This window comes from Olleya marilimosa CAM030, from assembly GCF_000518485.1.
Lineage (GTDB): Bacteria > Bacteroidota > Bacteroidia > Flavobacteriales > Flavobacteriaceae > Olleya > Olleya marilimosa.
The window spans coordinates 115,344-173,014 of the sequence record NZ_KI912443.1; the positions used below are offsets into that span (position 1 = coordinate 115,344).

The 57,671-nt window shown below is 32.1% G+C and carries 48 protein-coding genes and 1 tRNA gene (2 of these 49 cut by a window edge); 22 read left to right on the forward strand and 27 right to left on the reverse strand.

What is annotated here, in order from left to right:
• Window positions 1-685: the beginning of a TonB-dependent receptor gene (locus tag M890_RS0114465; RefSeq protein ID WP_028284202.1), read on the reverse strand. The gene continues 2,120 nt to the left of window position 1, outside the view; the window shows 685 of its 2,805 coding nt (coding positions 1-685); its start codon is at window positions 683-685; its stop codon lies beyond the left edge, outside the window.
• A gap of 202 nt (window positions 686-887) precedes the next feature.
• On the opposite strand from M890_RS0114465, the gene dgt reads away from it, so the two are divergent.
• The 3 genes from dgt to M890_RS16285 all read left to right on the forward strand — a co-directional run bounded on the left by dgt (window position 888) and on the right by M890_RS16285 (window position 7,056).
• Window positions 888-2,231, forward strand: a complete 1,344-nt coding sequence (gene dgt, locus M890_RS0114470) for a dGTP triphosphohydrolase (RefSeq protein ID WP_028284203.1) — start codon at window positions 888-890, stop codon at window positions 2,229-2,231.
• Between the two features lie 91 nt (window positions 2,232-2,322).
• Complete coding sequence (locus M890_RS16550) at window positions 2,323-6,336, forward strand: thrombospondin type 3 repeat-containing protein (protein ID WP_084553700.1); 4,014 nt, start codon at window positions 2,323-2,325, stop codon at window positions 6,334-6,336.
• Window positions 6,337-6,342: 6 nt separating this feature from the next.
• Window positions 6,343-7,056 (forward strand): hypothetical protein, encoded by a 714-nt coding sequence (locus M890_RS16285; protein ID WP_051437556.1) that lies wholly within the window; start codon window positions 6,343-6,345, stop codon window positions 7,054-7,056.
• 41 nt (window positions 7,057-7,097) lie between these two features.
• Here M890_RS16285 and dxs read toward each other — a convergent pair whose 3' ends face one another.
• Entirely contained in the window at window positions 7,098-8,867 is a 1,770-nt protein-coding gene (dxs, locus tag M890_RS0114485) for a 1-deoxy-D-xylulose-5-phosphate synthase (protein ID WP_036597716.1), read from the reverse strand.
• Window positions 8,868-8,927: 60 nt separating this feature from the next.
• Here dxs and M890_RS0114490 point away from each other — a divergent pair, with 60 nt between their 5' ends.
• A complete protein-coding gene (locus tag M890_RS0114490; RefSeq protein ID WP_028284206.1) occupies window positions 8,928-9,377 on the forward strand; it encodes a nucleoside deaminase in 450 nt (149 codons plus the stop codon).
• 140 nt (window positions 9,378-9,517) lie between these two features.
• Here M890_RS0114490 and M890_RS0114495 read toward each other — a convergent pair whose 3' ends face one another.
• The 7 genes from M890_RS0114495 to M890_RS0114525 form a co-directional block, all read right to left on the reverse strand.
• Complete coding sequence (locus M890_RS0114495) at window positions 9,518-9,757, reverse strand: hypothetical protein (RefSeq protein WP_028284207.1); 240 nt, start codon at window positions 9,755-9,757, stop codon at window positions 9,518-9,520.
• A gap of 44 nt (window positions 9,758-9,801) precedes the next feature.
• Window positions 9,802-11,583 carry a chloride channel protein gene (locus M890_RS0114500; protein ID WP_028284208.1) on the reverse strand — a complete coding sequence of 594 codons (1,782 nt, stop codon included), beginning with the start codon at window positions 11,581-11,583 and terminating at the stop codon, window positions 9,802-9,804.
• 46 nt (window positions 11,584-11,629) lie between these two features.
• Window positions 11,630-13,384 carry an aspartate--tRNA ligase gene (aspS, locus tag M890_RS0114505; RefSeq protein WP_028284209.1) on the reverse strand — a complete coding sequence of 585 codons (1,755 nt, stop codon included), beginning with the start codon at window positions 13,382-13,384 and terminating at the stop codon, window positions 11,630-11,632.
• A 94-nt stretch (window positions 13,385-13,478) separates the two neighbouring features.
• A complete protein-coding gene (locus M890_RS0114510; protein ID WP_028284210.1) occupies window positions 13,479-16,991 on the reverse strand; it encodes an efflux RND transporter permease subunit in 3,513 nt (1,170 codons plus the stop codon).
• Window positions 16,992-17,001: 10 nt separating this feature from the next.
• Window positions 17,002-18,171, reverse strand: coding sequence for an efflux RND transporter periplasmic adaptor subunit (locus M890_RS0114515; protein ID WP_028284211.1), 1,170 nt, complete (start codon window positions 18,169-18,171; stop codon window positions 17,002-17,004).
• A gap of 25 nt (window positions 18,172-18,196) precedes the next feature.
• A complete protein-coding gene (locus tag M890_RS0114520) occupies window positions 18,197-19,504 on the reverse strand; it encodes a TolC family protein (RefSeq protein WP_028284212.1) in 1,308 nt (435 codons plus the stop codon).
• A gap of 3 nt (window positions 19,505-19,507) precedes the next feature.
• Window positions 19,508-20,113 (reverse strand): TetR/AcrR family transcriptional regulator, encoded by a 606-nt coding sequence (locus M890_RS0114525; protein ID WP_028284213.1) that lies wholly within the window; start codon window positions 20,111-20,113, stop codon window positions 19,508-19,510.
• Between the two features lie 127 nt (window positions 20,114-20,240).
• Between M890_RS0114525 and M890_RS0114530 the strand changes: the two genes are divergently transcribed.
• Entirely contained in the window at window positions 20,241-21,215 is a 975-nt protein-coding gene (locus M890_RS0114530) for a polyprenyl synthetase family protein (RefSeq protein WP_028284214.1), read from the forward strand.
• Window positions 21,216-21,224: 9 nt separating this feature from the next.
• Window positions 21,225-21,575 (forward strand): hypothetical protein, encoded by a 351-nt coding sequence (locus tag M890_RS0114535; RefSeq protein ID WP_028284215.1) that lies wholly within the window; start codon window positions 21,225-21,227, stop codon window positions 21,573-21,575.
• Between the two features lie 25 nt (window positions 21,576-21,600).
• On the opposite strand, the gene M890_RS0114540 is transcribed toward M890_RS0114535, so the two are convergent.
• Window positions 21,601-22,092: a c-type cytochrome gene (locus M890_RS0114540; protein ID WP_028284216.1), complete on the reverse strand. Its 492-nt coding sequence runs from the start codon at window positions 22,090-22,092 to the stop codon at window positions 21,601-21,603.
• Window positions 22,093-22,189: 97 nt separating this feature from the next.
• Entirely contained in the window at window positions 22,190-22,735 is a 546-nt protein-coding gene (locus M890_RS0114545) for a hypothetical protein (protein WP_028284217.1), read from the reverse strand.
• Window positions 22,736-22,851: 116 nt separating this feature from the next.
• Here M890_RS0114545 and M890_RS0114550 point away from each other — a divergent pair, with 116 nt between their 5' ends.
• The 3 genes from M890_RS0114550 to odhB are packed head-to-tail and all read left to right on the forward strand — an operon-like array spanning window position 22,852 to window position 27,276.
• Complete coding sequence (locus M890_RS0114550; RefSeq protein WP_028284218.1) at window positions 22,852-25,608, forward strand: 2-oxoglutarate dehydrogenase E1 component; 2,757 nt, start codon at window positions 22,852-22,854, stop codon at window positions 25,606-25,608.
• Window positions 25,609-25,625: 17 nt separating this feature from the next.
• On the forward strand, window positions 25,626-25,994 hold the full coding sequence (locus M890_RS0114555) for a DUF3887 domain-containing protein (protein ID WP_084553701.1): 369 nt from the start codon (window positions 25,626-25,628) through the stop codon (window positions 25,992-25,994).
• Between the two features lie 31 nt (window positions 25,995-26,025).
• On the forward strand, window positions 26,026-27,276 hold the full coding sequence (odhB, locus tag M890_RS0114560; protein ID WP_028284220.1) for a 2-oxoglutarate dehydrogenase complex dihydrolipoyllysine-residue succinyltransferase: 1,251 nt from the start codon (window positions 26,026-26,028) through the stop codon (window positions 27,274-27,276).
• 861 nt (window positions 27,277-28,137) lie between these two features.
• On the opposite strand, the gene M890_RS0114570 is transcribed toward odhB, so the two are convergent.
• The 6 genes from M890_RS0114570 to M890_RS0114595 form a co-directional block, all read right to left on the reverse strand.
• Window positions 28,138-28,779: a response regulator gene (locus tag M890_RS0114570; protein WP_028284221.1), complete on the reverse strand. Its 642-nt coding sequence runs from the start codon at window positions 28,777-28,779 to the stop codon at window positions 28,138-28,140.
• 60 nt (window positions 28,780-28,839) lie between these two features.
• The gene (locus M890_RS0114575; RefSeq protein ID WP_028284222.1) at window positions 28,840-29,292 is read right to left on the reverse strand and encodes a retropepsin-like aspartic protease; all 453 of its coding nucleotides are present in this window, start codon (window positions 29,290-29,292) and stop codon (window positions 28,840-28,842) included.
• Window positions 29,276-31,828: a CHAT domain-containing protein gene (locus M890_RS0114580; RefSeq protein ID WP_051437557.1), complete on the reverse strand. Its 2,553-nt coding sequence runs from the start codon at window positions 31,826-31,828 to the stop codon at window positions 29,276-29,278. Before M890_RS0114580 ends, M890_RS0114575 begins: the two co-directional genes overlap by 17 nt.
• Before the next feature lie 34 nt (window positions 31,829-31,862).
• Window positions 31,863-33,815, reverse strand: coding sequence for a PKD domain-containing protein (locus M890_RS0114585; RefSeq protein ID WP_028284224.1), 1,953 nt, complete (start codon window positions 33,813-33,815; stop codon window positions 31,863-31,865).
• A gap of 167 nt (window positions 33,816-33,982) precedes the next feature.
• On the reverse strand, window positions 33,983-34,966 hold the full coding sequence (locus M890_RS0114590; protein ID WP_036597720.1) for a hypothetical protein: 984 nt from the start codon (window positions 34,964-34,966) through the stop codon (window positions 33,983-33,985).
• A 64-nt stretch (window positions 34,967-35,030) separates the two neighbouring features.
• On the reverse strand, window positions 35,031-35,528 hold the full coding sequence (locus tag M890_RS0114595) for a hypothetical protein (protein WP_028284226.1): 498 nt from the start codon (window positions 35,526-35,528) through the stop codon (window positions 35,031-35,033).
• A gap of 141 nt (window positions 35,529-35,669) precedes the next feature.
• On the opposite strand from M890_RS0114595, the gene M890_RS0114600 reads away from it, so the two are divergent.
• From M890_RS0114600 to M890_RS0114645, 10 genes are all read left to right on the forward strand, one after another.
• Window positions 35,670-36,251, forward strand: a complete 582-nt coding sequence (locus M890_RS0114600; protein WP_028284227.1) for a sigma-70 family RNA polymerase sigma factor — start codon at window positions 35,670-35,672, stop codon at window positions 36,249-36,251.
• A gap of 4 nt (window positions 36,252-36,255) precedes the next feature.
• Window positions 36,256-37,011: a tetratricopeptide repeat protein gene (locus M890_RS0114605; protein WP_028284228.1), complete on the forward strand. Its 756-nt coding sequence runs from the start codon at window positions 36,256-36,258 to the stop codon at window positions 37,009-37,011.
• A gap of 78 nt (window positions 37,012-37,089) precedes the next feature.
• Window positions 37,090-37,857, forward strand: coding sequence for a TatD family hydrolase (locus M890_RS0114610; RefSeq protein WP_028284229.1), 768 nt, complete (start codon window positions 37,090-37,092; stop codon window positions 37,855-37,857).
• A gap of 6 nt (window positions 37,858-37,863) precedes the next feature.
• On the forward strand, window positions 37,864-38,895 hold the full coding sequence (locus tag M890_RS0114615; RefSeq protein WP_028284230.1) for an asparaginase: 1,032 nt from the start codon (window positions 37,864-37,866) through the stop codon (window positions 38,893-38,895).
• A gap of 69 nt (window positions 38,896-38,964) precedes the next feature.
• Window positions 38,965-39,052 (forward strand) — tRNA-Ser (locus tag M890_RS0114620).
• 145 nt (window positions 39,053-39,197) lie between these two features.
• A complete protein-coding gene (locus tag M890_RS0114625) occupies window positions 39,198-39,977 on the forward strand; it encodes a MotA/TolQ/ExbB proton channel family protein (protein ID WP_028284231.1) in 780 nt (259 codons plus the stop codon).
• 34 nt (window positions 39,978-40,011) lie between these two features.
• Window positions 40,012-40,455, forward strand: a complete 444-nt coding sequence (locus tag M890_RS0114630) for a hypothetical protein (RefSeq protein ID WP_028284232.1) — start codon at window positions 40,012-40,014, stop codon at window positions 40,453-40,455.
• A 2-nt stretch (window positions 40,456-40,457) separates the two neighbouring features.
• Window positions 40,458-41,066, forward strand: coding sequence for an ExbD/TolR family protein (locus M890_RS0114635; RefSeq protein WP_028284233.1), 609 nt, complete (start codon window positions 40,458-40,460; stop codon window positions 41,064-41,066).
• A gap of 10 nt (window positions 41,067-41,076) precedes the next feature.
• Window positions 41,077-41,547 (forward strand): ExbD/TolR family protein, encoded by a 471-nt coding sequence (locus tag M890_RS0114640; RefSeq protein WP_028284234.1) that lies wholly within the window; start codon window positions 41,077-41,079, stop codon window positions 41,545-41,547.
• A 137-nt stretch (window positions 41,548-41,684) separates the two neighbouring features.
• On the forward strand, window positions 41,685-42,377 hold the full coding sequence (locus M890_RS0114645; RefSeq protein ID WP_028284235.1) for a porin family protein: 693 nt from the start codon (window positions 41,685-41,687) through the stop codon (window positions 42,375-42,377).
• Here the strand turns inward: M890_RS0114645 and M890_RS0114650 are convergent.
• The gene (locus M890_RS0114650; protein WP_028284236.1) at window positions 42,372-42,995 is read right to left on the reverse strand and encodes a hypothetical protein; all 624 of its coding nucleotides are present in this window, start codon (window positions 42,993-42,995) and stop codon (window positions 42,372-42,374) included. The two genes, M890_RS0114645 and M890_RS0114650, sit on opposite strands and share 6 nt — an antisense overlap.
• A 266-nt stretch (window positions 42,996-43,261) precedes the next feature.
• Here M890_RS0114650 and M890_RS0114655 point away from each other — a divergent pair, with 266 nt between their 5' ends.
• The 3 genes from M890_RS0114655 (at window position 43,262) to M890_RS0114665 (ending at window position 46,628) form a co-directional block, all read left to right on the forward strand.
• Window positions 43,262-45,235, forward strand: a complete 1,974-nt coding sequence (locus M890_RS0114655; RefSeq protein ID WP_028284237.1) for an AHH domain-containing protein — start codon at window positions 43,262-43,264, stop codon at window positions 45,233-45,235.
• Between the two features lie 20 nt (window positions 45,236-45,255).
• Complete coding sequence (locus M890_RS0114660) at window positions 45,256-46,143, forward strand: DUF1963 domain-containing protein (protein WP_028284238.1); 888 nt, start codon at window positions 45,256-45,258, stop codon at window positions 46,141-46,143.
• A 95-nt stretch (window positions 46,144-46,238) separates the two neighbouring features.
• Window positions 46,239-46,628, forward strand: a complete 390-nt coding sequence (locus M890_RS0114665; RefSeq protein ID WP_028284239.1) for a hypothetical protein — start codon at window positions 46,239-46,241, stop codon at window positions 46,626-46,628.
• A 56-nt stretch (window positions 46,629-46,684) separates the two neighbouring features.
• Here the strand turns inward: M890_RS0114665 and rpoN are convergent, their stop codons facing one another.
• From rpoN to rpsB, 9 genes are all read right to left on the reverse strand, one after another.
• A complete protein-coding gene (gene rpoN / locus M890_RS0114670; protein WP_028284240.1) occupies window positions 46,685-48,145 on the reverse strand; it encodes an RNA polymerase factor sigma-54 in 1,461 nt (486 codons plus the stop codon).
• A 124-nt stretch (window positions 48,146-48,269) separates the two neighbouring features.
• On the reverse strand, window positions 48,270-49,700 hold the full coding sequence (gene asnS / locus M890_RS0114675; RefSeq protein ID WP_028284241.1) for an asparagine--tRNA ligase: 1,431 nt from the start codon (window positions 49,698-49,700) through the stop codon (window positions 48,270-48,272).
• Between the two features lie 35 nt (window positions 49,701-49,735).
• Complete coding sequence (locus tag M890_RS0114680) at window positions 49,736-52,153, reverse strand: efflux RND transporter permease subunit (RefSeq protein WP_028284242.1); 2,418 nt, start codon at window positions 52,151-52,153, stop codon at window positions 49,736-49,738.
• Window positions 52,154-52,215: 62 nt separating this feature from the next.
• A complete protein-coding gene (locus M890_RS0114685; protein ID WP_232219160.1) occupies window positions 52,216-53,430 on the reverse strand; it encodes a DUF5686 family C-terminal domain-containing protein in 1,215 nt (404 codons plus the stop codon).
• A gap of 58 nt (window positions 53,431-53,488) precedes the next feature.
• Complete coding sequence (locus M890_RS16555) at window positions 53,489-54,223, reverse strand: peroxiredoxin family protein (protein ID WP_084553702.1); 735 nt, start codon at window positions 54,221-54,223, stop codon at window positions 53,489-53,491.
• Window positions 54,224-54,304: 81 nt separating this feature from the next.
• Window positions 54,305-54,862, reverse strand: a complete 558-nt coding sequence (gene frr, locus M890_RS0114695; protein WP_028284244.1) for a ribosome recycling factor — start codon at window positions 54,860-54,862, stop codon at window positions 54,305-54,307.
• 68 nt (window positions 54,863-54,930) lie between these two features.
• Entirely contained in the window at window positions 54,931-55,638 is a 708-nt protein-coding gene (pyrH, locus tag M890_RS0114700) for a UMP kinase (protein WP_028284245.1), read from the reverse strand.
• 279 nt (window positions 55,639-55,917) lie between these two features.
• Window positions 55,918-56,877: a translation elongation factor Ts gene (gene tsf / locus M890_RS0114705; RefSeq protein WP_028284246.1), complete on the reverse strand. Its 960-nt coding sequence runs from the start codon at window positions 56,875-56,877 to the stop codon at window positions 55,918-55,920.
• An 87-nt stretch (window positions 56,878-56,964) separates the two neighbouring features.
• Window positions 56,965-57,671: the 3' portion of a 30S ribosomal protein S2 gene (gene rpsB, locus M890_RS0114710; RefSeq protein ID WP_028284247.1), read on the reverse strand. 64 nt of this gene lie beyond the right edge of the window; 707 of the gene's 771 nt are visible here — the last part of the coding sequence; the start codon falls outside the window, past its right edge; its stop codon occupies window positions 56,965-56,967.

Below are 57,671 nucleotides of genomic sequence, written 5' to 3' on the forward strand. Positions count from 1 at the left end.
CTGCAGCAAAATCTCCGTAAAATTGAGCTGCATAAGCTTTACTAATGGATACATTTTGGATAACATCCGAAGAGAATAAATTTAAATCTATGTTTTTCTTGTTAACGTCATTAGATGGTAATGATAATCCATTCATGGTTGTGTTAAGGTATCTGTCTCCAAGACCTCTTACATATACGTTGCTTGATCCTTCTTGTTTAGACACTCCAGATATTTTAGCAACAGCACCAGCAGCATCACTTACTCCTTTTCTAGATAACTCTTCTGCACCAATACTCTGTTTGATTTCGATAGCTTTTTTTTGATCTAGTAATAAAGCGGTTTCACTTTCACGTTTGGTAGTAACAGTTTCAAGTATTACTTCGTCTAAAGACGCAGCACTGGCTCCCATTGCAACATTAATAGTTGTTGTTTTTCCGGCTTCAACAATTGCAGCTATAGTTTGTGTTTGATAACCAACAAAACTAAATTCTACATTGTATGAACCTGGTTTTAAGTCTGAAAACAAATATTTACCATTGTCATCAGACGTTGTACCTATAGTAGTGCCAGTAATTAAAATGTTGGCAAAAGCAAGAGGTTCGTCGTTAAATTCTTTATCAGTTAAAGTTCCTGATATTGATCCATTTTGAGAATAAGTTACGATGCTAAATAAAGCAAAAACTAAGTATGTTAAATTTTTCATTTTGACTATTAAAATTCTTGGTGCAAAGAAACCTTGATATTGTAAAGTCAAGGTTAACTGCAGATTAATAGTTAGTCACCAAAAAGTTAGCTAAAGGTTACCAGAATAGTTTTAGTGTTACTTTTTCAAAACATTAAGTTAACATTAGAAAGTACTTTGCTTTATTATTCAAATAGTTATCTTGCAATACTAAATTTTGAATATGAATTGGGAACAATTATTATCGTTAAAACGCTTTGGCGACACTAATAAAAGATTAAGAAAAGAACAAGATGAAACTAGATTAGGGTTTGAAGTAGACTATGATCGTGTTATTTTTTCGTCAGAGTTTAGAAGTCTACAGGATAAAACTCAAGTTATTCCTTTGTCTAAAACTGATTTTGTACATACGCGATTAACACATAGTTTAGAGGTGAGTGTTGTAGGACGTTCTTTAGGTAGAAAAGTAGGACAAAAAATTTTAGAAAAGCATCCACATCTTCAAAATATACATGGCTATTTACCAAACGATTTTGGAGCAATTGTAGCTTCAGCAGCATTAGCACATGATATAGGTAATCCGCCTTTTGGTCATTCTGGAGAAAAAGCAATTGGCGAATTTTTTATCTCTGGAGAAGGTCAGCATTATAAAGAAGAGTTAACAGCTAGTCAATATCAAGATTTATGTGATTTTGAAGGTAATGCCAACGGTTTTAAAATAGTAACACAAAGTCGTGCAGGCAGAGAAGGTGGTTTAAGATTAAGCTATGCTACATTAGGGGCTTTTACAAAATATCCAAAAGCATCATTACCTAAAAAGCCTACAAAGCATATTGCAGATAAAAAGTATGGTTTTTTTCAAACAGAAAAAGATTCATTTAAAGACGTTGCAGAAGAGTTAGGGTTAATCCCAAGAGGTGATGCTAATAGTTTAAGTTATTCTCGTCATCCTTTAGCTTTTTTAGTCGAAGCTGCAGATGATATATGTTACACAATAATAGATTTTGAAGACGGAATTAATTTAGGGTTAATTGAAGAGGAATACGCGTTAGAGTATCTGATTAATTTAGTACGAAACTCCATTAATACTAATAAATACCATAAGCTAACTAATACTAAGGATAGGGTAAGTTATTTACGTGCATTAGCTATTAATACATTAATTAATGAAGCAGTAACCATTTTTATGGAAAACGAAGAAGCTATACTTGACGGTCAGTTTAGTATTAGCTTATTGGATAAAAGTAAGTACGAAGCACAAATCAATGATATTATAAAATTAAGCATTGATAAAGTATATCAATCTAAAGATGTAGTTGATAAAGAAATTGCTGGTTACCAAATATTAAATTCATTATTAAATACTTACAGTAAAGCTGTAAATAATACCTTTTTAGGAAAAGCTACAAATTATGATAAACTAATAATGAAAGGTTTACCATCAACATTAGACTTTAATATAGATAGTTTGTATGTAAGATTGCTAAATGTATGTCATTATGTGTCTTTGATGTCTGATAGTCAAGCTATTATCGAATATAAAAAAATAAAAGGGTTTAGTTTATAGTTTGTATTATTTCTAAAAAAATGAATTTTTAACAATAAAACTCTTAAAAAAATATTAAAAACCGGTATTTTTATAGTCTTAAAAAAATAAAATGAAGAAGAAAATTATTATCCTAACGTCATGCGTTTTAGTATGTCTGGCTTTTTTTACCCTAACTAAAGTAAAAAATTCTGAAGTTTCTGAGATGGCTAACGCCAAAGAAATTCACAAAAATCATTTAGAAAACAGTCCTTTTAAAGAGGTTTTAAAATTAACTAAACCCGAAAGAAAAGCTGCTGGATTAACTCCTAACAAATACTACGAACAAGAGTGGGAGTTAACAATGGATCCTATCTTAGGAAGACCAACAACTGAAAAATTAAGACTAATTAGAGAAGCACAACAAGCTAAAAGACAGGCTTTTTTAGCCTCAGGTAGAGTACCAGGAGATGCTATTGATAACAGTTGGATAGAAAGAGGTCCTAATAATGTTGGAGGTAGAACAAGAGCTATCATGTTTGATCCTAATGACACAACTAACGAAACCCTTTTTGCAGGTGGAGTTAGTGGAGGGTTATGGAAAAACACTAATATTTCTGACGCTAATTCTAGTTGGATTAGAGTTGATATCCCAGAAAATTTAGCGGTTAGCTGTATCACTTATGATCCAAATAACACAAATATATTTTATGTAGGAACAGGAGAATCATACGTAGGAGGAGATGTAAATGGAGATGGTGTATGGAAATCTGAAGATGCAGGTATGACTTGGTCTAAAGTCCTTGGTGGTATCTCAGGACCAACAACAACACAAACTATTATAAATAACATTACAGTAAATGCGCCAAGCAGTATTGCTGGAGATTATATATCTAATCCTACAAGTATTTTTGGTGGAAGTATTGATACTGTAATTACAGCTGAGTTTATTTTGGCAGATGGAACCGTACCATTTACTGGTACCAATGGACAAACATCAAATAACCCTAATGAAGGTTGTGGACCGTCAACAATAGACATGACTGGAAAAATCGCTTTAATAAGAAGAGGGGTTTGTACATTTATTGAAAAAGTTAAATCAGCGCAAGATGCAGGGGCAATTGGAGCGATTATAATGAATAATGTGGATGACGCACTAATTAATATGTCAGGAGATGATGACTCAATTGTAATACCTGCTGTTATGATATCTCAAGCAGATGGTAATCTTATTGAAGCAGCTATTAATGCAGGTACTGTAACAGGATCTTTAAATCCACAAATAGGAGTTTTAAACGGTACTTTAGTGCCAGGAATTCAGTTTGTAAACGATATAAAAGTAAGAGATAACAATGGTGTTTCAGAAGTTTATGTTGCAGCAGGAGATAGTTTTTATGGAGCTGCAAATACAGCAACATTTTTAACAGGACCAGAGTTTGGTTTATACAAGTCAACAGATAATGGAACTAACTGGAACGAAGTAGTTTTACCTACAACAACTTTTGGTAATAAGTTTTGTCCAAACGATATAGAAATTGGTGCAGATAACAAAATATGGTTATCTACAACTAATAGTACTGTGTTTGGTGATGGTGGAGGAAATATCCTTAATTCTACAGATGGGATAACGTTTACAGTTAAACGCACTGTTCCAGACGCGACTAGAACTCAAATAGCTGTCTCGTCCTCGAATGCAGATGTTGTTTACGTATTAGCACAAGGTAGTACTGCTGCAGCGCCAGTTTTAATGGAGAAAACCACGGATGCTTTTACTACTAACACAACAATGAGTTTACCTAACGATGCAGATACAGGTATTGCAGCTAATGATTTTACAAGAGGGCAAGCATTCTATGATTTAATGTTAGAAGTAGATCCAAATAACGATCAGATTATCTTTGCAGGTGGAATTGATTTGTTTAAATCCTCAAACGCAGGAAATAGCTGGAGCCAATTTAGTCATTGGTATGGTGGTTTTGGATTTCAAGATGTGCATGCAGATCAACATGCTATGACCTTTGCTAATGGATCATCAACAGTAGTTGCTTTTGGTAATGATGGTGGTGTGTATTATTCTGCAAATGCAGGATCAACTACAACTTCAAGAAATAAAGACTTTAACACGTCTCAATTTTATACGGTAGGTGTAGCTCCAACAACTGCTTTTACAGGAGATTATTTTGCAGGAGGACTGCAAGATAACGGGACACAATTATTTGAAAATGCTAATCCAAATCAAACAGATGCTACTATTGAAGCTTATGGTGGAGATGGTGCTTTTACATTTTTTGATCAAGACGGAACAGATCAATATTTTGTAAGAAACTACGTTTACAATTCAGGGATTAACGTTTATAATTTTGCAACAAGCTCTAATGTTACTATCAACAACGAAACAGCTTCAAATGGAGCGTTTATTAATCCTCAAGCATTAGATTCTAATTTAGATATTTTATATTCTAATTATTCATCAGGAGGAAACAGCATTATTAGAAGGTATTCAGGGATTAAATCTCAGTCTACACTTCAAGCAGTAAGTTTAACAGACCCATTATTAACAAGCACACCAACTGCTTTTACGGTATCTCCTCATACCACGACCTCGTCTAAAGTTTTAGTAGGTACAATATTAGGAGATGTGTTTTTAATAGAAAATGCAAATCTAGCTTCACCAACTTTTACACAATTAGATCCTTCAAATGTGATTTTTGGAAGTGTTTCTGATTTAGAATTTGGAGCTACTGAAAATGAAATTTTCTTAACAGTTCATAATTATGGTGTTCAGAGTATTTGGTATTCTAACGATGGTGGTTTAGTATGGCAAGCTAAAGAAGGTGACTTACCTGATATGCCAGTTAAAGCCATTTTACAAAATCCTTTAAGTCCTGACGAAGTTATTATTGGAACAGAATTAGGCGTTTGGTTTACAAATAACTTCTCTGATGCTAACCCAAACTGGAATCAAGCTTTTAACGGAATGTCAAATGTTAAAGTAACAGACCTAGATTTAAGAGATGACAATATGGTTTTTGCATCTACTTATGGTAGAGGAATCTTTTCTGGTGAGTTTAAAATTGATGCTAATGGTGACGAAGATGGTGATGGTGTCCTTAATGGAGTAGACAATTGTGTTAATACCGCTAATGCAGATCAAGCAGATGCAGACGGAAATGGTATTGGAGATGCATGTCAAGATACGGATGGTGACGGAATATTAGATATTAATGATAATTGTCCACTAAACGCTAACCCTGGTCAAGAAGATGCAGATGGAAATGGTGTTGGAGATGCATGTCAAGATACAGATGGTGACACTATTTTTGACGATGTTGATAACTGTATAGCAATACCAAATGCTGACCAACAAGATACTAACGGAAACGGAATTGGTGATGTTTGTGATACTAGTTATACTAATGCTGATAATATCGCTTTACAAATTATTTCAGAAACTTGTGATGGTCAAGATAACGGAAAAGTTATAGTTACTGTAAATGAAACTTATGTGGATTACGTTACAACTTTAGTAGGTAATGGATTAAACTTATCTCAGTCGTTTACTAATAACACCTATACTTTTGAAGATTTACCTGTTGGTTCTTATACAGTTTGTGTTGCTGTGGATGATATTGCGATCGATTATCAACAGTGTTTTGAAATTAATATTGAAGAAGCTGGTGTTATAGAATTACAGATTGCTAACAGCAATAATCTAAATTCTGATACAACTAATGTTGAGGTTAGTAGAGGTACTGCTCCATATACTGTCCTATTTAACCAAGAAGTAATAATGATTACATCTGATACTAATTTTGATTTAGATCTTGTGGGTAACGGAGAGTTAGAGATAAAAACTTCAAAAGCATGTGAAGGTACTTTTAGAAAAACAATTCAAAATGCCATTAGCTTAAAAGCTAGTCCTAATCCAGTAATTGATAATCTTAAAATAACAATTCCAAGTTCAGATACTAAATCTACAATCGGAATTCAAATTTATGATGTTACAGGTAAGTTAGTGCTTAATAATAACTACCAAAAAACTAGCGCAAGTTATATACAAGTTCCTTTTGCAAATCTAAACTCAGGAATCTATTTTATAAAAGTAGATTTAGATACTCCAGAGGTTTTAAAAATTATAAAAAAATAAAAAAAGATGAATAAGATATTAAAATTAATACCTGTATTAGCAGTAGCAGCTGTTTTTACTGCATCATGTAGTAGTAGTGATGATGGAGGAGGAGCAGGTGTTGCTCCAACAGTACCAAATACTGCTCCAACAGCAGTCTCAAATTTAGTGTACCCAAGTTCAGATTTATTATGTATTGATAGTAACATTACCTTTGAATGGGCAGCAGCTACTGATGTAGATAATGATGTTTTAGAATATACAATCAGAGTTGCTACAGATAGAGATCAAACTAACATCATAGCACAACAAACAACTACTAATACTTCAATAACAATCCAACTAGGAGCAGGAACTGCGTATTATTGGAACGTTACGGCTTCAGATGGAGAGGATAATGCAGCAGCATCATCTACCTTAGCTTTCTATACAGAAGGAAACGGAGTTTCTAATTATGCACCATTTACAGCAGCATTAAATGCACCAGCTGTAGACGCTTTAGTTGATGCAGGAACAACTACATTAGATTGGACAGGATCAGATGTTGATGTTGCAGACACCTTAACCTATGATTTATATTTTGGAACGACATCAAGTCCTGCTATTAGTCAATCTGATTTAACAGTATCAACTTTTGATGTTACAACAGTAGCTGGTACAACGTATTATTGGAGAGTAGATACTAAAGATAACAACGGAGTAAAAAGTATTGGTCAAGAGTGGTCGTTTACCACAAACTAATACATTATTTAGCTTATAATTTTAAATGGCAGACTAATTTTTTAGTCTGCCATTTTTTTTAGTAATTCACTCAAACTCTTTGGGTCAAGCTGAATAGATTGCTGTAATTCTAAAACGGTTCCGTGTTCTATAAACTGATCAGGAATTCCTTTTGTAATTACCGTATTTTTATAATTATGTTTTACTGAAAATTCAGCTATTGCACTACCAAAACCACCTATAACAGAACCGTCTTCAATGGTAACAATAGTCTTATGTGTTTTAAAAATATTATGAAGCATCTCCACATCCAATGGTTTTACAAAACGCATGTCATAATGAGAAAATTCTGAGGTGTCTTCAATTAAATCGAATGCTTCAGTAGCGTTTTTAGCCATATTACCAATAGAAAGTACAGCTATGGATGTTCCTTGTTTTAAGCACTCACCTTTACCAATTTCAATTTTAGAAAACGGTTGTTGCCAATCTAGATTTTCACCTCGTCCTCTTGGGTATCTAATAGCAATGGGTTGTTTTAAACCCAACTGCGCAGTGTACATAATGTTACGTAAATCGACCTCGTGTCTTGGTGCAAAAATTATCAGGTTAGGGATGCAACGTAAATAAGCTAAATCGTAAACACCATGGTGTGTTGCACCATCTTCGCCAACCAAACCTGCACGATCTAAACAGAAAATTACAGGTAATTTTTGCAAAGCAACATCGTGTATAACTTGGTCATAAGCGCGCTGCAAAAATGTTGAGTAAATATTACAAAACGGTACCATACCTTGAGTAGCTAGTCCAGCAGCAAATGTAACTGCGTGTTGTTCAGCAATTCCAACATCAAAAGCACGATCCGGAATTTGCTCCATCATGTACTTTAATGAGCTTCCGGTTGGCATTGCTGGTGTAATCCCAATAATTTTTTCGTTTTGTTTTGCTAGTTCTACAATAGTATGTCCAAAAACATCTTGATATTTTGGTGCTTGTTTGGTGTTTGATTTTGGATTTAATTCGCCAGTATCTTTATTAAATTTTCCTGGCGCATGATAGGTGACTTGGTTTTCTTCGGCTTGACGTAACCCTTTCCCTTTTGTAGTTATAACATGTAAAAACTTTGGTCCTTTTACATTTTTTAAACGCTTTAATTCATAAATTAACAGCGGTAAATTGTGGCCATCTATTGGTCCAGAATAGTCAAAATTTAAAGCTTCAAAAATATTGTCTTGCTTTTCAGTCCCTTTTTTAACGTTGGTCAAATATTGCTTTAATGCACCAACACTAGGGTCAATTCCAATAGCATTGTCGTTTAAAATAACTAATAGGTTGGCATCTGTAACGCCTGCGTGATTCAGTCCTTCAAAAGCCATTCCGCTTGCAATTGAGGCATCTCCAATAACCGCAATATGTTGCGTGTCTAAATCACTTTTTAATCTAGAGGCAATTGCCATACCTAAAGCTGCAGATATAGAAGTTGAGGAGTGCCCAACACCAAAAGTATCAAAGTTACTTTCTGACCTATTTGGAAAGCCACTTAAACCACCAAGTTGTCTGTTGGTTTCAAAAGTATCGCGTCTACCAGTTAAAATTTTATGTCCATAAGCTTGGTGTCCAACATCCCAAACTAATTGGTCTTTTGGTGTGTTAAAAACATAATGCAGTGCAATAGTTAACTCTATTACACCGAGACTTGCACCAAGATGTCCTTCTTTTGTGGCCACAATATTGATAATAAAATCGCGAAGTTCTTTAGCAAGAATAGGTAAGTCGTCTTGTTTTAAAAGACGAAGCTGTGTTGGATTTTGTATTTTATTAAGGAAATTACTCATTGCTTTACAAATGTAGTACTTGAAATTGTATTTTTGATTTTTAATAGTCAACTTTCTGATATGATAAACCCATATGACGATACTTATTTTATGAAAAAAGCACTTCAGGAAGCTGAGGAAGCTTTTGATAAAGGCGAAATACCTGTTGGAGCTGTCATTGTAATTAAAGATCGCATTATTGCTAGAGCGCATAATTTAACAGAGCTTTTAAACGATGTTACAGCTCATGCCGAAATGCAAGCTATTACTGCTGCTGCCAATTTTTTAGGCGGAAAATATTTAAAAGATTGTACGTTGTATGTCACTTTAGAGCCTTGCCAAATGTGTGCTGGTGCTTTGTATTGGAGTCAAATTTCTAAAATTGTTTATGGAGCTAGGGATGAAGATCGTGGTTGTATTGCATTAAATACAAAGCTACATCCAAAAACTAAAATGGTTGGTGGAGTGTTAGCTGAGGAAGCATCAGCTTTATTAAAACGTTTTTTTATTGAAAAACGAAACTTAAATTAATGGACTATTGTTTGCGGTTTAGTGCATTAGCGATAGTAGCGACATCCTTTTTGTTTTACTAAAAAAAAACAAAAAGATACAGTGGATAGCGCGACCCTTTGTAGCTTTTCAGCGGAAAAGGGTAATGCCCAAATAAAACCCTAAAATCGTCTTTTATCGCCTTCTTTTTTACGCATGTCTTCTATCTTTTCTTTGGTTAACATGTATTCTTTGGCATCTCTGTCTTTCCATCTGTGGTAGGTAAATAAAGGGATGACTATAAAAAACAAACCTAAAACACCAAAGCCTATTAGTTTTTGTCCATAGTCAACTTCTAGCCAATAGCCACAAATTATGCTTGCTACAGATGCGATAAATGATAATGCAATTAGGTATTTCATGTTTTAAAAAGACGTTATTTTTTGTAAAGATATAAAATGCGTTACTAAGTCGTCGTGTAGTTAATTAATTGACGTCTGTAAGCAGTTAATAATTTAGATTTTGAAACAAAACCAATGTATATACCATCTTTAATTACAGGTAGATTCCAAGCGTTTGAGTCTTGAAATTTTGTCATAACCGTTTTCATAGAGTCATTTTTATAATCAATAATATCTGGTGGATTATGCATTAAATCTTCTACTAAAGTCGTATCGTATAGTGCTTGATTAAACATGATTTCTCTGACATCATCCAACAGGATTATACCAACTAAAGCTTTGTTTTTATTAACCACAGGAAATAGATTTCTGGTAGATTTTGCAACGCCTTTATGTAGCATGTCTCCAAGCGTCATGTTTGGGTTTAGTTTTACAAAATTGGTTTCTATTACACTATCTAAAGACATTAGGGTTAATACACTTTGGTCTTTGTTGTGGGTCAATAACTCACCTTTTAAAGCTAACTCTTTGGTATAGATGGTAAAATCTATCGCGTTTTTTTTAATAATGAATGACATACTTACAGCTATCATTAATGGGATAAATAATTCATAACCTCCAGTAATTTCGGCAATTAAGAAAATGGCTGTTAATGGTGCGTGCAGTACTCCTGCAATTAATCCAGCCATACCAATCAAGGTAAAATTGGTTTCCGACACAATAAATCCTAAACCTAAGTTGTTGATTATTTTGGCAACCACATTACCCAATGCGCTACCCATTACCATGGTTGGAATAAAAATTCCTCCAGCTCCTCCAGCTGCAAATGTGGTAGTCATTGCTATGGCTTTAAATACAGTAATCCCAATTAATAATCCAATGACTACCCAAATATTATCCTTTAAATGGTCAAAAGGAGTTGTGCCTAATGCAGCTAAATGGTTTCCTGCTAATAGGTTATTTATAAAACCAAAACCTTCTCCATATAATGGTGGAATAAAATATAACATGACACCAATAGCTAATCCACCTATGATTAATTTAATGAGTCTTGATCTAAATCGTTCGAAAAATTTTAAGATAAAAAAGTACATTTTAGTAAAATAAATCGAAGCAAATCCAGTACCTACACCTAATACTACATAAAATAAAGTGTCTTTAATTTGAAATTTTTCAGAAAAATTAAAGTTGAATAATAGGTCGTCACCCAAAAAGAAATAAGAGGTTAAAACCGAAGCGACTGAAGCTATAAGTAATGGTAATAATGAAGCAAAGGTTAAATCCAAACTAAAGACTTCTACCGCAAAAATTATAGCTGCAATTGGTGATTTAAATATAGATGAAATTGCTCCTGCTGCAGCGCAACCAATTAATAAAGTACGCGTTTGTTGATTAACATGAAACAGCTTACCAAGATTAGAACTTATTGCAGATCCTGAAGCAATAGCTGGTCCAAGTAATCCAACAGATCCTCCAAAACCAACAGTTAAAGGAGCAGTTATTAACGGAATGTATATTTTAGAACGTTCTATTAATCCGCTACGTTTTGATAATTTAAATAAAATAGAAGGTATAGCGTGTTCTACCTTTTTTTTAGAAACATATTTTGTAAATAAATACACTAAAAACAATCCAAAAACAGGAAGTATAAAATAGACTTGATTTTTAGAAAACACGACTAGGTTATCTAAAGCACTCTCAATAGTAAACGTAATGTTTCTAAGTGTTACAGCTGCTAATCCTGCCAATAGTCCAACCAGACCACTTAAAATATAAGTAAAGTTTTTTTCAGAGACATGTTTAATTCTCCATATAAAAAACCGTTTATGTAATGGTTGTTTTGGCATAAATTAAATGTACCAAAAAATCCTGCAAATTGCAGGATTTTTATTGTTATGATTTAATATTTAGTTTTAAGCTTAATTCTTCAAGTTGAGCATCGTCAATTGGAGCAGGAGCGTCTATCATGACGTCTCGACCAGAATTGTTTTTAGGAAATGCAATAAAGTCCCTAATAGTTTCTTGACCGCCTAAAATAGAGACTAACCTATCTAGTCCAAAAGCTAAACCACCATGTGGAGGCGCACCATACTCAAAAGCATCCATTAAAAATCCAAACTGAGCTTTAGCTTCAGCTTCACTAAATCCTAAATGTTTAAGCATGATAGCTTGAGTTTCTTTATCATGTATACGTATTGATCCTCCACCAATTTCATTTCCGTTAAGGACTAAATCATATGCGTTTGCTTTTACGTCTCCAGGATTAGTGTCTAATAATTCTATTTGACCAGGTTTAGGTGATGTAAATGGATGGTGCATAGCGTGGTAATGACCAGTTTCTTCATCCAACTCTAATAACGGGAAATCAATAACCCATAAAGGAGCAAATACTTTAGGGTCACGTAGCCCTAAACGTGTTGCTAATTCCATACGTAACGCACTTAATTGTGCACGCACTTTATTAGTGTCACCTGATAGTACACAGATTAAATCTCCTGCTTTTGCGCCTGTTTTTTCTGCCCACTTAGCTAAATCGTCTTGGTCAAAAAACTTATCTACAGATGATTTGAATGTTCCATCCTCGTTTACACGACAATAAACCATACCTAAAGCACCAACTTGTGGACGCTTTACCCAATCAATTAACTTGTCTATTTCTTTACGTGTGTATGCGTTTCCGCCAGGAACAGCAATACCAACTACTAACTCGGCATCATTAAAGACTCCAAAGTCTTTATGTTGTGCAACGTCATTAAGTTCTCCAAACTCCATTCCAAATCTAATGTCTGGTTTGTCGTTTCCGTATAAACGCATCGCATCGTCATATAACATACGTGGAAATTTGTCAACCTCTACACCATTTACTTCTTTAAGTAAGTGACGTGTTAAGTTTTCAAATACGTTTAAAATATCTTCTTGCTCTACAAATGCCATTTCGCAATCAATTTGCGTAAATTCTGGTTGTCTGTCTGCACGTAAATCTTCGTCTCTAAAACATTTTACAATCTGGAAGTATTTATCCATTCCACCAACCATAAGCAATTGCTTAAAGGTTTGTGGTGATTGTGGAAGTGCGTAAAACTCACCTTCATTCATTCTTGAAGGGACTACAAAATCCCTTGCTCCTTCTGGAGTAGATTTGATTAAGTAAGGCGTTTCTACTTCTATAAAACCCTGGTTAGATAAAAAGTTTCTAACCTCTTGTGTTACTTTAGATCTGAAAATTAAGTTGTTTTTTACCGGATTACGTCTAATGTCTAGGTAACGGTATTTCATTCTAATATCTTCACCACCATCTGTTTTGTCTTCGATGGTAAAAGGCGGAAGCAAAGCTTTGTTTAGTATGGTTAATTCCTTTACTAAAACTTCAATATCTCCAGTTGGGATGTTTTTATTTTTTGATTCGCGCTCTATAACAGTTCCTTTAACCTGAATAACAAATTCACGACCAAGCTTTTGTGCTTGTTCTATTATTGCTTTAGATGTGCGTTCCTCATCAAAAATAAGCTGCGTTATTCCGTAGCGATCACGTAGATCGACCCACATCATAAACCCTTTATCTCTTGATTTTTGTACCCAACCTGAAAGGGTAACTTCTGTATTTATATGTGATGCGTTTAGCTCACCACAGTTATGACTTCTATACATAATAGTTTATTAGAAATGCAAAAGTAAAAAATCCGAAGTAAAGACTTCGGATTTTTTGTTTAAATCATTTGTTTGTATAAATATAAATCAAAGTTTAGTCTTCGTTTATTGGTTCTACTATTAAAGAATCATCAATATCTTCTGAAGTAAATTTAGCTTTGAACCACATTTTTAATTTAACAGATAAGAAAAATAATATTGGAACAACAATTAAGGTCAAGAATGTTGCTATTAGTAAACCATATATAACCGTCCATGCTAAAGGTCCCCAAAATACTACGTTGTCTCCTCCCATATAAATATTAGGATTAAAGTCTGCAAACAATGTAAAGAAGTTTATGTTAAGTCCTATGGCTAAAGGAATTAAACCAAAAATGGTTGTAATAGCTGTTAATAATACAGGTCTTAAACGCGCCTTACCAGCTTTTACTATGCTTTCAAACAGGTCTTGATTATTTAAGTAATCGTCTTTTTCTAAATCTAGTGCTGCTTTTTTTCTATCAATAAGCAATTGTGCATAATCTAGAAGTACCACACCATTATTTACTACAATTCCGGCTAACGATATAATACCAACCATGGTCATCATAATAACAAAAGCACTTCCAGAAATTACAATACCTCCAAATACACCAATAAAACTAAGGAAAATAGCAATCATGATTATTGTTGGTTTTGAAACCGAATTAAATTGGAAGATTAAGATAAAAAAGATTAATCCCAATCCTGTAAAGAAAGCACCAACTAAAAAGGCCATTTGTTTGTTTTGTTCTTCGATTTGGCCTGTATAATCAATGTGAATATTAGCAGGTAAATCCTCGAAACTTTTCATTTCGTTTTGAATTTGACTAACAATAGCAGCTGCATCTGTGTAACCAGGAGCTAATGCCGAATAAACAGTTACAACACGCTTGGTGTCTTTATGTTTAATAGCACTAAAACCAGAATTGTTTTCGTATTTGGTAACAGCAGAAACAGGTACGCTTTTAATTTGTCCAGTATTGTCTCTAAACGTAATATTTTGATTAAATAAGGCGCTTTTGTTATATCTGTTTTCTTCATTAAAACGAACATAAATATCATAGTCGTCTCCATCTTCTTTATAAATACCTGCTTTAGATCCAAAAATAGAGCTTCGTAGTTGTTGTCCTACTTGTGCAGCACTAATACCTAGTTCTCCTGCTTTTTCTCTGTCAATTGTTACACGCATGGTTGGCTTGTCCTTATTAACATCAATTTTAAGCTCATCAATACCAGCAATATTTTTAGTATTAATAAACTCACGCATATTTTCGGCAGTTGCAATAAGCTCGTTATAATCGTCGCCTTCAATTTCAATATTAATAGGAGATCCTGCTGGTGGTCCATTGGCATCTTTTTCAACCGAAATTAATACTCCAGGATAAATACCAACTAAAGCAGCCTGTACTTTTTGACGTAATATCTCACTATCTTCTCCACGTCTATATTTATACTCACGCATAGACGCTGTGATTTTTCCTTTATGTGGCATTTCTGCAGCAGATCCACCATCAGTTTGAGGGTTTCCTGCACCTTCACCAACTTGAGATACTGTACTTTCTACTAAAAAGTTTTTGCCATCATGCATGTACATGTCTTGGTTAAGTACAGTGAAAACACGTTTTTCTATTTCTTTAGTAATCGCATTTGTTTTTTCGATTGCAGTACCTTGAGGATACTCGATATAAACAATGATTTGATTTGGTTTGTTATCTGGGAAAAATTCAACTTTTGTACGTTGTGTACTTAATGAAATACCGAAAGCAATAAATGAAGCGATTAATAATAAAAATGTACCAATACTTAGGATATAAGGTTTCCAGCCAGATAAAGCACCACGCAATTGACGCTCATACCAGTTTTCTAAACTTACTAATGATTTGTTTTGGAAGCTATTTGCCCATTTACGAATAAAGAAACGGTAAGCCCAAAGCATGATAGCGGTAAAAACCATTACTGTACCTAATCCTCTATAAGTACCACCAAATATTAGGATAATTACACCAATAACACCAATAATTAATGTAGTACGTATGATTTGTTTTAATGGCATGTCTTTATCTTCAATGGTCATGAATTTTGATACTAAAACCGAGTTGAAAAAGATGGCAACAAATAATGAAGATCCAAGGACGACCGATAAAGTTATAGGTAAAATTTTCATGAATTCTCCCATAATTCCTGGCCATAATCCTAATGGTATAAAGGCAGCAACTGTTGTTGCAGTAGATATTATAATTGGGAATGCAATCTCACCAATACCTTTTTTGGCAGCTTCAACCCTACTCATGCCTTCGTCTTCCATCAAACGATAGACGTTTTCTACAACCACAATACCATTATCCACAAGCATACCAAGTCCCATAATAAGACCAAATAATACCATGGTGTTTAAACTTTGTCCTAATAATTCTAAAATCATTAAAGACATAAACATGGACATTGGAATAGCAAATCCAACAAATAGTGCGTTTTTAAATCCTAAAAAGAACATTAAAACGGTTACTACTAATATTACACCAAAAATGATGTTATTTACTAAATCATCTACCTGTCCAATAGTAACAGATGATTGATCGTTAGTTACTGTTACTTTTAAATCTTTAGGAAAAACGTTGTCAATAGCATCCTTAACTATAACCTGAATTTGTTCTGCAGCAGCAACCATGTTTTTACCAGCACGTTTTTTAACGTCTAGCATCACCACAGGCTCTCCATACTCTCTTGCAAAAGTTGTTTTGTCTTCTTCTTTAAAAGTTACAACAGCAATATCTTTAAGATAGATAGATTTTCCGTTTTCTGATTTTACAACAAAGTTTTCTAGATCAGCAGGCGATTCAATCTCTCCTAAAACTCTAATAGTACGACGTTGTCCACTTGCTTTTAGGTTACCTGCAGACATGGTTAAGTTACCATTGTTAATTGCTCCAATAATATCATTAAAAGTGACTTGTGCAGCCATCATTTTATAAATGTCTACAGCAACTTCAACTTCTTTTTCTTGAGCACCACGTATGTCCGCTTTTTTAATTTCTTGTAAATCTTCAATGTCATCTTGAAGGTATTCTGCAAATTCTTTTAATTTCTGAATTGGATAATCACCAGAAATATTGATATTTAAGATTGGCATTTCCTCTGAAAGGCTTAACTCAAAAACATCAGGTTCTACTTTTGCTCCATTAAAGGTTGGCCAATCCTCTCCAGAAGTTTCAGTATCAATTTCATCTTTGACCTTCTGTTTGGCTTGATCCACAGTTATGCCTTCGTCAAATTCTACTATTAACATCGAGTAATCCTCTTGAGATGTTGAGGTGATTTCTACAACATTACTTACTGTTTTTAGTTTGTCCTCTAAAGGGTCTGTGATTAGTTTTTCAATATCCTCTGCAGTGTTTCCTGGGTAAATCGAGCTAACGTAAATTTTAGTTTCGTTTACTTCTGGGAAGTTTTCTCTAGGCATGCTAAAAAAGGCAGCTATACCTAAATAAAAGATAACAGCAATTAGGACATACATTGTGGTTTTGTTGTTAATTGCCCACGATGATAAACCAAATTCTTTGTCGACTTGTTTTTTCTTTTTAGTCATGATTATTGGTTTAGTATTTAATTACTTTAACGGTTTGTCCATCTTTAACACTACGTGCTCCTTCAAGTATTAGTTCGGCTCCATTTTGAATACCTTCTAAAACTTCTATAACGTCACCTTGTGTTTTTCCTGTTTTAATGATGATTTTGTTTACAACTCCTTCACCATTTTCTTTTTTGTCCTTAACAACGTAAACATATTGTTCTCCGTCTGCATTTTCGGATATGATGCTTTGTGGCACTAATATGGCTTTTTCGTTGGTGTAGTCATTAATTTTAAGTCTAGCAGTTAAGTTTGGTTTTATGTTTTTGTCTTTATTTGGCACGCCAATTTCAACTTTAAATGTTCGGTTTGCTGGGTTAATAACATCTCCTGCTTGACGGATTTTTGTATCTAAACTTTTTCCTAATACTGGAAATTCTACATTAACATCTTTACCTTTAGTTACATCAGAAACATAACTTTCTGGTACGTCAGTTTCAATATACATGTTGTCTAAATTTACAATTTGCATTAGTGGTGTTTGACCTGCTCCAACAACACTTCCTTTTTCTGTAATAACATCATCAATAGTTCCGTTAAAAGGTGCTCTTACTGTTGTTTTATTAATTTGTTGTTGTAATTGGTTAATTGCTTCTTGTTGAGACTCGTAAGATGATTTGGCTTGTAAGTATTGTATTTCGCTTCCAATTTTTTGATCCCATAAACGTTGTTGACGCTCAAAGGTTGTTTTTGCTAAATTAGCTTGGATTTTTAATTGTGCTAATTGTTGGCTTAATCCACCATCGTCAATTCTGGCTAATACTTGACCTTTAGTTACATTTTGACCTTCTGTTACATAAACATTAGTTAGTATACCACTAAACTCAGGTGTAATAACTAATAGGTTTTTTGTAGTTACGTTACCTTGTAGCTCTAGTACGTGATTAAACACTTCTTCTTTAGCTGTTAGCGTTGTTATTAAAGGTGTGTTTTGTGTGCTGTCTAATGTTTTGATACGATCGTCAAGTAGTTTTATCTGAGAGTGGATTGCGTCCTGTTGAGTCACTAACTCTGCTCGTTTAGTACGAATCTCCTTTAGGTTATTTTTTTCTAAAACTTTTTCAACTGTATTTTTTTTATCTCCATTACAAGACGCTAATACTATAGCTAGAAAAGAAATTGTTATTATATGTTTCATAATTAATATTTTGTAGGATTGATGATTAGTTAGTTGTGTTTAGTAAAGTTTCTAGTTCTGCTTTTTTGGTAATTACATCTAACATAGTTTGAAGTAATTCTTGTTGTGCAGTATATAATTGTGTTTGTGCTTGTCTTAAGTCAAAACTTGATGCAATACCTTCAAAAAATTTAGTTTGGTTTTTTTGCTCTATACGCTCTGCTAAGGATAAGTTTTCTTTTTTGTTCTGGTAATCTTCAATTGCAAATTGGTAATCGCTTTTAGCAGATTGTATTTGTAGATTAAGCATTTGCTCGGTTTCGGTTAAATTAATTTCTGCTTTTTCTAAATTAATTTGCGCACGTTGTGTTGCTGCATTACGCATACCAGAACTAAATATTGGTACATTTAGGCTTACGCCAAATATGGATGATCCAAACCATTTTTCGTTTGAATTAGTAAAATTAAAAGACTCTCTGTTTCCTACGTAAGATCCATTAACAAAAGCGCTTAAGCTTGGTAAAGCTTTACTTTTTTCTAGTTTTACTAAAAGCTCGTTAGTTACTTTTTCATTTTCTGCTATTTTATAATCTATTGTATTTTCAACATTATTTGCAGAATCTAGTAAGCTTAATTCTATGTTTTGAAGCGTTAAAACATCTAAATCTTCGGTTAAAACCGTTGGTGCATCTATTGGTTTTCCAATGGTTAGATTTAGCATTTGATAAGCTAAAGTTTTTAAACGATTAGTATTGTTTAAATTACTTTTAACACTAGATAAGGTGATTTTTAATTGTTCTACACTTTCTTCTTCCTCTAAACCATTTTCAAAAATCTTGGTTATATCGTTTAGGTTTTTTTCTAAAACAGTTATGTTTTTTTCTAGAATTGCAACGCTTTCTTCTGCAAGTAAAACATTACCATACGCGTTAATAACAGCTTTTCTTACTTCTAAATCTGTTTTAGTTTTTGCGTTTTTAGAAATCTCTAAATACACTTTAGCAGATTGTAAACCTACTAAATATGAACCGTCAAACAGTAATTGACTTAAAGTAGCAGTACCTGTTAAACTGTGTTTGGTACCCACTTGTATTGTTTGGTCGCCAAATACAATGACGTTTCGTTTAAGTGCATTTTGGTAATCTACAGTAGCATTTAATTGTGGTAATCCTGTAGCTGTTGTTTCCCATTTTTGTTTAATTGCTGCTTCAATATCTAAAGCTGCATTTTTTGCTGTTCTGTTATTTTCTAAAGCATAATCAATTGCTTCTTGCAAAGACAATTGTGTTGGAGCCTCTTGAGCATAAGCAGAGCTGCCTATAATAAAACTAAATAATATTAGTAAATGTCTCATTGGTTACGATTGATTGGTGTTTATAAATTTGTTTAATATTTGTAAGCCTTTTTCACTACAAATGGCTCTTAAGTGATATTCTAAATAGCTTTCCATTAAGTATTCCATTGTAAATATTTGGGATGGAAAAATGGTTTCGTCTTTTATTCCTGACATACCATTAAAATACATTCTTGAAATAAAATCGACATCAATGTTTTTTCTAAATAAGTTTGTATCTACACCTTTTTGTATACTTTCTTTTACTGATACGTACATTTTTTCAAACTGCTTAATTTGAAGCTGATTATGTATTTGTGGATAATATTTTTTTAATTGAAATTGAGGTGATGTTTTTTCGTTTTTTAGATAATTCATCACAAACATTTTAATGTCATACAACTCTTCAATTGGATTGTGGGAGGCGTTGCAAATACAATCTATACCTTCGCAAATATTATCAAATATATTTAGCGTAGTTGCTTCAATTAACTTTGTTTTGTTAGTAAAATGTTGATATATAGTCTTTTTAGATATGCCTAACTCGTTAGCTATATCGTCCATTGTTACACTTTTAAAACCAAGTGATAAAAACAATTCTGCGGATTTATTTAAAATTTTTTCTCTCATAATTTGGGGCAAATATACAATAGGAAACTTTAAAAACAATATAAGTTTCCAAAGTTTTAATTATTATTTAACATTGGACTTTTGTTAGACAATAGTTTGTTAGCAGTATTTGCTTTATTTTTGCAGAATGCAAAACATTTTATTTTATCAATCTGCTTTTACAGATTATTTAAAAGACTATTCGTCACCAAAGCAACCAGAAAACCTATATAGTCCAATACATTATATATTGCAATTAGGAGGTAAGCGTTTAAGACCAGTATTAACATTAATGACTGCCGAGATTTTTGGTACAGATTACCAAAAGGCTTTAGATGCAGCATTAAGTGTTGAGGTGTTTCATAATTTTTCGTTAGTGCATGACGACATTATGGATGATGCTCCTTTAAGACGAGGTCAGCAAACTGTACACGAAAAATGGGATTTAAATACTGGTATTTTATCTGGAGATGCGATGTTAATTATGGCATATCAGTTATTTGAAAACTATAAGCCTACAACTTTTCAAGCCTTAGCAAAGTTATTTAGTAAAACTGCTTTAGAGGTTTGCGAGGGACAACAATATGATGTTGATTTTGAAACTAGAGACGATGTTACTATACCAGAGTACTTAAAAATGATTGAGTATAAGACCGCTGTTTTGGTTGGTGCAGCCATGAAAATGGGAGCCATAGTTGCAGAAACGTCCGAAGAAAATCAAAATAGTATTTATCAGTTTGGAAGATTGTTAGGTATTGCTTTTCAATTACAAGACGATTATCTAGATGCATTTGGTGATCCAGAATCCTTTGGTAAACAAGTTGGAGGTGATATTATTGAAAACAAAAAGACCTATTTATATTTAAAAGCTTTAGAGTTTTTAAACCAAAAAGATAAAGTAAAACTAGAACAATTGTTTTCTGTACAATTAGATGATAATACAGAGAAAATTGAAACAGTAAAACAATATTTTATAGATTCTAAATCTGCTGAAGCCACTCAGGATGCTATAAAAGCTTACACTAAAAAAGCATTTGATGTGTTAGATACTTTAACAATCTCTGAGGACAAAAAAGAATTGCTTCGCGAATTTGGCAAGGGTTTAATGACCAGAACGGTTTAAATTAAGTAAATGACTTTACCTGCAACTTTTGAAGCTTTAATTACAGAAGCTAACAATTTAAAGCTTTATAAAAAATTGGTGTTGCAACTTAATAAAGATTTTTTGTACGCAAATATTGATTTGGATTTTGATGAAGACATTTTACCATCAAGTCTAAAATTAATATTACATGAAACAGTATATAAACTGATTCAAGAAAAGTTTGCGGAATACTTAAATTTACTCTATATTATTGATGTATCAGAAGATGCTATTAAAAAATTAGATGGAAGTGATACACTGCAATTGTCGGAAGAGGTGACCTTTTTAATCTTAAAAAGAGAATGGCAAAAAGTATGGTTTAGACATAAATATTCATAAAAGTTTAAACCATACTTTAATGTGTTTAAAGTGTTCTAAAGTATTCCAAAACAGCACGTGCATCAGCTTCTGATAGTCCTTGATTAATCATAGGCGTATTATTATATTCTTTTAATAAATCTTTAGCAATTGGATCATTTTTCAGCATCTCTTCAGGATTTAAAATCATATTCATAACCCATTCTGGTGTACGTCTTTTTAAAATGTCTTTTGGTGCTGGACCAATAAATTTTTTATCAGATCTATGACATGCTGTGCACATTTTATCGTAGACTTCTTTACCGTGAGATACCTTTTTAGTATCTATTTGATCAGATAAGGTTAGTGTTTTTATTGGGCCAATTCCTTTGTTAGTTAGGTCTACAGTGTTTGATACTGTATTTTGTTCAGGATTTGATTCTACTTTAGACGAAGGCGGTCGCTGATAGCTAAAGTTTTCTTTAGTTTTTTTCTCATTGCCACCACAGCTTATTAACACAAAACCTAATACTAAAATAATTGAATGTAATTTTGACATGACTTTATAAGTTTAAATTTTATCAAAAATAAAGTGTAATTAAAGCCATAAAGGTGACTTAAGTCACCTTAAAATATAAAATAAATTGTATTTAGGTTTAAAAGAAGACTCTCACAAACGGTACAAAAGCATCTGCATAAACACTATCGTTTTCGTCATATAGTAAATCGTATCTTACTCCAATGGTTACATTATTTGTTCTGTAACCTGCACCAACAAATAATGCAGGTACCCAATAATTACGATCTGAATTATTTGCAAAAACACCTTCAAATTTTTGATTAACATTTAGCTGTTCAAACTCGGCAGATAATTGGATTTCCTGTATTGGATTAAAAAGTCCCATAATACTTCCTCCTAAAATTGTTGATTTGTAAATGTTTTTACTTCTATTGTAAGTTCCATTTAATCCAACACCTAAAGCAAAAGTATTGTCAAATTGATAAATAGCACTAGGCGCTAAAGTTGCACTAAAAAAATTATTTCCTGTGCTTAAACCCAAGCCTCCTCCAAATCTAACATTTTTCCAAAATTCACTTTTTTGTTGTGGGAAATCATCCTGTGCATTGCTAAAAGTGAGGAATAAACACGAAAAGATTGTTAAAACAATAATTTTATGGTGTTTTAGAGTGCTGAATTTCATAATTATTAATTTAGAATTTTAAGAATGTTATAAATATAATAAAAGCATCTCTATATTTAGTAAAAGTTGTATTTTTGATAAAATTTTGTTGAAGCGAACACGTCTTAAAGAAAATAATGGATAAATACTCCTTTTTAAACGCAGCACATACAGCATACTTTGCTGATTTATACGAACAATATACAATAAACCCGGACTCTGTTGAGCCTAGTTGGAGAGCCTTTTTTCAAGGTTACGACTTTGGATCAGAAAACTATGGACTAGAAGGCGAAATTGTTGAAGGTGTTTCAAGTCAAATACCAGAACATGTTCAAAAAGAATTTCAGGTTGTTAAATTAATAGATGGTTATCGTAATAGAGGTCATTTATTTACTAAAACCAATCCTGTCAGAGATCGTCGCAGGTACGAGCCAACTCTTGATGTAGAAAACTTTGGACTGTCACAGTCTGATTTAGATACCACATTTAATGCTGGTGATATTTTAGGTATTGGAGCGCAAACGCTAAGAGAAATCTTAAAACATTTAAATAGTATCTATTGTGATGCTATAGGTGTTGAGTATATGTACATTAGAAAACCTGACGAAATTCAGTGGATTCAAAATAAACTTAACATTAACGATAATCAACCTAATTTTACTGGTGAGCAAAAAAAGCACATCCTTAAAAAATTAAACGAAGCCGTATCGTTTGAAAGTTTTTTACATACTAAATATGTTGGACAAAAACGTTTCTCTTTAGAAGGAGGAGAGTCTTTAATTCCTGGTTTAGACGCAGTCATTGAAAAAGCTGCAGAACTTGGTGTTCAGGAATTTGTTATGGGAATGGCACACAGAGGTCGTTTAAGTACATTAACAAATATATTTGGAAAATCTGCGAAAGATATCTTTAGCGAATTTGATGGTAAAGATTACGAGCAAGAAGTATTTGATGGAGATGTTAAGTACCATTTGGGTTGGACAAGTAACCGTCAAACCGATAATGGCAAAAAAATAAATTTAAGTATTGCGCCTAACCCTTCGCACTTAGAAACTGTTGGAGCAGTAGTAGAAGGTATTGTTAGAGCAAAACAAGACACATTATATAGTGACAACTTTAGTAAAGTACTACCAATAGTAGTCCATGGTGATGCAGCAATAGCAGGTCAAGGTTTGGTTTACGAGGTTGTACAAATGGCACAATTAGATGGTTACAAAACTAACGGAACCATCCACGTTGTCGTTAATAATCAAGTTGGATTTACAACTAACTATTTAGATGCAAGATCAAGTACGTATTGTACAGATATTGGTAAAGTAACATTATCACCTGTGTTACACGTAAATGCAGATGATGCCGAAGCTGTAGTACACGCTATGTTATTTGCTTTAGACTTTAGAATGAATTTTAAAAGAGATGTCTTTATAGATTTATTAGGATATAGAAAATATGGTCACAATGAAGGTGATGAGCCTAGATTTACACAACCAAAATTATATAAAGCAATTGCTAAGCATGCTAATCCAAGAGATATTTATGCAGCCAAATTAGTTGCACAAGGTATCATTGATAAGGATTATGTTAAACAATTAGAAAACGATTACAAGTCTAGTCTAGAGGAAAAATTAGAGGATTCACGTAAGGAAGATAAAACCGTAATCACTCCGTTTATGGAGGAGCAATGGAAAGATTTTACTCAAGTAGATGAAACCACTATGATGCAATCCGTGGATACAACCACAGATTCAAAAAGATTAGCAGAAATTACTAAAGTGATTTCTAACCTACCAAAAGATAAAAAGTTTATCAGAAAAATAGAACGTTTAATTAACGATCGTCAAACCATGTTTGACGAAAACAGATTAGATTGGGCTATGGCAGAGCATTTAGCTTACGGAACCTTATTAGACGAAGGTTATAATGTACGTATATCTGGTCAAGATGTAGAGCGTGGAACATTCTCTCATAGACATGCAGTTGTCAAGGTAGAAGATAGTGAAGAAGAAATTTTACTATTAAACCAAGTAAGCGATAAACAAGGTCAATTTCATATTTTCAACTCACTATTGTCAGAATATGGCGTTGTAGGTTTTGATTATGGATATGCTATGGCAAGTCCTAATACATTAACTATTTGGGAAGCACAATTTGGAGACTTTAGTAATGGTGCACAAATCATGCTAGACCAATATATTTCTGCTGGAGAAGATAAGTGGAAAACCCAAAACGGGTTAGTCATGTTGTTACCACATGGTTATGAAGGACAAGGTGCAGAACACTCTTCAGCACGTATGGAACGTTACTTACAATTATGTGCAAAAGACAATATGTTTGTTGCAGATTGTACAACACCAGCTAACTTTTTTCACTTGCTAAGACGTCAAATGAAAACTAATTACCGTAAGCCACTAATTGTGTTTACACCAAAAAGTTTATTACGTCATCCAAAATGTGTTAGTACAGTTGAAGAATTTGCAAATGGAGCATTCCAAATGTTAATAGATGACGCTGCTGTTAAAGCAGATAAAGTAAAAACATTAGTGTTTTTAACAGGTAAATTCTATTACGATTTAGATGAGGAACGTGAAAATTTAAACAGAGAAGATGTTGCTTTAATTAGAATAGAGCAGTTGTTTCCTTTACCAACGACACAAATTAGAGAGATATTAGCCAAATACAAAAATGCAGAAGACATTGTTTGGGCACAAGAAGAACCAAGAAATATGGGAGCTTATGCACACATGTTAATGCATTTAGATGAAGCTAAAACTTTTAGGCTAGCCTCTAGACGTCCTTATGGTGCACCAGCAGCAGGTAGTTCTGTGCGTTCTAAAAAACGTCATAAAGAAGTCATAGATTTTGTATTTGATAAGACAAAAAATAACCAGCGATAAGCTATAAATATATAAACATGAAAAAGTTACTTTTAATTTTAGCACTCTTGATATCCACTATAGGAATAGCACAAGAAAAAGATAACTATAAAAATGCAGTAACTAGTTTTCAAAACCATTACAATAATGGAGATGTTACTAGTATTTTTAACATGTTTGATAATAATTTTAAACAAGTTTTAACCCTAGAAAAAACTAAAGCTTACTTTACACAAGAAGTAAACATGGAAGCTTTAGGGAAAATTAAATCAATTGAATATAAGGATACAGTTCGTACAGGAAACAATTATACGATTACTTTTGATAAAGGCATTTATAATGGGTATTTCTTATTAGGAACGGATAATAAGTTTGCACTTATTCAATTAGATTTAGCAAAAAAATAAAAATAACACAACAATATAAAGTTACATTACGATGATTTTAGAAATGAAAGTGCCTTCTCCAGGCGAATCTATCACAGAGGTTGAAATAGCAGAATGGTTAGTTCAAGATGGTGATTATGTAGAAAAAGACCAAGCAATTGCTGAAGTAGATAGTGATAAAGCAACTTTAGAGTTACCTGCAGAAGCAAGCGGAATTATTACGCTTAAAGCTGAAGAAGGAGATGCTGTCGCAGTTGGTCAAGTTGTATGTTTAATTGACACAAGTGCAGAAGCACCAGCAAGTAGCACTTTTGAAGGTGGTGATGAAGGTGGAAACACAAACGCTGAAAAAGATTTGGCTAAAGACCAAAAGGCAACACCAAATACAGACTCAGCTAAAGCTCCAAATCCTGCAACAAAAACTTATGCATCTGGTACAGCAAGTCCAGCAGCTAAGAAAATATTAGCAGAAAAGGATATGGATGCATCATCTGTAACAGGAACAGGAAAAGATGGACGTATCACTAAAGAAGATGCAGTTAAAGCTGTGCCATCTATGGGAACTCCAACTGGAGGAGATCGTAGCTCTACTAATACTAAAATGTCAATGTTACGTCGTAAAGTAGCAGAGCGTTTAGTTGAAGCAAAAAATACTACAGCCATGTTAACTACTTTTAACGAAGTAAACATGTCTCCTATTTTTGCATTAAGAAACGAATATAAAGAGACTTTTAAAGCTAAACATGGTGTTGGCTTAGGGTTTATGTCATTTTTCTCGTTAGCTGTTGTACGTGCATTACAAATGTATCCAGCAGTAAACTCGATGATTGATGCTAAAGAAATGAAAACATTTAACTTTGTTGATATTAGTATTGCTGTTTCAGGACCAAAAGGATTAATGGTTCCAGTAATTAGAAATGCTGAAAATTTATCTTTTAGAGGTGTAGAATCTGAAGTTAAACGTTTAGCCCTTAGAGCTAGAGATGGTCAAATTACCGTAGATGAAATGACAGGAGGAACATTTACTATTACAAATGGAGGTGTATTTGGAAGTATGTTATCTACGCCAATTATAAACCCACCTCAAAGTGGTATTTTAGGAATGCACAATATTATTGAGCGTCCTATAGCTGTTAATGGTAAAGTTGAAATACATCCTATGATGTACGTTGCATTATCTTATGACCACAGAATAATTGATGGTAAAGAGAGTGTAGGGTTTTTAGTAGCAGTTAAAGAGGCTTTAGAAAACCCAACTGAATTACTAATGAATAACGATATTAAAAAAGCTTTAGAGCTTTAATAAACATAATGCTTTTATAAAAAAGGGAACAACAGTAGTTGTTCCCTTTTTTTTTGTTTCTATTTATCTAAAAAAATAAATATATTAAAAGCAATAATAATAACTGTTAGTATAATAATACAAGCAGCTATAATACGATTTTGCTCCTGTGTTCTTTTTTCTAAATCCATAATTTTGATTAATTAAAAACTCTGCACCATTACAGTACAGAGTTTTCTTTAAATAATTCTCCCTAAGAACTAATTAATAGCATGGTAAAGGTATACTGTATAAAGGACATATGAAATACGTAGAACTACGTATTTTTACTTGGGTTTAGCACAAAAAAAAGCTCCAAAACATAATGTTGCTTTAGAGCTTTCTCAATTTCCCTAAAAATTGATTTAATAGCACTGCTAAGATAAAAGATATAAATGAGGTGTGAAATACGTAGAACTACGTATTTTTATTTGAGTCTTTTCCAAAAAAAAAGCTCCAAACAAATTAATGATTTAGAGCTTTCTCAATTCTTCATAAATTGATTAATAGCACTGCTAAGATATAAGTAATAATCGAGGTGTGAAATACGTAGAACTACGTATTTTTATTTAAGTCTTTTCCAAAAAAAAGCTCTAAAACAAATAGTCGCTTTAGAGCTTTTACCAATTTTCCCTAAAAATTGATTTAATAGCACTGCTAAGATAAATGATATAAATGAGGTGTGAAATACGTAGAACTACGTATTTTTTCTGACTTTATTATAATAAAAAAAAGCTTTAATTGAGATGTCAATTAAAGCTTTAATAGTCTGTATTTACTAAGTAAGTTTGCTTGTTGTTAAAACATGATGCCCTTAGCAAACAAATAATATTGTGTGTAACCCTAAGTGTTTTTAATAAGGTCTTTATTCATATTAGCCCAAAGCATAAGCTCGTTATGCGATTTTTTAAGATCTAGTTTTTTAACAATATTACTTCTATGTTTTTCAATGGTTCTGGTAGAGCTTGCTAATTCTTTCGAAATCTCGGCTGAGGTTAATTTATCAGCAAGTAACTTAACAACCTTTAATTCTGTAGGTGTTAATATTTCTAATAAGTTTGAACTAGAAAAAGTCACTTTAGAGTTTAAGTAAGAGGCAATCTCTTCACTAAAATAAGCTTCGCCTTTTAAAACATGTTTAATGCAGGTTTCAATTTCTTCAACCGCAAATTCTTTTAAAATATAACCATAAACATTGCAAGCTCGAGCTTTGTCAAATAAATGCTCTTCGTTGTCAAAAGTGATTAATATAATTTTGGTTTTTAGTTCATTTTTAAAACAAGCTTCAGCAACATCTAATCCAGTCATTTTTGGCATTCTGATGTCAAGTAAAGCTAAATCAGGTTTTAATTTAACTATTAAGTTATAGGCAGTTTGTCCGTCTTCTGCACTTCCAATTATTTTAAATCCTCTAGAGGTAATAAAATCAGATAATCCTCTAAGCATTAAAGGATGGTCATCTGCTATTACTATTGATGCTTTCATATTCTAGAAGGTCTTTTAAAGGTTGGATTTTGGTTATTAAAATTATAAAAAAATAAGCTGTTAGACTAATTTTTTTAGGTACAAATATTTTTTTTCGTAATCGATTATTCCTTTTATCTTTTTTAAGACATCAGCTCCAATTATTCCGTCCACTGGTTGTGCGTTATGGTTTATTAATGCAGCATTTACATGACTTAAATCAAACAATACTAAAGCTGATTTATCAATTTTAAGGCGACCAATTTTCAGGGTGTTGTTTTTGGATACTTGTGTAAACATGCCTATTGCACCTGCTCCTGCAGCTAAGATTTTAGAGTCCTTAACCTTTTTTAAGCTAAATTTTTGTGCAGCTTCAAAACCAACACAACTGTTGGATGCTCCTGTGTCTAAAATAAACAGACCTTTTACTCCGTTAATGGACGCTTTTATTTCAAAATGATTAGTCTTAGTTAATTTTAATTTGACTCTTATATAGTTTTTTGCAAATAAAAAGTCTTTAAGCGTTTGATCCATTTTTGCGTTTAAGTATTATAATCCATAAAAGTAAAGCAATCCCTAAACCAATAAAAGCAAAAATGATATATTTTAAATTTGAGTTGGGTGTTTTTGCTGTTAAGTGACCATAATAGATAAAGGTACTCCAATAGTATGGCGACTTTTTTACATTAGAAATAGATTGATTGCTTAAATAATCCAATTTTGATAATCGATTAGCTAAAAATGGCGATTGTGTTTGACTATAGTTTTTATAAAAAAAAGCCATTAATTGCGAGGTAGATAAGTCATTAATTTTCCATAAAGAGAAAAGGATGTTTTCAACTCCTGCATATTGAAAACCTCTAGCTAAATTCATGCTGCCTTCTCCTTTTTGTAGTTTTCCAACACCAGTTTCGCAAGCACTTAGGACTACCAATTGGTTATTAAGATCAAGACTGTATAAATCGTTTAAATATAATTTTTGGTCAATAAAATCTATGTTTGCAGGTATGGTAAAGGTTCCGCTATTAGCGTGCGTAGATAAGTGTAATACACCATAGTTTTTAGCTTGTAGTAATGCATCGTTTTTAGTAGCAGCTTGATGCATTAAAAATTTAGCATTAGTTTCTTTATTAATACTTTCGGCTTCGTCTAACGAGAATGTTAGTTTTGTATTACTGTTGTCAAACACAGGAAACACACCTAAAACGCTATCGATATATTTAAAATCGGAAGCATTTAAATAAAATAACGCGCTAGTATTGTATGCTAATACTTGATTGTTTACAACAAAAGGCATTTTAGAATAATTTGTTGAATTTGTGTTTTGGGTTAATAAACTTTCAAACGGAATAAAATTTAAAAATCCATCTGTTATTATTACTACATTTTTAAACTCTGAAGTCTTATCTAACAGTAAGGTTTTATATAATTTAAAAGCGTCATTAGTAAATTGCGAAATGTTATTGTTTATCACAGAAGAATTTTCAAAATATCCTATATAATTATTAATAGATGTGTTAAATACCGTATCTCTTTTAATGCTATTTAAACTTATGGCTGTTGCCGAAATTATAAATTGATAAACAAAATGTTTGCCATAAAAATATTCTACCAACACAGCTTGGTCTTGATTTAATTTCTGTTGTAATTTTTTTACCGAAATTTCTGTTTTGCTTGCGTCGGGATATTTGCTATTTATTTTAGTTTTTAATTGTTTTAAAGTAATGCTAACAGAGGTTAACGCTTGACTTATTTTATCAATTTCTTTTGCTTTTTGTTGGTATTGGGCTTTAATTAATAAGTTGGTTAAATGCTCTTGTTGTTTAAGTAATGACATTTCTGTAATTAATAAACTATCTGTAGGATGACGTTTTAAAAGCGACTTTTTGCCTATAATTTCTTTTAAAACAGCAGCTTTATTTTTTTCGGCATAAATAAAGGCTTCCTTTATAAGTGTCGTGTCTTTTGTTGTTTGAAAAGCATCAAAAAGCAATGTAATACTGGACTCACTACGTTTGCGATTGGCATAAAGATTAATAAGTTTAGACTCTTGTGAGGTTAGGTTTTTAGTTAATAGATTGGAAACGTAAAAACTTAAATTGTAACAGGCTAACGCATTGTTATAATTAGATTGAAGCCTTGCCAATAAGTCAAAAATATCTATAAATGTATTTTCGGGATATAAAGTTTCTTTATTAGGTAATGCATCTGGATTATAATTTGGTAATAAAGCTTTTAGCGCAAGCTGTAATTTTAATGCTGTGCTTTTTAAGTCGTTTAGCTTATAATGTAATTGGGCTTCTTCAAAATGTAATTTAGCTTTTGTTCTGGCAGTAAGTGTGTCTTGTTTTATGTGTAAATATTTAGTTTGAAAATAGTATAATGCAGCTTTATAGTCTTTGTTTTTTAAAGCTAAGTGGTATTTGCTATCAATTTCTTTTTGGGTTTCTGGTACAATTGCATCTTTAATTTGCATTGTACTAATGTTAATAATGCTTTGCAATGTTTGCTTTTGTAAAGTTGAAGCTCCTTTTATAGCTAAGCCATTTTTGGCAATATTAATAGCAGAATTATATTTGCCAATAGTATAATAAAGATTTGCTAAGTTTATTGCTCCACTTATTCTGTGTGGAATGTTATTTTGCTGCTCTGCTAGAAAGATGTAATGTTTAATTGTATTTTCTGCATTGGTATAGTCACCAACTTTATTATAAAGTATGCCTAAGGGTTTTAAGCAATACTCGGTTATATCATATACAAAGGTTTTGTTTAATTGGTGTTTATTGTAAATATCCAATGCAGCCTCATAAGTGGTAATTGCTTTAGATTGTTGGTTATTACGATATAAATAGTCCGCTTTATTGACTAATAAAAACAAATAAGCAAAATACTCGTCTTTGGTTTTTAATTTTGATGAAAAATTAGCTTCGTTTTTTATTAAAATAGAAAAAGTTTCAGCAGTTCTATTTGTATTAAAAGTTTCGGTTGCCACATAAATACTTTCTTCTAAATCTTGCGAAAAGCAATTTACAATGATTAGACAAAATAATATGATAAGGCTATTTTTCATTTTTAAAACTATAAATACATATCAGTGTTGTTAGTTAAAACTTCCAAATGGCATACAATTGTAGGTAATTGTAATTGTCTTTTAAGTTGAAAACGTAACGTGCACCTAGACTTGGACCTATTCTGGCAAATCCAGCAGTAGCCTCGACCAAAAATCCAGTTCTAAAACTGGTAAAATTCTCTTTGGTTGTGGAAGAAGTTTGCGATGAATCTAGTAAAAATGGTGGTTGTATGTTTGTGTTTTCAAATTCTTCAATTAATACGTTTTTAGTAATTTTTTGACTAATGGATAGCGCACCTTGTAAACCTGCTCCAACACCAATATAATTGTTTAGGTTATATCTTGCTAATACAGGGATTTCCCAATCGATATTGTCATAGGATTTGGTGGTTGTTGTGCGCTGTATTCTGTCATCAATTCCAGGTTCTCCTATAATAGTTTGGCTAACCGTTTTATTGCTATCAAAGCTATGAAAACTGTTTAAAAGTTCTACTTGCCAATACCATTTGTAGGATTTGTAAGGCGAAACTGTGGCGCCTACAAAGTAACTTTTAGAATTATCTAAATCCGAGAATAGGTTGTAACCAGCTTTTGCACCAATAGATATACCTGGTAAAAAGCGGGTTGTGGAATAATTAGTTATTATTGGGTCGTTTTTGTCAAAAATAATTGCAGTACGTGATTTGGTTTTTTGCTTATGAAAATCCTTACCAAACTTGATGCGGTATTGTACAAAACCTTTTGTAGAGTCATAAACCTTAACATTTTTTTGCTGACTTCCTGGTAAGTAAATGTTTTTAAAAGTGAATATGGCTTGTTTTTGTGTATAGCTTGTATCTAGGCAGCTATATTGGACCTCGTATTTTGGGCATATTTTTACTTTTGGGTACATGTCTAAAACTTCAATAGTAGCTTTATCAAACATATCTGGTATGTCTGTTTCTAGTCTAATTGTGGTTGCAGGACCTTCGCCATTATTTTGAAATCTAATTTTAAATTTAGGTTTTTTGTAACGCACTAATCTGTAATTTAAAAAAGTAGCGTTTGAGGACATTTTATTGGGATCATGAGAGGTAACAATTTCCATTTCCATGTCTTTTACATTATGGTCATCATAGTTATCATCTGGAATATAAACGCCTCTAACCGAAATTATAGCACTAGTATCCTTTAGCATTTCTGGTGTGGTTTTTAAGGTGTAAAATATATTACGCTCTTCATTTGGTTGCATGTTGCTAAAGCTTAATTGACTTGAGTTTTTATAGTTGGCTTTAGCTTGAGCAAGTGTTAATGGTAGATTTTGTCTTTCGGTAGAGTCTTGTGGACTAAATGTATTACGCAAGCTTTGAATTTCTGCGGAAGCGTAATAGGTTTTGTTTTCTGGTTTAGAGGTGTAAACTAGGTTGTCGTTATCTTGTTCAATCTCGCCATGATACGTTCTCACATCTGTAATAGTAAAATTGTCGTCGCCATATTTTGCTTCGTTATAAAACAAATAGACTTTACCGTTTGTGGTGTAATCTTTGGTGTTTTTGTATTTGTAAATTAGCACTATTTCTTCTTCTGGAATGGGCTCTCTATTTCGTTGTAAATCTATTGCATCTTCCATAGACGCTTGTTCTTGATAGGTGTCATCTGCAGTATTTACTCTTATTTTTTTAGGTCTAGTGGTTGGTGGTTTGCCTGTGTCGTAATTATTGGTAGCCCACAGTCTTACCTCATAGTCTCCGGGTTTTTTATAAACCTTAGTTGGGTTATTTTCTTTGCTGTAGGTACCATCTCCAAATTCCCAATAATTTGTGTAAAACGCTTTAGGTGCACCAGCTATTTGATTTAGTTGTGGTGCGTTTGGAGAGAATTGGACCTGTTTGCCTTCTATTTTATAATCTATGGTAGCAGTACGTCTAGTAGTATCTATTACTGTATCCTGACTTAAGCTAAGGTTGGTTAAACTTAGGGTGAAAATAATAGCGATTATAGTTTTCATTGGTGGTGTGGTTTAGATACTAAATTTAGTAATAATAATATTGATATTTGCTTTACAATCTATAAGTGGAGGTTTTAAGTAAAGCAATGGGCTATTACAATAGATGTTTAAATATAAAAAGTCAGAAAAATTAATTTCTGACTTTTAAGTTTAAGTAGGCTAATGGTTTATGGTAAACCATTTATTAAAGCGGTTAAGGTTGCTTCTGTTCCTGTTGTTGTGTCATCCATAGTAAACGTTATAATATCATTTGCTACTATTGTCACTGGTTTGATTGCATATCTCCAAATACCATTGTCTTCTGTTACAAAAATTACGTGACACTCTAACCCAATTGGTATTTGTCCATAATGCTCGCTAAATAAGTTTAATGTTCCGTCATAAGTATCCAAAGCAGCTAAACCTGAATCTTCTCCATTATAAGATAAATACACAGCGCTATTAGTAAAGTTGTATCCAATTGGTGCTTGAACTTGTATTAATGTTTTTGGTCTTGGGTCGCTATAAAAACGATCTACGTTAGACCATCCAAAACCTTGTAATAATCCGTAATATTCGCTTCCTTCTACAAAAACACCACCTTGACCAGTAGCATCCTCTACCTCGTCCCAAGTTAAATTGTCTTCTGCATCAATTTCGCCTTCCCAAAGTGACATTAATGGATCTGCTCCTCCTGTTAAACTAGCAGGAATAATAAGTTGTAAACCACAGGTTGTATCTAATGCGCTACCATTTTGTGTGGCTTCAATAAAAAACTCGCCTCCAGATATTAGTAAGGTTTTATCACCATTTGGTAGTGTTCCCATAGTAGGCTTGTTAGATGTAAGCATGTTGCCTTTTTCAAACAACTCTACGTATTCTAATTGGACTTGTCCAGTAACAGGGTTACCGTTTAAGGTTAAGCAATTACCGTTAATATTGATTTGTACTCCATTGGCAGAAGTTAAAGTAATGTTTCCGTCGTCTGCATTAAAGCTAAAGTTTTGAGTCAGATTATCTAAGGCTATATCTTTAATGTTTTTAAATTCCTGTGCTGTGGCAATGTCAACAGCATTGTTAAAGTCATTGTCTCCATCGTCTTTAGTTTCGCAACTAGTTAGTAATGTTAAGGTCATTAATAGTGTTCCAAAAATTGTTTTTAAATTTTTCATGATTTTATAGTTTAAAGGTTTATATCGTTATATAAATAGTGTGTGTGTTTTGTTACCCTATTTATTATTCTTTTTTATTTCCGCTAGCAATTATTTTATGAGAAATTATATCTCCTTCTGCAACTAAGCGTATCATTTGGTTTGCATAAGCTTCAGAAGTAGCATAGCCTTTTGCGTGTCCTTTTTCGCTTTTTACTTCCCAAAAATATACACGACGTTCTGTTTTAAACACCTCACTTTTTAGGACAACATAATGTGTTATTTTTCTTTCTAATACAACTTCGTTTTGACCTACTAAGTTTGATCGCTTTTTGGCTTCAAATAGTGTTGTAGCAGTTCCGGAAAATGTTCCGTTAGTAGTAACAACTGTCCAGTCGTAAACTGTAATTAATTCGTCTTTAGTAAGCTTGATAGATGTCGTGCTATTAGGATTTGTGATTAAGTTTGTAGCATTTAGATTAATTAATCCTAGTACTAAAGTTGCAATAATTAAAATTGACTTTTTACTTACGTTAAATTTAGACTTGATAACGTGATTTTGATTTTTTTTTGAAAAGTTCATAATTTCTAAGTTTTAAAGTGTTTATTTTTTAGTTTGTGTATTTGGTCTAATTTGATTGTTACACCCTTATATCAAAACCATTTAAAATTTGTTACCCATGTTTTGCTAAGTTTTTTTAAATTCGTTGGAAACAAAGGGTTTATGAGTCAAAAAAAAATACATGAAGACCAGAAGTATGTGGATGGATTGGTAAACAACAATGCCTTTATAATTCAGGCTATATATGATAAGTTTGCGCCTAAAGTGATTAATTATATTAAACAAAATAGTGGTGATGCAGACAACGCACAGGATATTATCCAAGACACGATAATAACCATTTACAATCAAGGCAGTCAAAAAGGCTTGCAATTAACCTGTCCTTTTGATGCTTACTTTTTTTTACTTTGTAAACGTAAATGGCTTAATGTTTTAAAAAAAAGTAATAATAAAGAGGTAACAATAAACGAAGAAACCCTATCTAAGGATGACGACGCTTATCAACTATCATTTGAGACCTCTGTTTTTGAGGACAAGCAAAAATTGTTTAATCAGATGTTTCAAAAATTAGGAGATGCTTGTAAAGATTTACTACAAGCTACATTTAAAATAAAATCCATGGAAGAAGTAGCTAAAAGTCTTAATGTAAGTTATGCTTACGCAAGAAAGAAAAAATCCTTATGTATAGGACAGCTAACCAAGCTAGTTAAAGAGTCGCCAACTTTTAATCAACTTAATTATTAATAGTATGGAAGAGCAAGATTATATCCTTTTTGAAAACTATTTAGCTGGCGATTTGTCTGCAGATCAGATTCTAGATTTTGAAAACAGATTAAAAACAGATCAAAATTTTAAACAAGCCTTTACAATTTACAAACAACTATCAACAAATTTAGAGCACGAAATAGGCAACAAGAATAAAAACTCAGATTTTAAAGCTAATTTAGATGGCATTTCTCATAAATATTTTACAAAGCTAGAAGATCAAGAACACCCTATTGCAGTTAAAAAAAGCTTTAATTTTTATAAATTAGCAATAGCAGCAAGTATAGCTCTGGTAATGGGCTTTTTTGCCTACAATCAATTTTCTGGAGGCGCTAATTACTCGGACTTTAATACGCATGACACTATAGATTTTTCAGTAAGAGATGCAGAAGGTAATATTGGTCTATTAATAAAAACAACAAAAGCATTTAATAATAAAGATTACAAAAAAGCTAAAGCGTATTTGGAAGAATTGCTGCAGGACGATCCTGATAACGTCGAGTACAATTTTTATTATGCTATTACAAATATAGAATTAGATGAATTTGCTAAAGCAGAAACCATACTAGATGATATCTCACAAGGAAGCTCAGCCTATAACAACAAAGCAAAATGGTACTTAGCCTTAAGCAAGTTAAAGCAGGAAAAAGAAGCAGAATGTAAAACGATATTACTTACAATACCAAAAGATGCAGATGACTATAATCAAGCACTAAAATTATTAAATAAACTAGAATAATATACTACCTATATATAAGGACTTAAAATACTTATCTAAAAGTCATCAAATCCTTGATGACTTTTTTATTTTTGCGTCATGATAATTACAGACACACATACACATTTATATAGCGAAGCTTTTGATGACGATAGAGCAGACATGATGCAACGTACTTTAGAAGCTGGAGTTTCTAGATTGTTTATTCCAGCAATAGATAGTAGTTACACCGCAAGTATGTTACAGCTAGAAAAGGACTATCCAAAACATGTGTTTTTAATGATGGGTTTGCATCCAACACATGTCAAAGAAAATTATATAGATGAGATAGCACATGTAACAGAAATGCTAAACTCGCATAAATTTTACGCAGTAGGAGAGATTGGTATTGATTTATATTGGGATAAAACTACCTTAGCCATTCAGCAAGAGGCTTTTAGAAAACAAATTAAATTAGCAAAGCAACATAAGTTACCTATCGTTATCCATTGTCGCGAAGCATTTGATGAGATTTTCGAAATTTTAGAGGAAGAAAAGTCAGACGATTTATTTGGAATCTTTCATTGTTTTACTGGTACATTGGAACAAGCACATCAAGCTATATCTTATAACATGAAACTTGGAATTGGAGGTGTAGCAACCTTTAAAAACGGTAAGATAGATCAGTTCTTAAACCAAATAGATTTATCACACATTGTTTTAGAAACAGACGCACCTTATTTGGCGCCAAAACCGTTTAGAGGTAAGCGTAATGAAAGTAGCTATATAATAAAGGTTGTACAGAAGTTATCTGAAATTTACCAAGTATCTGAACAAAAAATTGCCGACATTACAACAGAGAACTCAAAAGCGGTTTTCGGTATCTAAAAACTTATGACTAAAACAATACCTAATATACTTCTTATTTACACTGGTGGAACTATTGGTATGATAAAAGATCCAGAAACAGGAGCCTTACGCGCTTTTGATTTTGCAAATTTATTAGACCGCATACCAGAGTTAAAATTGCTAGAATGTACCATAGAAACCTATTCTTTTGAAGAGCCTATAGATTCTAGTAATATGGAGCCTAAATATTGGGTTCAAATTGCTGAGGTTATCCAGCAAAACTATCAGCTTTTTGATGGATTTGTTGTGCTACATGGTAGCGATACCATGAGTTATACAGCGTCAGCTTTAAGTTTTATGTTAGAACATTTAGCTAAGCCTGTGATTTTTACAGGATCGCAGCTGCCAATAGGAGATTTGCGGACAGATGCTAAAGAAAATTTAATAACATCAATTCAAATTGCATCCTTACAATATTACAATAAACCTGTAATTAAAGAAGTAGGCTTGTATTTTGAGTATAAATTATACAGAGCTAATCGTACCACTAAAATTAATGCAGAACATTTTGAAGCATTCGCAAGTCTAAATTATCCAGATTTGGCAGAAAGCGGTGTGCACCTTAAAGTTAATAACGAGTATTTATTTAAACCTAACACTAGAAAAGATTTAGTAGTACATAAGGATTTAGACTCAAATATAGCATTGGTAAAACTGTTTCCAGGAATCTCTAGAAACCTTTTAGAAAGTATTTTTAAAACCGAAGGATTAAAAGGAATAATTTTGGAAACCTATGGCGCAGGAAACTGCACAACAAAAGATTGGTTTTTGCAGTTATTAAAGGAGACCATAAATAAAGGTATACCAATTATAAATGTAACACAATGTTCTGGAGGAAGTGTACTAATGGGACAATATGAAACTAGTGAGAAGCTTAAGAGAATTGGTTTAATATCAGGAAAAGATATAACCACAGAGGCAGCACTATGTAAATTAATGTATTTATTAGGAGAAAATATATCAGCTAACCTCTTCAAAACCATATATGAAACGTCTTTACGTGGAGAAATGTCTTAAAATTAACCCTCAAAATTTTAACGTTAAGATATTTTTTTGTTATTTGCCCACGTAATTAGTGATAATTACAGAGAGGTGGCCGAGTGGCTTAAGGCGCACGCTTGGAAAGCGTGTATGCGTTAATAGCGTATCGAGGGTTCGAATCCCTTCCTCTCTGCAAGATATTTCTATGTCTTGATAAAATATAAACGGGATAAAAGTAGTTTTGTATGATTTTACTTAGCTCTTTTTGTATTTTTTATTTTTAATTACATTTTTTTTATATCTTTAACACTTTAACTAATAAAATTAAGAACAACAAAATGAAAAGATTATTTTCTATCCTAGCCATAGCGTGTATCATGGCATTCGGAACTGCAAATGCAACTACTAACGCAGCAATGACGACTGCAACTACTGTAGTACTTACACAAGATGAACCAGATGCTGCTGCTGCAACTGCAGACGAAAACTTAACGTTCCACCAAGAACTTAAAAAACGTTTTATTGAAGGTGGACCAGGATTTATGGGGATTGTATTACTATGTTTAATTCTTGGTTTAGCAATTGCTATCGAGAGAATTATCTTTTTAAATTTATCTACAACTAACTCTAAAAAGTTAACTCAAGATGTAGAAGATGCACTTCAATCAGGTGGATTAGAAGCAGCTAAAGAAGTTTGTCGTAACACAAAAGGACCTGTTGCATCTATCTTTTACCAAGGTTTAGACAGAGCAGATGGAGACTTAGAGTCTGCTGAAAAAGCAGTTGTTGCTTACGGTGGAGTACAAATGGGACAATTAGAGAAAAACGTTTCTTGGATTTCTTTATTTATCGCTTTAGCACCAATGTTAGGGTTCATGGGAACTGTAATTGGTATGATCCAAGCATTTGATAAAATTGAAGCTGCAGGAGATATGCAACCATCATTAGTAGCAGGAGGTATTAAAGTAGCCTTATTAACTACTGTATTTGGACTTATTGTAGCAATTATATTACAAATTTTTTACAATTACATTATCGCTAAGATAGACAGTATTGTTAACGATATGGAAGACTCTTCTATTAACTTAATGGATATGTTATCTAAGTACAAGAAATAATTTACTCAATTACTAACTTTAAAAATTAAAGATTATGCACAAGATTTTAAAAATAGTTGCTTTAGTATTGAGTTTGGCTGGAATTGGTATATTAGTTAACATTATTGCAAAAGGAGATGAGGCTATTAAAGCAGCAGCTTTAGATGGTGATACTTCAATAGTAGATCCTATGGCAATTGTTGCTTATATTATTCTAGGATTAGTATTAGCTTTTGTAGTGTTTTTTGTACTAAAAAATCTATTTACAGGAGGAAAATCTCTTAAAAATACATTAGTAGGAGTGGGAGCATTCTTATTAGTATTAGTTATTGCTTATGCAGTATCTGGTGGAGATGTTAAAGAATACTTCTATAATGGGATAGTAGCTACTGAAGGAGAATCTAAAATGGTAGGAGCAGGATTAGTTGCTTTTTATATACTAATTTTAGCAGCTGCTGGAGCAATGTTATTCTCAGGTATTAAAAAACTAATAAAATAATTATGGCAAAAAGATCAGCACCAGAAGTTAATGCAGGCTCTATGGCTGACATTGCCTTCTTATTATTAATATTCTTCTTAGTTACTACAACTATTGAAGTGGACTCTGGTATTAGTTCTAAACTACCACCAGATATTCCGCCACCTGAAGTTAAAATTAAACAGAAAAACATTTTTACTGTTGAATTGAACAAAGACAACCAAATGTTGGTTGAAGAAGAATTAATGAAAATTAAAGACCTTAAAGCTGCAGCTATCAAGTTTATTGATAATGGAGCAGGAGAGGGAACTGAGGGAACTAAATGTGATTATTGTAACGGAGCAAAGGATCCAGCATCGTCTGACCATCCATCAAAAGCTATCGTTTCTATAACACATTCTAGAGCTACAGATTATGAAACATTTATCGTGGTTTATGATCAGTTAGTAAGTGCTTACACTGAGTTAAGAGAGCGTTTAGCACAAAGACTATACAACCGTTCTTTTAAAGAAATGGAAGCTAGTTACGACGACTCTAATTCACCTCAATTTAAAAGTGAAAAGCTAAAAGAGAAGATAGATAATATTAAGAACAAATATCCTAGAATCATCTCGAAAGCAGAACCTAAATAATTATTAAACTATGTCAAAATTTAAAAAAGGAGGCAGCAAAGAGTTGCCAGCTATTTCTACAGCATCTTTACCAGATATTGTATTCATGCTATTATTCTTTTTTATGGTCGCAACCGTAATGAGAGACAACAGTTTGAAAATTAAAAACAATTTGCCATCTGCTGCAGAGACTGAAAAATTAGGTCAAAAAAACTTAATAATGTTTATTTACGCTGGAAAGCCTAGCGATAGTTATAAAAACATGGGTGATGAAGCTAAAATTCAGTTAAACGATAAGTTTGCCGAACTTAAAGATATCGCACCTTTTATAGCTGCTGAAAGAGCTTCAAAGCGTGAAGCTGAAATACCACAATTAATCGCTGCTTTAAAAGTAGATAAAGAGACAAACATGGGTTTAGTGTCTGATATTGAACAAGCATTGCGTAAAACTGGTCAATTAAAAATTAATTACACTACAAAAAAAGGTAGTGGACTTAAATAAGTATTACTCTTAATTTTATAGCAAAAGGTGTTTTGAATTTCAAAACACCTTTTGTTTTTTATAATAATTTATATCTTTTATTTTATCTTAGATTTATCAATAGGATTATATCTTCTCAATTTCAATTAGCATAACAGATGAAATATTTTTTACTTCTTTTTATAATACCAATATTTAGCTCTGTAGTTGTTGCTCAGGATTCGTCTTTGTCATCCACAGTTATTGACTCGCTTTACAGAGAAGATCAGTTTTATTTAGGTATAACCTATAATTTATTAAGTAAAAAGCCTGAAGGTGTATCTCAAAATGGTTTTTCAAGTGGTGTGCATTTTGGGTTTATTAGAGATATGCCTATTAATAAAAGAAGAAACAAAGCTATTGGTTTGGGTTTAGGATTATCTGTTAATTCTTATAATCAAAACTTGTTAATTTCTCAGGATAGTAAAACTCTGGGTTTTTCTGTGTTGGATGGTGATACAGATTACACTAAAAACAAGTTTTACACCTATATCGTAGAAATGCCTTTACAATATAGATGGAGGACGTCTACAGCAACCGAATATAGTTTTTGGAGGATTTATACAGGATTAAAATTTGGCTATGTTATAACCAACGGAACAAAGTATTTAGGTGTTCCAAATAATATTAATTTAAAAAACACAGATGTATTAAACACACTGCAATATGGTTTAACCTTTTGTGCTGGATATAACACCTGGAATTTTTACCTTTATTATGGTTTAAATGATTTATTTGATAACGCTACAGTTAATCTTGAACCTATTGATATGACTGCTATTAAAGTAGGATTAATGTTTTATATTTTATAGCCAGTACTGTAGTAAAATAAGTTGTGGAGTAATGCCTATAAAAAGACCTATTATCAACTCTTTAGGAGTATGTGCTTTTAGGGATAATCTAGAGGACGCAACAGCTCCAGTTATTATAGCCATTAATGCCAATGAGCCATTTATATTTACACTAAAATGAATAGCAAAAGCTATGAAAAACATAAATACGCCTCCTGTTGCAATTATATGTATACTAGCTTTAAATTTTGCTATTGCGAAAATTAAGCATGTAATATTAGATATTAATATTCCAACAAAAAAGAAGTATAACTCTGGTATTTGATCTAATGGGAATACGCGTAATATTAGCAAACCAATTATAAGGCAGTTAATTAGTAAAGGATAGACACGCTCTTTAGTGGTCTTTAAATATATTGTTTCAGTCTTACCTAAAGTTTTTAATAAAAAATATACTAATATGGGTAATGCTATAGATAGTATAGAAAGCGAAATTAACTTGGCATGAACAATTTCTTCTGGAATAAATCTTGGTGATTTTTTAAAATAGAAATGTACTGCCAATAATGGCATTATTACAGGATGAAATATAAATGACAAACTTTTGATAATATATTTATTAAATTTTCCTAAGCTCATTTTTTTTATTTTATTCAAAAATAAAAAATATATTGTCTAAAAAACTTAAAGAGAAAACATTAAGTTTTGAATAAAATTTATCCAATTACGGTTTTAACCACACTGACAATGTGGCAAAACGTTGTTTTTACGATAATTTACATCTTTTCACTAAAAATAAATTTGCCTACTGTTTTTTTTTTTCTATTTGGTCACCAATTGATAATCAGTTATAAAAATCGCGCGATTAATATTTTTAAAACCATCAAATTTTTAACCTTAAAGAAATGAAAAAATCAACTCATTATTTACTCAAACTTTTAGTACTAACACTATTTTTAAATCTTACTAACTGCTCTAAAGACGAAGACTATCAAATTAATGACCAACAAGTAAAGTCTGAATCGAAAGTTTTAGTTAAAAAAATTAGCAGACAAGAAGTATATAGTAATCCTGTTTTAGCTAACAATTTATCAAAATATTGCGGAGAAAAAAGTAATAATCAAATTAAAGGAGAAGAGTATTCTAACGCTAATTCAAAAATTATTTATAATAGCGACTTAAATATAGCTATTAACGATCAAGTCGCTAATTTTTTACAAAGTACAGATGGGAGTTATCATTCTTATACATTTAACGTTATTAATTATAACGATTTAAGTGCTAAAAGTAATCTTTTATTATCATTACAACCCGATGGTAGTTACTTAGAGGTACTAATTAATTACGATTTATCAGACCAACAATTAGAAGCGTTTAATACTACAGGTTTACTGCCAGAAAACGTTGAAATTACATCGCAATTATTAGAAAACGGAACGTTTACAACTAGCTTATTTGCTAAAACGTTAGTATTAGGTACAGAATGTGGTGGTATAGAATATGGAAATGTTAATTCTTCTATTTGTACAGCAGGTGGCAACCATGTATGGACCCAAAGATTTGATTGTCAAGGATACCCTGGTCCAAATGGACCAACTCCAGGTTCAGATTACACAGTGTCCTTTGATTTGGATTGTCTAATTGAAAATGCGGGAAGTGATAGTACATTAGATAGCGATACCACATCAGAAGGTGAAAATCAAGAGCAAGAAGATAATGGAGGAGTTTTAGATGGTCCTAATAATTTAGATAACCCTAACGATGACGATAATGATGAGAACTACAATCCTGATGACATTAATAACCATGGTAATGAACAAAGTGTCCCTTTGTTTGATGGCTCATTACAATCAGTCTCTGGTCCTTTTACATCATTTTTAAGTGGTTTGTCACCAGAACTGCAGGATTTTATAAATAGTCCAAGTAACATTTTTATAAAAATAAATATTGGAGATTTTTTAACGGAAAATAATCATTCTGATGATTCTAAAGCTTTTTCTAATGAACTACTGGCAGTTATCAGTCAAGAAACAATTGTAGATTATAATGCATTAAATTTCATGCTTGATGCAAAAACTCAAAATAAAATTTATAATTCTTTTGATTATGCTTTTTTAAATTCTGTAAATCAATATATGTCTATTGACACTTCTGATGCAGAAATGACAGATCCCTTGACTTTATATTTTAAGATGAGATGTATTGCATTAAGAGCAGCACATCCTGATTGGTCTAACATCAAAATTTATTGGGAAGCATCTAAGGATTTGGTTCATTTTTCACTTGATACATTAGGTTTAATTCCATTTTTTGGCGAGCCCGCAGATATTATTAATGGTATTATCTATACTTTTGAAGGAGATGCTTTGAATGCTACTTTAAGTTATTCTGGTGCAGTGCCAATTGCAGGGTGGTTAAGTACAAGTGCAAAAATTTCTATAAAAGTACTTAATCAAACTACACAAGGTGTTATTGGGTTGGTCTTTAAAGTAAGTGATAGTGGTTTGATCTCCTTTGGGGATAGAAATATACTTAAACACGTAATTGGATCAGCTGGTACAGGATTACATGCACATCATATAATTCCTTGGGATTTTAGAAATCATGATTTAGTACAGAAAGCAGCAAATTCAGCTGGTGGTTTTAATATGAACGAAGCAATAAATGGCATACCTTTGCCTTCTGGTAGTCATTTAAATGGCCATCCTTCTTATAGTACCAAGGTTAATGATATTTTAGATAATATAAATGTTGATGGTATGGATAATGACGAAGCATACACTGTTTTAAGTAATTTCATTAATTATTTAGATAATTTGATAAATTCAAATCAATCATTAAATTTAGGTGAAGTATCAGAATTAATTAATTATCCTTAAAGGGTTTTTTTATAACGCATATGAACAATAATAAGAAAGAGGAATTAATTACATTCATTTTAAACTCAACAAACGAAATTAGTTTATCAGATAGAGAGAAACTTACTAAATTAATTCGTCCAGCAGTGGGAATGAAAACTCAATCAATTGATGATTCTAAAATAGAAATTGGTAAATCAAAGATTGGAGGTAAACCAGATTTACCAAAAAATTTTATTTGGCCTACATTTGAAAATAAGTCATTATTATTTTGTGCTCAATATAACTTATCAGAAATTCAGGTTTTTGAAGAAGATAATATTCTTCCTAACATAGGAATGTTTTATATATTCTTGAACATAAATGAAAAATGGAATCAGTTTAGCGTATTAGAGGAAGATTACCAATTTATCTATTCAGAATCTGATCAATTGTTTAGAGTAGATTATCCCAAAGACTATGGTGTCAATTGGAGCTTTAAAAGTGCAACGATATCATACTTTAAATATTATACGTTACCTCATGATGAAAACTATCACTTAATGACGTTTAATGAAAAAAATAAAGATTTCTATTTTCATTTTTATCAACCATTCAAAGAATTTATGGAAGAGGAATTATTTTCAGAGGTCAATAATCTTCATCAAATTCTTGGTTATGATAATTCAATACAAACTAGTGTAGTATATGATTTTGCAGCTAAAGAATTGAATCTTTACGCAAAAGGAGGTTCTGAATATCAAAAACGATGGGATGAAATTTTAAAATTATCGAAATCATATGAATTATTGTTACAATTAGATTGTGATGATAGCAATACTGATTTAAGAAAATTTGGTGGAAGTGGTATATTTTATTTTGGAATTAAACGTAATGATTTAAGGATTAAAAATTTTAAAAATATATGTATGTCATTTCAAATGACATAAAAGACTGAAACAAAAAATAAGATATAAAGGTTTTTCCTAACATGAACTTTAAGGAAATTGTTTGTAGAAAAAATATTGAACTAATTTATTAAAACATGAATATTTTACAAAAAACAGGACAAAAAAGGACAGTACTTATTTCAATAAGTATCGTGTTGGTCTCAATACACACTATTTATTTTTATCACTCATTAATGCCAGAGTTTGAAGTTAAAAAATTAATACAACAAGGTGTTAGATTTTTGTTAACTATAGGACTTTTAAGTATGATATACAAAGGTAAGAATTGGGCTAGAATACTAGGAGTTATGTTATTTGCAATTGCAGCTTTAACAGCTATTTATAGCATTTTTACTGTTAACACTTCATTAATTAATAAAACTCCATTTATGGTTATGAGTTTTGTTTATTCTGTTGCGATATATCATTTTTATTTTTCTAAGAGTTTTAAAGCCTTTGTTGAATTTCAGACACAAAATAAATAATAAAAAAAATACTTCTTTAACACAAAAAATCCAGTCATTTGACTGGATTTTTTTAATTATATTTTTTTACGCAACCTAGCAACTGGTATATCCAATTGCTCTCTATATTTAGCAACAGTACGACGTGCAATAGGATAGCCTTTTTCTTTTAAGATTTTAGCTAAAGCTTCATCTGTAAGCGGTTTCTTTTTGCTTTCTTCTTCAATGACAGTTTCTAATATTTTTTTAATCTCTCTAGTCGATACTTCTTCTCCTTGATCGTTAGTCATAGATTCAGAGAAAAATTCTTTTATCAACTTAGTTCCGTAAGGTGTATCTACGTATTTACTATTAGCAACACGTGATACTGTAGACACGTCCATCTCAATCTCATCTGCAATATCTTTTAATATCATTGGTTTAAGATTGCGCTCATCACCTGTTAAAAAATATTCTTTTTGATAATGCATGATGCTGCTCATAGTTACAAATAAAGTTTGTTGACGCTGTTTGATAGCATCAATAAACCACTTAGCTGCATCTAGTTTTTGTTTTATAAACATAACAGCATCTTTTTGCGACTTACTTTTATCTTTACTTTCTTTATAACCTTTCATCATGTTACTATATTCTCTAGAAACATGTAATTCTGGTGCATTACGACCATTTAAAGTAAGCTCTAACTCGCCATCAACAATTTTAATTGCAAAGTCAGGTACGACGTGTTCTACAATTCTGTTATTTCCAGCATAGGATCCTCCTGGCTTTGGATTTAAACGTTCAATTTCATGAATAGCATCCTTAAGTTGCAACTCTGAAATATCAAATTTTTGCATTAATTTTTTGTAATGCTTTTTTGTAAATTGATCAAAAGCGTTATCTATAATATCTGCTGCTAATACTATGTCAGGCTGTTTTTCTTTACGATGTAATTGGATGCTTAAACACTCTTGTAGGTTTCTAGCACCAACACCAGCTGGATCCAATTGATGAACAATCCTAAGTACTTTTTTTACTTTATCTTCATCAGTGTAGACGCTTTGTGTAAATGCTAAATCATCCACAATATCACTTAATTCTCTACGTATGTATCCACTTTCATCTACACTACCAACTAAAAATTCGGCAATATCTCTTTCGTCGTCTGATAGTCTGTACGTGTTTAATTGATTGATTAAATGTTGTGTAAACGATGTTCCTGCTGCATAAGGGACGCTTTTCTCTTCGTCATCTGCGCTATAATTATTAACACTTGTTCTATAATCAGGTACTTCGTCATCACTTAAATAATCATCTACATTAATATCACCAGTATCAATAGTTTCATTATCATTATAGTCGTCTTGAGAGTTGTCAAAGTCATCATCTAACTCGTCAGAATTATCTTCTTTACCACCTTCTAAAGCAGGGTTTTCTTCCAGCTCTTGCTTTAATCGCTGCTCAAATGCTTGCGTAGGCAATTGTATCAATTTCATTAATTGAATTTGTTGCGGAGACAACTTTTGCGATAATTTAAACTGTAGATATTGTTTAAGCATGATGTGTTTTAGAATTAGGATAAAAATAAAAAAAACAATCTACATTATTGATTTTAGTAGATTGTTTTAAGATATATTTTAGGTATAAATTTACGTTAGTGTACTACTATAGTAATTTTATCCATTAAAACTCTGCGTTTTGTGGTGTTCTTGGGTAAGGAATTACGTCTCTAATGTTAGTCATACCAGTAGCAAACATAACCAAACGTTCAAATCCAAGTCCAAAACCAGAGTGTACTGCTGTACCATACTTACGTAAGTCTAAGTACCACCATAATTCTTCTTCAGGAATATCTAGGACAGCCATTTTTTCTTTAAGGACTTCTAAGCGCTCTTCACGTTGTGATCCACCAACTATTTCTCCAATACCTGGAAATAAAATATCCATTGCTCTTACTGTTTTTCCGTCTTCATTTAAACGCATGTAAAATGCTTTAATGTTTGCAGGATAATCAAATAATATTACTGGACATTTAAAGTGCTTTTCTACAAGAAAACGTTCGTGTTCTGATTGTAAATCTGCTCCCCATTCTTCAATGATATAATTAAATTTCTTTTTCTTGTTAGGTTTAGAGTTTCTTAAAATATCTATAGCTTCAGTATAGCTAACACGTTTAAAGTTGTTTTCTGTAACAAATTTTAATTTTTCAATTAAACTTAAATCACTTCTTTCAGCTTGTGGTTTTACTTTTTCTTCATCTAATAGACGTTGGTCTAAAAATTCTAAATCTTCTTTATTATGCTCTAAAACGTAAGATATCACAGACTTCATGAAGTCTTCTGCTAAATCCATATTACCAGCTAAGTCCATAAAAGCAACTTCAGGCTCAATCATCCAAAACTCTGCAAGGTGACGAGAAGTGTTAGAGTTTTCTGCTCTAAACGTTGGTCCAAAAGTGTATACTTTACCTAAAGACATCGCATAGGTTTCTGCTTCTAATTGTCCCGAAACAGTTAGGTTTGTGTCTTTGCCAAAAAAGTTTTTTGAGTGATCTATAGCTCCATCCTCTGTTAAAGGTGGATTTTTTTGATCTAATGTGCTTACACGAAACATTTCTCCAGCACCTTCTGCATCACTACCTGTTATGATTGGTGTATGCATGTAGTAAAAACCATTGTCGTTAAAATACTTGTGTACCGCAAAAGATAAAGCCGAACGTAAACGCATTACAGCACTAAATGTATTAGTACGTGTGCGTAAATGTGCGTTTTCTCTTAAAAACTCAAAGCTGTGTTTTTTAGGCTGAATTGGATATGTTTCAGGGTCAGAATCTCCTAGGATTTCAATCTTAGTAACTGTAATTTCAACGTTTTGTCCTTTTCCTTGACTCTCCACTAAATCTCCTGTAATAGCTACAGCAGCACCTGTTGTGATTCGTTTTAATAAGGCTTCGTCAGTTTTTTCAAAATCTACTACACATTGAATGTTTTGTAGTGTTGATCCATCATTTAAAGCCACAAATCTATTGGCTCTAAAGGTACGTACCCAACCTTTTATATGTACTTCCTGTAATTTGGTCTCTTTAAGTAATGTAGCGACTGTATATGAATTCATTTTTAAAAAAATTTGATTAAAAATATACTTTTATATTATTTTTCTTCTGAAATAAATGATTTTTCTTCCTCATCATCATCTTCAGAAGGTATGATATTTATTGTTGGTTCTTTTAATACCTCTTTGTTGGCTATGCTTCTTTCTAGAGATAATAATAAAGATGGTAATAATAGTAAGTTTGATAACATGGCAAATAACAATGTTACAGATACTAATGCACCTAAAGCAACTGTACCACCAAAGCTTGAGATTATAAATACAGAAAACCCGAAAAATAGTACTATTGATGTATAAAACATACTAACACCTGTCTCTCTTAAGGCTGCATAAACTGATTTTTTAATTTTCCAATTATTAGCTTGTAACTCTTGTCTGTATTTTGCCAAAAAGTGTATAGTATCATCTACAGATATACCAAAAGCAATACTAAATACAAGTATAGTTGAGGGCTTAATTGGTACGCCTAAATAGCCCATTAATCCAGCAGTAACAACTAATGGTAAAAGATTTGGGATTAATGAAACAATTATCATCCTAAATGATCGGAACATATAAGCCATAAACAGTGAAATTAAAATCACAGCTAATGATAGTGATATGGCTAAGTTTTTAACCAAATATTTAGTTCCTTTTTGAAACACTAATGCTTTACCAGTCATGGTGACGTTATAGCGGTCGTTTGGAAAAACATTATCAATTTTGTCTTGAAGATTTTCTTGGATACGTTCCATTTTATCCGTTCCAATATCCTTCATAAAGGTTGTTATTCTTGCGTATTGACCAGTACTATCAACAAAGTTTTTAAGTAAATCTACATTTGAAGTCGAGTTTTTTGCATAGGACAAAATGAAGCTGTTTTCTTGACTTGTTGGTAGCTGGTAATATTTTGGATTGCCATTATAATACGCTTGTTTAGAGTATTTAACTAAGCCTACCACAGATATTGGTTTTGAAAATTCAGGTGTTTCATTTATAAACTCCTCAATTTTATTCATTCGTTTTAAAGTCGCTAACTTCATTACGCCTTGTTTACGCTTGGTGTCAATCATGATTTCTAATGGCATAATACCATCAAACTCTTCTTCAAAAAAGCGAATATCTTGAAAAAATTCTGCCTTTTTAGGCATATCCTCTATAAGGCTTCCTGATATTTTAATTTGAAAAATTCCAATTAAACATACCACTAAAAGCACTAAAGATGTAATATAAATAGTGATACGTTTTTCTCTTACCATTTGCTCCATCCAGTTTACAAAACCACCAATCCATTTTTTGTTTAAATGTTCTAAATGGCGATCTTTAGGGTAAGGTAAAAAGGTGTAAATAATTGGTATTATTAATAGGCAAAGTATAAAAATAGCAAGGATACTTAATGAAGCTACAACACCAAACTCTTTTAATAAAGTGCTTTCTGTTAAAATAAACGTTGCAAAACCAGAGGCTGTTGTTACATTAGTCATTAATGTTGCATTACCAACTTTAGTAATGACACGTTGTAAACTTTTTACTTTATTACCATGAGATTTAACCTCATGTTGGTATTTGTTAATTAAGAAAATACAATTAGGAATACCAATAACAATAATTAAAGGAGGTATTAATGCTGTTAATACGGTAATCTCGTAACCTAACATTCCTAGGATACCCAAAGTCCACATAACACCAATACAAACTACGATAAGTGAAATAAAGGTGGCTCTAAACGATCTAAAAAATAAAAAGAATATTAAGGAGGTTACTAATAATGCAGCAAGTACAAATAAGTTAATCTCATCAACAATATTTTGTGCATTAAGCGTACGTATGTATGGCATACCAGAAATGCGGACATTCATTCCTTGAGCTTTCTCAAAAGCTTTAACTTTTTCAACTAGGTTGTCCATAACAAAGTCCTTCCTAGCAGGTGTATTAACTATATCTTTTTTTAGGTATACAGCAGTACGTACCGTTTTGGTTTTCTTATTGAATAAAAAATTATCGTAAAAAGGATATTGGTTAAAAAGTTGATCTTGTAGTTTTTCAATTTGTTGAATGGAAGAAACGGAGTCTTTTATAAAAGGCTCTAAAGCAAATTTTTCGTTTTCTTGATCCTTAACTAATTTTTGAAGGTCTTTAATAGAAACTACAGTTTCTACCTCAGGTGCTTTTCTAAAACTATCAGAAAGTGCGTTCCACGCATTTAGTTTTTCAACTGTAAATAGGGTTGTGTCCTTTACACCAAGGACAATTAAATTACCTTCTTCACCAAAAACTTTTAAAAAATCGTTGTAAGTAATATTAACCTCATGGTCGTCTGGTAATAGGTTGGCCTCAGTATACGTAAAACGCATGTACTTCCATTGTGTACTAAAAAATATAGTAACAAGTACAACACCTATTAGAATTGCTATCTTATTGCGCAAGATTAGTCTTGCAACAACATCCCAGAAATTTGCTGAAAATAGTTTTAACATAATGCTCTAAAAAACGGAGCAAAGGTATGCAAAACCATTGTATTTACTAAGCTAAATTTAGTTTATAATGCAATATTAAAAGTGAATTTAATTGCAATATTATCTTCTTCATTTGGTAAATGGTATGCACCATATCTATACGTTGCACTAAGACCAAAACCAAATAGTAGTTTGTTAATCTCAAAACCAGATTCTGTATAACCGTATTTTAAGGTTTGAAACGTAACTTCTTGGTGTCTACCAATATTATTCATATTACCAATTGCATAACGTGTAATAAGCACTAATTGAGGGTTAAATCGTTTAGCAATAGCAAATGGTTTAACATAATGCTTTAGCACTACTGTCGAAAAACGGTCTGAAAAAAACTCGTTAAAATACATGGTTTCAAAACTATTAATTCCAGCAACAGAAAAACGTTGCAAAATAGTTTCTTTGGTTATATTATTTGGGTATGCATGGTAAAGGTGGGTTAAAGGTGCATCACCATGTGCAATTCCAGCACTTAAAGTTCCTATGGTATAAGAGTTTTTGTTATGCTTTATTTTATGTATAGTTTTAAAATCTAATTTTGAAAAGTTAAAATCTGCATTCAAAACATCTTTAAAACTTTTGGTGTATTGTAATGTAAATTTTGGGTAGCCTTCTATAATTGTTTGATTACCATTATCTGAAGTTTGCGAGGTGTTAAAAGGATTCCATTGTAGTGCAACTTTAGCTGTAGTAGTTTCAAAACCACTATAGTTATTACCATCTAAAAAATAGTTGTAAGAGTAGGTAGGTCTAATATTACTTATTGCTATCTCTGATTTAGAATATAATTTAGGATTAATTTCATGCTCTAAAGAAATTGCAGACGTAATATGCTTATGGAATAAATCAATGTTTAATAATCTAGGTTCAAAAAATGAAAAGGACCTGCTATCTGTCAAAAAATCTGAACTACCAGTTTCTTTTAAATCGTCAATATAAGATATGTTGATCCAAGTTTTTGACTTTGGGTTAACTCTAAAACCACCACCAATTTTATATTTGAAGCTATCGTCCCTAAAACCATAAACTAAATAAGAGTCTATCCTGTATTTTTCGGAAAAAGCATCATTTGTAATACCACCTAGACCTGTCCTAAAACCTTCATATTGATTAAATTTAATTAGATATCTTAGGTCAAAATTCCATATTTTAGTAGGGAAAAAACCATTTCCAATTTGTTTTAAAAGTTCACTAGATTTGGTAGTGTCACTAACTTTTAGATTTTGTTCAGGCGTTTGTGCCATACAAATTGTCATGCTAATTAAGCACAACATTACTAACCAGTAATTTTGTTTTTTTGATTTAAAGTGCTGCATTAATAGCTTTAGTAAGTACAGATTTTATATTAGTTCTGTAACCAACTTCTTTGGTTACAATTTCACCTTTTTTATTAATAACTATAGTCGTTGGGTAGGTGCTTACACCATATAACGATATGATGTTATTGGCATTAGGTATTAAAGTGAAATTAAAGTCTTTAGTTTTTAAAAACTGTTCTACAATTTCTTTTTTGTTAAATGTTACTGCCAAAAACTTTACTTTTTTATTTTTAAAATTGTCCGCTAAGTTATTTAATTCTGGCATTTCTTGTATACAAGGACCGCAATTTGTAAACCAAAAATTTAATATTACGACTTGTCCTTTTAAATCTGATAGTTTAAAGGTGTTACCATCTAAATCTGTAGCAATAAAGTCATAAGCTTTTTCTCCTTTATTAAAGTTTGCTTCAGGGTTTTTAGCGATAGTAGTGTTTATTGCTTTTAGTCTTTTAAATACTACTGACTTTAGTTTGTTGTCGTTGTCAACAAAAAATAGCGGTTTGTAGTCAGAGTTGGTCATTAGTTGTACCTGTGACATAGGTAATAACTTGCCTCTCTCGTTAAAAAGTAAAACATCTGGTGTAATAACTAACTCCATTGTTTTAACTTCTTCATCTGTTAGGCGATGTTGCTCTTTTGGTATAAAGGCATACTCTTGTGCTTGCAGGATACTTACACATAAAAACAAACATACAAAAAGTGATTTTAAAAACTTCATTACTATATTTTATTAAAACCTCTTAACGTTATATTTTGATAAAAGTTATAAAAAAAGCGACTTTTAAGTCGCTTTTAAGATTTAAACAGTCATAATCTCTGCTTCTTTGGCAGCTAAAATGTCGTCTATTTTTTTAACGTATTTGTCAGTCAAGGCTTGTACGTCAGCTTCCGCATTTTTTTGAAGGTCTTCAGACGCGTCTTCAGTCTTCTTAATGTCGTTATTAGCATCTTTACGAGCGCTTCTTACACCAACTTTAGCATCTTCAGCTTCAGCTTTAGCTTGTTTTGCTAAATCACGTCTACGCTCTTCTGTTAATGGAGGAACACTTATTATTAATAAATCTCCATTATTCATTGGGTTAAATCCAAGATTAGCAATCATTATAGCTTTTTCAATTGCTTGAAGCATGTTTTTTTCCCATGGTTGTACCGTAATTGTACGACCATCTGGAGTGTTAACATTGGCAACTTGACTTAATGGTGTTTGTGAGCCATAATAGTCTACCATTACGCTTCCTAACATTGCAGGACTAGCTTTTCCTGCTCTAATATTTACAAATTGTTTTTCTAGATGCTTAATGGCTTTATCCATTGCTTCCTTTGCGCTATCTACTATAAATGTAATGTCTTCGTTCATGCTTGTAATAATTTAATATTGAATGACTTTCAAAAAGCGAGCCAATTTTAAACGTAATATAATCTATTTTATAAACTTACTTGTGTTCCTATATTTTCTCCTGTTACGACCTTCATTAAATTACCTTTTGTATTCATATCAAATACAATTATTGGTAAGTCGTTTTCTTGGCTTAATGTAAAAGCTGTAGTATCCATAACTTTAAGACCTTTACGTAAAACGTCATCAAAGGTAATATGGTCAAATTTTATAGCAGTACTATCTTTTTCTGGATCTGTATTGTATATTCCATCCACACGCGTTCCTTTTAGGATTACGTCAGCCTCAATCTCGATAGCTCTTAATACTGCTGCAGAGTCTGTTGTAAAGTAAGGATTACCTGTTCCACCTCCAAAAATAACAACGCGACCTTTATTAAGATGGCTCATTGCTTTTCTTCTAATAAAAGGCTCTGCAACTTCGTTTATTTTGATAGCTGTTTGTAGTCTAGTTTTTATACCAGCGTCTTCTAATGCTTGTTGTAATGCTAAACCATTAATAACAGTTGCTAACATACCCATATGATCTCCTTGTACACGATCCATACCATTCATGGCACCTGCAACACCTCTAAAAATGTTACCACCACCAATAACTATAGCAACTTCTACACCTTTTTCTGTAACTGCTTTAATCTCTTCTGCGTATTCTGATAATCGTTCTGGATCAATACCATATTGACGGTTTCCCATTAGGGCTTCACCAGATAATTTTAGGAGTATGCGTTTGTATTTCATGTGTTTATTTATTGTTTTTCATGGGTCACATGTTACTTCCATTTAATCATTCGCTTGCGTTAGATCGTTTTTTATGGAAGTTTCATAAGTCGTTCCGAAAGTTTAGCAAAGCTACATAAATTTTTTATTTCTGAAATTGCTATTAATACACAAATGTTCGCTTTTTTACTAAGTTGATTAATTAATCATAAAAAAACCACTAACTCTAAAATAGAGTAGTGGTTTTAAATATGTGTAATTATTTTAAATTTTCGCTTACGCGGAAATAAAAATAGTTTTCTATCCTAAAGATACACGTTTGAAAGCTGTTACAGATACGTTTTGAGATGCTACGTAATCTGCTACAGTCATTTTTTCATCTTTAATGAATCTTTGATCTAATAAACATTGTTCTTGATCTAAAGTAGTATTGTCAGATACAAAACGATCCATTTTACCTGGTAAAATTTTGTCCCAGATTTGTTCTGGTTTTCCTTCAGCTTTTAATTCTGCTTTAGCATCTTCTTCAGCTTTAGCCATAACTTCTGGAGTTAATTGAGACATTGAGATGTATTGAGGTACATTTTTAAGTGTTTTACCTAAACGACCTAACTCGATGTTATCTTTTTCGATAACAGCAATTCTTGCTTCAGTTTCTGATGCTACAAATGCAGGATCAAAGTCTTTGTAAGATAATGAAGACGCTCCCATTGAAGCCACTTGCATTGCTACATCTTTACCAACAGTTTCGTTTGCTTCAGATAAACCAACTAATGCACCAATTTTATTGATATGAACATAAGAACCTACGTAAGGCGCTTCTAATTTTTCAAATGCAGTGATTTCTAATTTCTCACCAACTACACCAGTTTGTTCAACTAATTTTTCAGCAACTGTCATACCACCAAAGTCTGCTGCTAAAAAATCTTCCTTAGTATCAAAGTTAATTGCAATGTCTGCAAATTGCCCAGCTAATGCTAAAAATGATTCGTTTTTACCAACAAAATCAGTTTCACAACCTAATACGATTGCAACACCAACAGTGTTGTCATCGTTAATTTTGATTGCTGCAGCACCTTCAGAAGAATCTCTGTCAGCTCTTTTTTCTGCTACTTTTTGACCTTTTTTACGTAAAACGTCAATTGCTTTGTCAAAATCACCACCTGCTTCAACTAATGCTTTTTTACAGTCCATCATTCCGGCTCCTGTAGCTTTTCTTAGTTCGTTTACTTGTGCTGCTGAAATTTTTACTTCGCTCATAATAAGTATAATTTAAAAAAAGTCGTTTAATTAGTTTTCAACAAAGAAAAGAATTAAACGACTTGTTTGTGTTTTGAAATTGTTATTTTATTCTTCTTCGTCTTTAGCTGCTTTAGCTTTTTTAGGTGCTGCTTTTTTATCTACTTTAGCTGCATCTTTGTCTGCTTTTTCAGCTTTACGCTCGTTTAATCCTGCTGTAATAGCATCAGTAACGTGCGTTAAGATTTTGTCTATTGATTTAGAAGCATCGTCATTTGCTGGTATTACATAATCTACTTGACGTGGATCAGAGTTAGTATCTACCATTGCAAAAATAGGAATGTTTAATTTTTGAGCTTCTTTAATTGCAATATGTTCGCGCTTAATGTCAACAACAAATAAAGCTCCTGGTAAACGTGTCATGTCAACGATAGACCCTAAGTTTTTTTCTAACTTAGCTCTTAAACGGTCAACTTGTAAACGTTCTTTTTTAGATAACGTTAAAAACGTACCATCTTTTTTCATTCTATCAATTGTAGCCATCTTTTTGATTGCTTTACGGATTGTAACAAAGTTTGTTAACATTCCACCAGGCCATCTTTCAGTAATGAAAGGCATGTTGATGCTACCTGCTTTTTCAGCTACGATATCTTTTGCTTGCTTTTTTGTTGCAACAAATAAAATTTTACGACCTGAAGCTGCAATTTTTGCTAATGCATCTCCAGCTTCTTCAATTTTAGCTGCTGTTTTATATAAGTTTATAATATGGATACCGTTACGCTCCATATATACGTAAGGCGCCATGTTAGGATCCC

What these genes read in the sequence shown, in the direction of transcription:
- M890_RS0114650 (WP_028284236.1), bottom strand. Translation starts at nt 42,995, where the DNA reads ATGAGCTTAGGAAAATTTAATAAATATATTATCAAAAGTTTGTCATTT.
- M890_RS0114640 (WP_028284234.1), top strand. Translation starts at nt 41,077, where the DNA reads ATGTCAAAATTTAAAAAAGGAGGCAGCAAAGAGTTGCCAGCTATTTCT.
- M890_RS16285 (WP_051437556.1), top strand. Translation starts at nt 6,343, where the DNA reads ATGAATAAGATATTAAAATTAATACCTGTATTAGCAGTAGCAGCTGTT.
- M890_RS16555 (WP_084553702.1), bottom strand. Translation starts at nt 54,223, where the DNA reads ATGAAGTTTTTAAAATCACTTTTTGTATGTTTGTTTTTATGTGTAAGT.
- M890_RS0114665 (WP_028284239.1), top strand. Translation starts at nt 46,239, where the DNA reads ATGAATATTTTACAAAAAACAGGACAAAAAAGGACAGTACTTATTTCA.
- M890_RS0114555 (WP_084553701.1), top strand. Translation starts at nt 25,626, where the DNA reads ATGAAAAAGTTACTTTTAATTTTAGCACTCTTGATATCCACTATAGGA.
- odhB (WP_028284220.1), top strand. Translation starts at nt 26,026, where the DNA reads ATGATTTTAGAAATGAAAGTGCCTTCTCCAGGCGAATCTATCACAGAG.
- M890_RS0114540 (WP_028284216.1), bottom strand. Translation starts at nt 22,092, where the DNA reads ATGTCAAAATTACATTCAATTATTTTAGTATTAGGTTTTGTGTTAATA.
- M890_RS0114595 (WP_028284226.1), bottom strand. Translation starts at nt 35,528, where the DNA reads ATGAACTTTTCAAAAAAAAATCAAAATCACGTTATCAAGTCTAAATTT.
- M890_RS0114520 (WP_028284212.1), bottom strand. Translation starts at nt 19,504, where the DNA reads ATGAGACATTTACTAATATTATTTAGTTTTATTATAGGCAGCTCTGCT.
- aspS (WP_028284209.1), bottom strand. Translation starts at nt 13,384, where the DNA reads ATGTATAGAAGTCATAACTGTGGTGAGCTAAACGCATCACATATAAAT.
- M890_RS0114580 (WP_051437557.1), bottom strand. Translation starts at nt 31,828, where the DNA reads ATGAAAAATAGCCTTATCATATTATTTTGTCTAATCATTGTAAATTGC.
- tsf (WP_028284246.1), bottom strand. Translation starts at nt 56,877, where the DNA reads ATGAGCGAAGTAAAAATTTCAGCAGCACAAGTAAACGAACTAAGAAAA.
- M890_RS0114585 (WP_028284224.1), bottom strand. Translation starts at nt 33,815, where the DNA reads ATGAAAACTATAATCGCTATTATTTTCACCCTAAGTTTAACCAACCTT.
- M890_RS0114655 (WP_028284237.1), top strand. Translation starts at nt 43,262, where the DNA reads ATGAAAAAATCAACTCATTATTTACTCAAACTTTTAGTACTAACACTA.
- M890_RS0114550 (WP_028284218.1), top strand. Translation starts at nt 22,852, where the DNA reads ATGGATAAATACTCCTTTTTAAACGCAGCACATACAGCATACTTTGCT.
- M890_RS0114535 (WP_028284215.1), top strand. Translation starts at nt 21,225, where the DNA reads ATGACTTTACCTGCAACTTTTGAAGCTTTAATTACAGAAGCTAACAAT.
- M890_RS0114625 (WP_028284231.1), top strand. Translation starts at nt 39,198, where the DNA reads ATGAAAAGATTATTTTCTATCCTAGCCATAGCGTGTATCATGGCATTC.
- M890_RS0114570 (WP_028284221.1), bottom strand. Translation starts at nt 28,779, where the DNA reads ATGAAAGCATCAATAGTAATAGCAGATGACCATCCTTTAATGCTTAGA.
- M890_RS0114575 (WP_028284222.1), bottom strand. Translation starts at nt 29,292, where the DNA reads ATGGATCAAACGCTTAAAGACTTTTTATTTGCAAAAAACTATATAAGA.
- M890_RS0114630 (WP_028284232.1), top strand. Translation starts at nt 40,012, where the DNA reads ATGCACAAGATTTTAAAAATAGTTGCTTTAGTATTGAGTTTGGCTGGA.
- M890_RS16550 (WP_084553700.1), top strand. Translation starts at nt 2,323, where the DNA reads ATGAAGAAGAAAATTATTATCCTAACGTCATGCGTTTTAGTATGTCTG.
- M890_RS0114610 (WP_028284229.1), top strand. Translation starts at nt 37,090, where the DNA reads ATGATAATTACAGACACACATACACATTTATATAGCGAAGCTTTTGAT.
- M890_RS0114510 (WP_028284210.1), bottom strand. Translation starts at nt 16,991, where the DNA reads ATGACTAAAAAGAAAAAACAAGTCGACAAAGAATTTGGTTTATCATCG.
- M890_RS0114685 (WP_232219160.1), bottom strand. Translation starts at nt 53,430, where the DNA reads ATGGCACAAACGCCTGAACAAAATCTAAAAGTTAGTGACACTACCAAA.
- M890_RS0114515 (WP_028284211.1), bottom strand. Translation starts at nt 18,171, where the DNA reads ATGAAACATATAATAACAATTTCTTTTCTAGCTATAGTATTAGCGTCT.
- asnS (WP_028284241.1), bottom strand. Translation starts at nt 49,700, where the DNA reads ATGAATTCATATACAGTCGCTACATTACTTAAAGAGACCAAATTACAG.
- M890_RS0114490 (WP_028284206.1), top strand. Translation starts at nt 8,928, where the DNA reads ATGATAAACCCATATGACGATACTTATTTTATGAAAAAAGCACTTCAG.
- M890_RS0114635 (WP_028284233.1), top strand. Translation starts at nt 40,458, where the DNA reads ATGGCAAAAAGATCAGCACCAGAAGTTAATGCAGGCTCTATGGCTGAC.
- M890_RS0114645 (WP_028284235.1), top strand. Translation starts at nt 41,685, where the DNA reads ATGAAATATTTTTTACTTCTTTTTATAATACCAATATTTAGCTCTGTA.
- M890_RS0114590 (WP_036597720.1), bottom strand. Translation starts at nt 34,966, where the DNA reads ATGAAAAATTTAAAAACAATTTTTGGAACACTATTAATGACCTTAACA.
- M890_RS0114500 (WP_028284208.1), bottom strand. Translation starts at nt 11,583, where the DNA reads ATGCCAAAACAACCATTACATAAACGGTTTTTTATATGGAGAATTAAA.
- M890_RS0114530 (WP_028284214.1), top strand. Translation starts at nt 20,241, where the DNA reads ATGCAAAACATTTTATTTTATCAATCTGCTTTTACAGATTATTTAAAA.
- M890_RS0114615 (WP_028284230.1), top strand. Translation starts at nt 37,864, where the DNA reads ATGACTAAAACAATACCTAATATACTTCTTATTTACACTGGTGGAACT.
- M890_RS0114525 (WP_028284213.1), bottom strand. Translation starts at nt 20,113, where the DNA reads ATGAGAGAAAAAATTTTAAATAAATCCGCAGAATTGTTTTTATCACTT.
- M890_RS0114680 (WP_028284242.1), bottom strand. Translation starts at nt 52,153, where the DNA reads ATGTTAAAACTATTTTCAGCAAATTTCTGGGATGTTGTTGCAAGACTA.
- M890_RS0114600 (WP_028284227.1), top strand. Translation starts at nt 35,670, where the DNA reads ATGAGTCAAAAAAAAATACATGAAGACCAGAAGTATGTGGATGGATTG.
- dxs (WP_036597716.1), bottom strand. Translation starts at nt 8,867, where the DNA reads ATGAGTAATTTCCTTAATAAAATACAAAATCCAACACAGCTTCGTCTT.
- rpoN (WP_028284240.1), bottom strand. Translation starts at nt 48,145, where the DNA reads ATGCTTAAACAATATCTACAGTTTAAATTATCGCAAAAGTTGTCTCCG.
- frr (WP_028284244.1), bottom strand. Translation starts at nt 54,862, where the DNA reads ATGAACGAAGACATTACATTTATAGTAGATAGCGCAAAGGAAGCAATG.
- M890_RS0114495 (WP_028284207.1), bottom strand. Translation starts at nt 9,757, where the DNA reads ATGAAATACCTAATTGCATTATCATTTATCGCATCTGTAGCAAGCATA.
- M890_RS0114545 (WP_028284217.1), bottom strand. Translation starts at nt 22,735, where the DNA reads ATGAAATTCAGCACTCTAAAACACCATAAAATTATTGTTTTAACAATC.
- pyrH (WP_028284245.1), bottom strand. Translation starts at nt 55,638, where the DNA reads ATGAAATACAAACGCATACTCCTAAAATTATCTGGTGAAGCCCTAATG.
- dgt (WP_028284203.1), top strand. Translation starts at nt 888, where the DNA reads ATGAATTGGGAACAATTATTATCGTTAAAACGCTTTGGCGACACTAAT.
- M890_RS0114605 (WP_028284228.1), top strand. Translation starts at nt 36,256, where the DNA reads ATGGAAGAGCAAGATTATATCCTTTTTGAAAACTATTTAGCTGGCGAT.
- M890_RS0114660 (WP_028284238.1), top strand. Translation starts at nt 45,256, where the DNA reads ATGAACAATAATAAGAAAGAGGAATTAATTACATTCATTTTAAACTCA.